Genomic DNA, 57,671 nt, shown 5'->3' on the forward strand with positions numbered 1-57,671 from the left:
TTTGGTACATTGCGGGACAAAAAATTCAACACCTCGGTATTGGACTCATGCAACAATACCTTGCTGGTTTGTGATGAGCCTGAATTTTTGGAGATATTCAAACAGGGTGCTGATCTTCTGCGATATACAGTTATTGAGTTTGACCGCAATGACCTCAACATACTACGACAGCCCCGTAATGGTAATGCAATGCTGCAAGCATCGGTGTTGTTGGCGGATAAATATCGCAGTATGATCGATTATCCGATTAGCGATAGTGAGCATGATAATTGGTTGCATGCGATGTTTGCAGATTGGTTGGTGAACTATGGACGAACAACTAACCTGCCACAACCTGATTTGGGTGAATACATAAAAGAGACAAGCGAGCTGAGTAAGGGAACTAACGCTCATTATGTATACCCAAAAACAGAAAATGACCGACGGACATTCCTTATAGCGGCGGACTTAGGCTGGCAATGGACGACGACAGGTTGGTATGCGTTGCCAGGTCAAAGCATAAGCTTGACTAGAAATGACGCTAGCCAGGACATCGATGTTGAAATTAAACTCAACTACCATCAACCGCGCACGAATAAGGCTTTTGAAGATAGGCTATATACTGGGCCATTGGAGCTCATGACACAGCGTATAAAGCTGTTACCTGGGAAAACTGTGGTTTTTTCGAGCCCTTATGGTGGTCCAATTTACCTTGGGGCAAATGCTCAACATGAGCCAAAGAACGTGGATGTATCAGCAGTGGGTATTGCAAAGCACCCGTCAGTTCCCAACGGTGCAAATGATGCTGAATTTGATGAATTCGTCAAGTTATTTGAAGAAACGGAGATCCCGCATGTCGACATCGATAACGGTAACACCCAATTACATATGCGCAAGGACCGCTTTATTGACGCAGATAATTTTACTGCTGATGCAGTGATAAAAATAGCTAGAGCAGTGAACGATGATTTGATTAACCCGATGTACACGTTGGGGGGGTTCGCTATAAAAGGAAAAACATTAACAGAGTCGTTGCCATCGGATGTACTCTCTGTATGTACTGATATATTTGGTAACGCCGACTGTGTTGATGAGATATTACACGACAGGTCGAAAATTCAACACGGTACTTTCGATCAACATGCTACGGCGGGCACCGGAGCGTCTGGTAATCCATTTACTGCGTCTTGGGTTTTTGACCCTATCGGCTGGGGCGAGGCTCATGAGATAGGTCATAATTTGCAAATAAATAAATTTGGAGCAAATTATGTTGATACGTTGAATGCTGACCAATGGCCGGCCTATACTTACCGAGCGACAGAGAATTCAAATAACATTTTCCCTTATTGGGTTAAATGGCGAGCTCATTACATAAATAACGAAAACGCCCCACTTATTGACGATGGACACATGAACAGCAAAAACCTTTTTTTTGCTTTTATGTCTGATGTGGCCAAGCTAAAAAATAGCGCGGGAGAACGTGTGGTTTTGGATCAAGACTGCAGACTCCTTAATCCAGGAGAGAGCCGTTATGAAGCTGGCTGGAAGGCCGGTGACAATTCAGCAAAAAATGACTATCGAATGATATTTTATATACAGATGGCATTGCGAGCTGACCGAATGAAAATGCGCAATGGTACAATATTGACAAATGGTTTCCACCTGTTTACGCTGCTGTACGAGCACAGCAGAATATTTGATAAATATGCAGACAATGAAGCGGAGTGGGCCGCCAATCGGGATAAGCTGGGCTTTAGTCTTTTCCCATATTCAGGGCATGCAGTTTATGGTGGCAATCAAATCAAGGATATTCCAGGGAATGACTTCATGCTAGTCGCGTTAAGCCAATTGACCGGCTATGACTGGAGAAGTCACTTCGATTTGGTTGGTTTACATTATAGCAGTCTGGCTGTTGAACAGGTTGCAGTTAATACTACCAAGGGTGCACTGCCAATGGGTATGTATATGCTGGATTGGGATATGCCTCCTGCAAATATGACGGCGGGATTAACATTCCTTCCCTTGTCGTTTTCGGATAATACGACAGTCTGGCGGGATGGTTCGTCACCAACTCAGTGCGCCCAATAAATCAGGCATAACGAATTAGCTATTGAAAAACATGGCGCTATAGTGCCATGTTTTTTTAACATTCAATTTCACATCGATGCATGCCGAGGGATTGTTGTGAGCGGTCTTTTCGCTGTGGTGCTACGTATATCGTGATGTTAGAGCATTATGCTTGGTAGAAAAATTCCTTGTCGTGCCTTCTGTGAGAACATTAACACGTTCGATATCACAGATATTGATGAGACAGCATGTCAGGACCTGCAGGAAACGCCTCTTTTTTGTGCATGGTGGAATGATTTTTTTAGAGTAAAAATAATGAATGAGCATAAATCCCTACCCTTTAAATCAATTTACCCCAATGATGTGTCCACCTTGATAACCCAAATCAACAGACTGAATTATGATTTTTTGGTTCTGACTTTTTTACGTTCTCTCTGTAACAAAATTGGTTTTGATTATTTTCGGCTCGCCATGTTTTCACCAACCTCGATACAGCGCCCTGATGCTCGGATCTACAATGGTTGCCCTTCTGTTTGGGTAAAAAAGTATCTGATGTGTGGGTATGTCAGAACTGACCCCGTGCTTCGAACCGGAATGCGGCAGACTACGCCAATTTTATGGGCGCAGATCCTTTCGCAGTGCCAAGATACACAGGATAAAGCCGGTTTGGCAGTGATGTTGGATGCCAGTGATGCGGGTCTTAAAGACGGTATAACAATTCCTTGGCATGGCGTAACAGGACACCTTGGGTTGTTGTCGTTCTCCACTCGTTCAACGCACTTACGTTCTGAGTGGTTGACGGTAGCCCCAATCCTGTTGTATTTGGAAAATTACATGTTTGAAGCTATCGTTCGAATCATATCATCCGAATTACCGCCCAAGCCACTCGTCAGTAAACGGGAGCTGGAAGTTTGTCATTGGGCCGCAGAAGGAAAGCAGACGGACGATATCGCAAAAATTTTGGGAGTTTCTGCACGAACAGTGACTCATCATTTTTGTCGTATTGTTGAAAAATTGGATACAACTAATAGGAATCAGGCGATGTTCAGGGTACTCAAGCACGGGTTGGTACAACTCAACATTAGCGCATCCAAGGTGAAGTTTATTGACGAGGAATGACAGGGTTACTGCCAAGGTACTGAGCGTGGAGCTCATGTTTCGTATGGTGGTTTGTTGCCGATTATGGCAGTAAAAGGCCACGGTATTGTCAATCACTCTATTTGTCATGCCTCCCTGTTGCCTCTTTCCTAGGAGGATGTATCTTCATGCGTAGGGCTCCACAGTGGTCAAGCTGAGACAGAAGATGCCTTTGTGGGAGGGGCTAGCCCTAGAGTTACGCAACATACTGGCATCTGCAGACTATTAAGGGGGTCACACGTGACCTTTTTAGCTGACTAATATCGGAATTATCTATGGTTACTTACGACTATTTATTTGATGAAAAAATAACCTTTTCGCCTCATAGGTTCACAATTTCCGCTGCACACCGCGCAATCAAGTTTAGCGAAAAGGAAACCATGGTGTTGCTGGCGTTATGTCGCGCGCATCCAGCCGTCGTCACCCGCCAAGCATTGATTAAAGATATATGGTCCGATGCTAACGGAGCAGATCGCAATTTAAATAAATGTGTGTTGCTTATTCGCCGAAAATTAGAGTCGCTGGGAGCTCCGCTTGACTCAATAGATACAGTACCAAGAGTCGGTTATCTCATGGCGTTGTCTCTGACCGCACTCCCAGTCGAAACCGATAGCTACACTCCTTCGGCATTGGAGGCAAACGACACTCAGCAGGCGACCAGGTTTTATCCGCTCAAAAAAATGCGACTTATGTCTATGTTGGTTGCCATGATATGTGCCGTATCGATTGGTATATGGTGGTATCTGCAGGCAACAACATTACTCCCTGTTGCGTCCACTAGTGGCTCGGTCGGAAAATTGTTTTATACTCAGGATATGAATGCCAAGCTCAGCCAGGAGCTTGTCAAATTATTGGATAAAAAAATCACACTAGGTCTTGAAAAAGGAGGGCGTTATTATAGTTTGATATCACCTCGTGCAATTTCAATTGTTTTAGTGACAAATAAAGGACAAAAAAATGAGGTCGTACTATACCGCCATAAAGATGACGATTTATCAATTCAATTGAGTTGTGCAGTAAAAAATGCACTTGAACATAGTATGAGAAAGTCAAATAACACACGGAAAATATTTAACAGTGCATATGAGGGGGTTGAGGTTCTTTTTTTTAATAGTTGCGTGGTTGCTGACGGCTTCGTTGTCAGTGTCCTCCAGGTTGCAAATCGTTCAACCGAGCAGGTTGTTCAGCGCTATGTTATTTCCGATCAAAAATATAACCCCGTGATATCTTTTTCTAGAGCGGCGATTATATCCATGGATAAACATGGTTCGGTGACATTTGATTATTCCAGGACAGCGGTTAACTTGAGGCTGAACGCAGGCACTGCGCATTCGGCTACAATAAACCAGATCATTTTTGACATAACACCTGCCGTGATGAGGCAAACATCGCTGAACTATGAAGATGGAGTTTACTATACAGACCTTCTTGGTGGGGCGCTCTATTACACCGAATGAAAAATCAGGTCATTTTTTATCTACCGTATGACCGACAGGCCCCTTTGTTGCCTATATTTGCGCAACAAAAAGGAGTCAATCGAAAGCAAATGGTGGCTCATCTCCATGGCCTTTAAGTCAGCATCATGGGCAAGCCGTTTCTCCCAGTGCTGACGGGTTTAAATTCAACCAGCAACTGTCACGGTTCTAGGCTATGAACGTTGGCGCTGCTGAGGTGAAAGAGATGGCTCTGCCAAACCCTCGCCCAAATAGACCAGACGAAGATGGCTACGATAGTTGCCGTTAAGGACTTTGTAGAATTGCACCATCATATAGAGCCCCCCACCTGGTGTTTAGCCATGTCCGTCTATCGGGAGAGGGGCTATGACGTTTAGGGTGCTAGCGGGTCTGGGTATTGTTGCGAAGCTGACGGTGTAATTGTCGTTTAACGCCCGGAGGGAAGGGTTGGCTGGGCGAAAAATTGCCACATCGGGCTCCGCTCCCGGTTTCGTTAGGATGGTGGCGTTACCAAAAAAGTTCACATGCAATGAGATACAAGGTAATACTTGATACGAGGCAATACTTCACGAGTGGGTGTGGTTTTGCTCCTGACAACCCAAGCCAAGGAGGGCTTATGAAACTTACGGTCAGTGTATTTTTTTTGCTGTGCCTCAGTGTGCCACCCATTGTCCAAGCCGGTGCCGGCCAGACGTATGGAACGCATGGACGCGTAACGTTCGTTGGGCGCGTGGTTGAGGGGGGCTGCCATCTCAATTCGCAAGCGACAGATGTGTTGCTGGTTTGCCCTTCCGGCACACAACATTCGACATTACCCCTACTCGCTGAACTCGCTGCTAAACGGCAAGACGTAAAAAATATCGAGTATTACTGGATTAACAGGAAAAAAAATCAAGCTGTCGTAACGATAAAATATAACTGAACAACAACCAAACAAACCAGAGTCAGGGGGGGGGCGGAACAGGACAAAGGACAATGTTGCCCCCCTAATTTCACGACAAAGAGGCCGAAACCAGTAACTGCGTGTATCGAAGTATCGCTAGCTCGTCATGAGACAAGTGATCGCCGATGATATCCGTCAGACAAATTCGATGTCCCTCTTTCGTATCACCAACGATGACTCTTTTTTGTGACACGATTTTTTTACTGTACCGCACACAGCTTGTCGCCCCTGACGCGCTATCAGCTGACAGCTTTCGGTGATGTTATTGACGTAACCGGTACCCAGCCTGTGCTGCAGTGGTTTGTGCAATGTTGGCCGCCATTCGCATCATGGACATTTTCTAAGAATATTTTTACCGCCACATATCGCGGGTCTGCCATCGAGTGTAGCTTGCGCCAGGCTCAATAATTTTTGCCCCCCCCCGAGTCGATACTCGGGGCTGCGCCCTCTTTGGATGGCTGACGATAGGACATCCTCACCTGTCAGGCTCGTTTGTTGGTACTGCGCAGGCCCGGTGTGCACAGGGGCACACTCGTTGACACAAATAAATGGGTTGTTGAGTCGCCCTTTAGCCAGTTGCAGGGATGGACTGAAAATTCCCTTTTGTATCAGTAAGGTGCAGGCAGTCTGCCGATACAGCTGATTGCAATATCCCATGGCGTCACCTCAACCCTGGCGGCGAGAGGGTCATGGTAAATTAGATACTTATTGTATTGGTGCCATTCGGCGGTAGGCGAGTACCTGGCTCATCATGCTGCGGTGCTCAGGTAGCCGTCCTTTGAGTTAGTTCTGTCACTTGGATTTAGGTAACAAGGTTGCTATTTCCTGTGGTCCAGATTTTTGTACGTACTACCAGTGGCTCACATTAACGTCGCGATGCACAAAAATAGAACAGATGCAAATCAGCATATTGGATTGAATTTTGAATTTTTCTGATTTTGATGCGCCATGCCAAGCCTCATTTGGAATGCTCTTGTTTTCATTTTTCGAACACCAATGACAGTGATTTTGATTGGAGCCCCTTAAAAGTAATTGATAAATAAGGGGTTATGTTGACACAACTCGCAATTTCAAAAAAACAAAAGCATCGCTAAACTCTAACTCTATGCATGTTCTAACCATGGGCTCAACAAACTGAGCTCTTCAATGCATATCGTCCGATTGGACCCATTTCATCCACCCTTCAATACTTTGATGACATGCCCCCTGTAACACTCAGGGGCCAGTTGAGTGATGTAACTCGTGAACATTCCCGATCGCATTCGTCTTGCTGCAGAGCCCGGAGTTATTCGGGTTTTTCGCACTGACGACAACACCGTCATTTTTTATGACCAAACCCTCTACCGCTGGCTCTCATTAGGGGGGGGCGTTCGGGGGAAAAGCAGGGCAGGTAAATGCGAGGGTCACCATTATGTGTGGGCCTCTCTGCCTGAAACGGTGTTTGTGCGCATGGCTGAGAGCGGCAAATACGGCAAATGGACCCGGACCTTCTGGGGTTATGAGTCGCGTGTAGATTGTCGGCATAATCCGGCTTACGCTTTCATTTATGCGGTTACGGAGCAAGATGCAAACCGCTCACGACCCATACCTTTGCAATAAGGTATTTTGTTTGGAGAGCCAATGGTGAGCATATCGGAGATGGTGTTGTGGACAAGACCTATCCGGGGGGGGCTACACCGAGCCGTCAGGATCATGGTAGCAGCAGTTGTACTCTGGATAGGGTTAACAACCATCACTATGGGTGACACTCAAGAGGCCACTGCACAGCGAAATTTTGCATTCCTGAGCTATGAAAAGACGCCCGGCGTGTTGCATATGACGCTGGTGTCTCCAAGCACTCATGGAAATGTTCTCTTGGCCTCTGGCCAACGTGTAACAAAACTCAGTGGTGCGGTGTTTGAAGGACTGTTTTCGTTGGTCGTACCCGTGTCCTGTGAGCAGTTGCAACAACCGAGTCAATTGATATGGCAAGCCCGTGATTTACCTCCGATAATAGCCACGATCCCAGCCCAAACATGTACGCCAGACAAACCAGTACAGCCGCCAGTCCAAATATTTTTTGAAAAAAATGTATGCTGGATTGATACGCAGGGCAATACCCTATGGCGTGCTGGGGTGGAGCTTGGCAAGCTCAACAATGCCACCGTATACCAAAATATGTACGGCCTGTACCTGCTTAATCGCTCGTCTTTTCGTGGCGAGGACATTACTCGGTTGCATGCTCGCCGTTTGGCGTGTCCAACCGACCAAATCCTCCAAGAACTCGATCCCGTGCATGTAAAGCAGCTCTTCAAAGATGCGTTGGAATTTAGCAAGCAGGGTAAGGCACAGTGACCAATGGTCTTCGAATGACTAACATAGTAGGTGGAAAAATGGCTAAAACCACGAGAAAAAAAACGTCCATTCTGGGTACTTGCTTGGTTGTTGCCTCGTTGATGTCCGTTGGCCTCACCATTTTCTATTTCGATTTCATTCGTAGCCTGCAACACAAGACTGATTATGCAGCGCAGCAAACAGTGGGCATGCTGGATCAGGTATTCCACTATGCGGTGCTGACGAATAAGGCAATGATCAACAATGTGGGTGGTCAATGCCGGTCGCTTCTCCCACGTTTACGAGAAGAGGCGGCGCTTGGCCCCTTTCTTCGAACAATAAGCCTCGCACACAAAGGCAATCTGTATTGTTCGTCTTTGTTTGGCGAGACAGCGGCAAATGATGACCCAACGTTATATGTTGACGGTACGCTGCTCTTGATGCCGGAAAATCAGGTTCGACGGCAAAGGCCATTGGTTGTAGTTCGATTGGCTCAGGGTGATAACGCAGTGTTGAGTGCTGTCGACGGATTGTACATCGAGATGGTGCTACGCATTGCTCGCGCCAACTCTGACATCCGCTTTCGCGTCGGCTCTAACGAGTTAAATGATTCGGGTACCTTTCAGCACGCGCCCTCTGCAACAAACGCATTCATTTTTTCCAGCTTGCGCTCGGAACAGCTTCCCTATTCAGTCGATGCAGAAGTGTCTTATAAAGACGCCTGGGCACAATTTCAGCACGAATACATGATGCTCGGATGGTGTTTGCTCGGCCTGTCCTTTTTCGCCGGCATTTTTTACTATCGAACAAAAAATAGACCTGTATCACAACAAGAAGACCTTGCTCGTGGTTTAAGAAATCATGAATTTATTCCGTTTTTTCAGCCGCAGGTTGATGGGGTAACGAAGCGAGTTATTGGGGCTGAGGTGTTAATGCGCTGGCAACACCCTTGGGAGGGGCTTGTTCGCCCAGATTTGTTTATCCCTCAGGCTGAAGAAAGTGGTCTGATTATAGAGATGACAAGTGCTCTTTTTGCTGATGTCGCAAAATATTTTCATTCCTCACACGCCCTTTTCGGCCCAGGATTTCATATCAGCCTGAACATAACTGCCGGGCACCTTGAAAATGATATCTTATTAGCGGACTGCCAAGCTCTGAACTCGCTTTGCAAGTTGCATCAATGGAAATTGGTCCTGGAGTTGACAGAACGAAGCGTATTGAACAACTCCCCTGACGTAGCCAACAGACTGAAGACACTAGCAGCAATGGGGGTCAAATTTGCATTAGATGATTTTGGTACTGGTCATTCCAGCCTGACAACGTTGCAAGATTTTAACTTTCAAATCATCAAAATTGACCAATCGTTTGTAAGTCGCATAGGTGATGAGCCGGGCTCTCAACATATTGTGGATAGTGTGATTGCTTTGGCTAAAAAAATGGATATGACGCTGGTTGCTGAAGGGGTAGAAACTGGCGAACAAGCGCAGTATTTGGCTGACAGCGGTGTTGAACTGTTGCAGGGCTATCTCTTCGGTGCGCCCGCGTCCCCTCAGGCGTTTCTGAGTTTTATCGAAAGGCAGCATTTGGTTTAGCTGTTGAGAAATTGAAACGTCAATTACTGAAGGGCTTGTCCTGCTGGATGAGCAAATTACATTGGGGGCTGCGATGATGCGCGGCCCCTAATTTTTTCCGAAAGGGTAATGCAGGTGCTACATCTGTCCTTTTTTGGGGCGTTCAGACTGATTTGTCCCGAGCTGTTTGGGCACTCTGTCGCCGACAAGTACACCGACTATTCCACTCAGCCCTGCATGTCATTCTGCCGCCGGGGAGCTATTGTCAAATCTGGTGTATGGCGTCGGTCAGGCGGCACTCCTGTCTGACTCCTCCAGCACCTTTACTCCGTCCTTGAATTTCACGTTGTTCGCTACCAACGTCAGCAGCGCAAATCCCTTGAGTCGCTTCCACTTCTTCTGTGCCACTTCAAGCAGCTTGTAAACCATCGCCAGCGTGGTCTCCCGAGAGCCGCAGTTCCGCGCTCTTTTGCTTCGTAGCCTGACCGTCGAAAACGTCGACTCTATCGGGTTCGTCGTCCGGATATGCACCCAGTGCTCCGCCGGAAAATCATAGTACGCCAGCAGCTCCTCCCGGTCTTTCGTCAGCTTCTCCACCGCCTTCGGGTACTTCGCTTCAAACCGCACCAAGATCCGTTCAAACGCCGTGTGCGCTTCATCCCTTGTCTCAGCCATCCAGATTTCATGCAGCGCATCCTTGACCTTGGGATGCACTGATTTGGGCAAGGCTGCCAGCACGTTCGCGGTCTTGTGCACCCAGCACCGTTGATGGACCGTGTCCGGGTAGCACTTGGCCAGTGCTCGCCAAAAACCCAGGGCGCCATCACCGACGGCAAGCTTGGGGCCCTTGTCCAGCCCTCTGGCGCGCAGCCCCATCAAGAGCTCTGTCCAGCTGGACTCAGACTCCCTCAGGCCATCCTCGACCGCCACCAGTTCCTTATGGCCATGCTCTGTCACGCCGATGATCACCAGCAAGCAACGCCGGTCACCCATACGCACGTTGCTGTATATCCCGTCAGCCCAACAGTACACATACCGCTTCTGGCTCAGGTCCCGCTGGCTCCACTCCCGATGCTCATCACTCCAGTGCTGTTTCAGGCGACTGATGGTATTGGCCGACAACCCCTTGGCCTTGTCACCGAGCAACGCGCCCAGCGCCTCCTGATAGTCCCCAGTGGAAATCCCCCGCAGGTACAGCCAGGGCAGCAGTTCTTCGATGTTGCTGGAACGCTTGAGATAGGGCGGTAGCAGCGAGCTGTTGAAACAGATCCCTGAGCCACTTCTGTCGCGCACCTTGGGCACTTTAATCTTGACATCGCCGATCCCGGTCTGGATGGTGCATTCAGGCAAAAAGCCGTTGCGCACCACAGCTTGGCGGCCATCGGGGAGCTTGCGCTGAGCGTGGTGCTCGAGCAGGGCTTTGAGCTCTGCTTCCACTGCTTGGGCAATCAGGTCTCTGGCGCCTGCGCGCAGCAGGTCCGTGAGCGGATCTGTTGATTCGGTCTCTGGTGGTGGCAGGACTCTGAGGGTAGAATTGGTCATGGCGTATCACCTCTGTTGATTGAGATTCTTCGCGGGAATCAATCAGCAGGATACGCCACCTTCTCTATCTCCCCCATACACCAGAAATCACCATAACTCGCCGCTGGGCTACAAACTTTGTTCAAGATGGGCCACTCGCAATGCGAGATGGAAGGATAAGTGCGGCAGCGTGCTCTGTCCCACTACCTGAATGTGCATTTATTTGTCAACGCCGATCGAAAACTGATCCAGTGGGTCATTTTTACATCGGCGGTGACATTTATTGCCCAGCGCGAGCCCTGGCGCAACCCTTCCGGGCTTTCTAGCGTGGCGAAGTCAGCGCACCTCCGGCGCCGATGACACCTAGCCCTTTCCTTACACCTCTTTTCCTCTGCTTCCTCGGACCTCGACTTATCAACAATGTAACGTCGCCGCCTAAACTTGCCTGGCCGGTTTATTGGTGGGAATCCATTCGCTGCCACCTTGACTGAATCGCCCTCTTTTTCCTTGCCATCCACATCACCCTGTCAATGCGTCGTTCAAGCTTGCCTTCGACAAATGAGCCCTTTCGCAGACAAAACGTTTCTTCGTGGGGATGGACTGACTGCTTGACGGGGCATTTTTTCCAGCTACTGGGGGGCTGGAGCATGTCACAGCGAAAAGTTAACAGGGGCCAAGCAATTGCAATTTGTTGTTCTGGCTCCTTACGAGGCTCGGTTAGATGGTTGAATGGATGGGGCAGGTTAACCCCTTACTTATAGCGTCGAGCGACCCCACGGCGATATGAGTTAGTCAATTGATTATAAAGGGATTATCTTCTCCTCTTTTTGCCTTTTTACAAATTTTGCCTCGACGTTGATTATGCATCTCGAAATGACGCAGTGTCGGCTTGCTTCACTTTTGCTAGCCCCACTACCCAAATTGAGCGTCTATTTGTCGAGGTAGCAGGCGAGCGTCACCTTGCAAATTGGCTGTCATGTGTTGGGCTAGCAGCGACGTTGCATTTTCATCGTGCAATGCCACGAGTGAAGGCTGGGCTTACGTAGCTGCGTTGTTTTGAACATTGGATAGCTGGCTGTGGTAGTGGGGAAAAACTCCGTAGTTACTTACCAGAGCATTACCAGAGCAAACCAGACGTCCAGACGTAGTGCAGGTCGGGGAGTAAACGTCCTGTCGATAAATGCACATTCACACTTGTTATTATTTATTGGATTCAATTGGTCTTTATCATGAAAAAATCTTTCGCAATGTCCGTGTTGGCCGCCGCTGTTCTGATGACCAGCGCCACCTCTGCTTTTGCTGCTGGCGATACCGGTATCGTTAACTTCAAGGGGTCTGTGATTGATACTCCTTGCTACCTCGCAACTGCTAGCGAAGAGCAAACTGTTGACCTGGGTGTGGTATCTACCGGTCAGCTTGATGCTGAAGGTGAAGGTACTGCCAAGCCGTTCAATGTCCAGCTGCTGGGTTGCAACACTGCAACTCTGAAAACTGTAGCGTTTGAATTCCATGGTCAGTCTGGTGACGCTACTGACACCGCCTTGCTAACCGGTGGTGAAGCGAAAGGTATCGCTGTAGCCATGATGAAAGACGGCGCTCCTATCAAGCTGGGTGAAGCCATCGCTGATATCGATTTGCAAGACGGCACCAACGACATCGGCTTCGAAGCCAAAGTTGTTAAGGGTGTAGATGATGTGGTTCCGGGTGACTATACCGCCACTACTGACTTCAAGCTGACTTACAACTAATAAATCATTGGTTATTTGTGAGGCAGTAATAGTAAGCCGGCAAATTGCCGGCTTTTCTAAAATGCAGTCAAAGTGGTGAGTGTTAAAAAATGAAATTAAGTTACCTTTATCGCACCGTCGTTATTGCGTGCGCGTTGTTGCGTGGATATCCTGCGATGGCGGTCGAATTTAACTATGATTTGCTAAGTGTTGAAGATCGCGATGTGGCCAATCTTGCTAATTTTGCAGAACCTGGTCACCTTGTGCCTGGCAAGTATATGATGAAGGTAAAACTTAATAACATTGAAATAAATGAGCAGTATGTAACGATTAAGGATGGTTCACAGGCTTGTGTTTCACCCGAGTTGATTGAAAAGTTTGCTTTTAAAAAAGACGTTATCAAGTCACTGGCTTGGCAACAAGATGGCTGCTTGGATTTTGACAGTGTGCCCGGGGTTGTGGTTAAAATTGACTCGGCATCCTTAATGTTAAGTATTTCTCTGCCCCAGGCTTATCTGGAATACCAAAGTGAAAGTTGGGACCCACCCTCTCGTTGGGATGATGGTATTAATGGGGTGCTGCTGGATTACAATCTACAAGCGCAACACACGATTATTCATGGCAGTGATGATACGTCGACCAATTACAGTGGGTACGGCGTTATTGGGGCCAATATTTCCTCATGGCGTCTGCGCGCTGACTGGAATGCCTCGCGCAATGATTATTCTTATGGCGACGCTAAATCTAGCTCGCATGATATGTCCATCAACAGGGTCTATGCCTATAAAGCGCTGCGTGACTTATCCGCTAATTTGACGGTTGGTGAGACATCGCTTGGTTCTCAGGTCATTGATGGCTTTTCGTTCACTGGCATGAAAGTTGAGTCCAATGACAACATGCTGCCACCGGCCCTTCGTGGTTACTCACCTGAAGTTGTTGGTGTGGCAAGAACCAACGCTCGGGTAGAAATCAGGCAGGATGGTCGAGTCTTGTATTCCACCCAGGTGGCTCAAGGTCCGTTCCGTATCCAGGATATCCCGAACTCTGTTTCGGGCACTCTGGATGTGCGCGTTGAGGAGCAAGACGGCACTGTACAGACATTTCAGGTGGCCACCGCCAACATCCCTTATCTGACCCGACCGGGTGCTGTTCGCTATAATGTTGCGGTGGGTCGGCCATCGGGGACAAAACACAGCGTTGATGGACCCAGTTTCGCCAGTGGTGAATTTTCGTGGGGTGTAAACAACGGTTGGTCTCTGTTGGGGGGGGCTATTGCCAGTAACGATTATGCAGCTCTGGCGCTGGGTTTTGGTCGAGATTTGCTTGATTTCGGTGCGATATCATTTGATACCACCACGTCCAGGGCTGTCCTTCCTGATGGGGATACTAAGATAGGTAATTCCTATCGCACCAACTATTCCAAGCGCTTTGACGAACTCGATAGCCAGGTATCGTTTGCGGGTTACCGATTTTCAGACCGAAACTACATGAACATGAATGATTTTATTCATGCAACGGACGACTCCTCGCTCGACAGCACAGAACAAGCTGGTTATCACAAAAGTAAGGGGATGTACAATATAACGTTGAGCAAACAGTTCCGGGACCTGCAAGTCGGCGCTTATCTGAGCTTTACTCACCAGACATACTGGGATTCCGATGAATCACAGTCTCGATATAATTTTTCATTATCTCGTAGCTTTAGTGCTTTTGGCGTTGATGGTTTGAATCTGTCTGCGAACGTTTTTCGGACTAGCCAAGATGGCACCAATGATGACGGCATGTACTTATCGCTGTCCGTACCACTCGGAAGTGGTCGTGGTAACGTGAGTTACAGCAATAGCTTTGGTAATGGCTCTCCCAGCCATAACGTGTCCTATTCGAATTATTCAGACTCGGACAGCTACTCGTTGACCGCGGGCACAAACAGCTCAGGGGAGAGCATCAGTGGCTACTACACTCACAACGGTGAATATGCGTCAACCTCGGTAAACGCCAGTCATCAATCTTCTACCTCAGCTGTTGGTATGAGTGTCAGCGGGGGCTTCACGGCCACTGCCGAGGGGGCTGGATTCCACAAAACCAGCTCCATGGGGAACGCGCGAATTTTGGTTGATACGGATGGTGTGGCTGATGTGCCGGTTCGTGGTTATGGCCCTGCGACCCGCAGTAACATGTTGGGGTCTGCGGTCATGACTGATGTGGGCACGTACCAACGCTCTCAGATAAGCGTGGATGTGACCACGCTGGATGACGACGTAGATGTTGCGAATAACACCATGCAGACGAGTACGCTGACCGAGGGGGCCATTGGCTACAAGCACTTTGACATACTGTCCGGTATCAAGCGTATGGCAACCGTTCAATTGCAGGATGGTTCCTTCCCGCCATTTGGCTCTAATGTTATCAGTGCCAAGCAGGTCAATCAGGGGATTGTCGGCGAAAACGGACTGACCTATATAGCTGGTATCAAGGCGGGTGAGCAAATGACTGTCCGTTGGAGTAACCAGGACAGCTGCGTGGCGACCTTCCCTGAAACACTACCAGCAGATGACGAAATGTTGACAGTGCGCTGCCAGTAATGATGACGGCACTTACATTAAAAGATGTGTTGAAAAACCATAAAGCATTTAAAGGTGATGTTATGAAATGTAATTTTATGCTCAATAGTCTTGTACTGGCAGTCAGTTTAATGACGAGCGTAACGAGTCACGCTGCAGTCTCCCTTGACCGTACACGGGTCATCTTTGATGGCGGGAAAAAGTCGATGACGGTGACGGTACACAACTACCACAAGACTCTGCCATTTTTAGCGCAAAGCTGGATTGAGGATGCCAAAGGCGCCAAGGTTACCGACCCATTGGTGGTGGTTCCCCCTATCCAGCGCATTGAGGCATCCCAGGACAGTGCATTGAAAATTCAATCTCTGCCTTCCGTTTCCAAGCTCCCCCAAGACCGGGAAACGCTGTTTTGGTTCAACGTACGTGAAATTCCACCACGCAGTGAAAGCGCCAACGTGCTGCAGTTGGCCGCACAGACAAAAATCAAAATGTTCTATCGCCCAGCAGCCCTTCAGCTGGATGCAAAAGGTAACGACTCGAAATTTCAACGTAAGGTGGAGCTGAGAAAGTCACCCGATAATAAGTTTGCGCTGAAAAACACATCGGCTTATTACGTTACGGTTGTAGCGGGTACCGATGGTGCAAAGGGAGCGTCGCTGGATGGCTTTGATGTCGTCATGCTTGCTCCGTTCGAAGATGTGACTTTGCCTGTGAAAGCATCAAGCAAAAAACCGGTGTTCACCTACGTCGATGATTACGGCGCGCAACGTGAATTGGCGTATGCGTGTGACGGTGGTGTTCAGTGCACTCTGCAGGATAAGTAACATGTCTATCAAAAGCGGTTGTGACACGATGACCAGAACGCAATCGATGCTGAAATTGACCGCCAAAACGCTTATTGGCGGCTGTATCGCCTCGCTGTTGGTCGTATCGCATCAAGTTGCCGCATACAGCGATACCTTCAAAATCAACATCACGCACACAATCGTCGAGGTCCCCTGTTTCGTGGTACCTGCAGATGAAAACTTGAGCGTTGATTTTGGGACTATTGAGCGGAATACCCTAATGACCGACGGTCACACTAACTCGGTTGGGTTCAAATTCAATGTCGACTGCTCTGGTTCGGCGGCAAATAATGTATCAGTAAAATTGACTGGCATCGCCGATAGCAATGACCCTGAGCTATTGGCGTTGTCTGCCGGCAGTGACGCCAAAGGCATTGCCATTGCGCTGGAGGGGCCAGATGGAAAGGCGATGCCTTTGAATGAATTTTTGGCGCCCAAAGCTATTGATGACGTTGATATGGAGTTTTCATTTTCGGCATATGTTAAACGCGTAAATAACAGTGCCGTTAATGTCGGTCCCTTTACGGCGATGGCCAGCCTTGTGATGAAATTTGACTGATTAGGCGATGGCGTGTCTTGATGCGGCCTGGGTTGACGCCTGGCATCGCGCGTTCGTTTGGTTGTGCACCTCCAGGCGCAACCACCCAGCGAACTCGGATATTTGGCATTTGCGATTTCATTGGGCGAAAAATGAGCGAGCGTTGCTTCTCCAGTGCGCAACAGGCCAATACCGATTAAGTCCGATGCAGGTTATTGCTGGCCACGCCATGTGGTCCGCACAAGATGCACTGGTGTTGAAGTGGGTGGCCTTGTTGGTGTCAGGTCTGTTGCCCGACCATCATCGCTGTGAGCACGGAAAAGGCCGCGGTATTTTTTATTCCCGCCGCCGGCTGTCTCAGGCGTTGGTCGAACACGATTACGCATTTGCCTTGCGTACTGACATACGAGGGTACTACCAACATATTAAACGTGACCAGGTAATGAGCATCGTGTCCGCTCATGTCCCGTCACCCGTGTTGCGAAGTCTGATAGCGCAATACCTGCATTATAGTGTTGAAGACGGGGGCGAGTTTCACACGCCTGAAATGGGTATCGGCCGCGGCTGCGCGCTGAGCCCTCTGATTGGCAGTGCCTTGCTTTACCATGTTGATGAACATTTTTGCCGTGTGGACGACATCTACTACGCTCGTTACATGGATGATTTTATTATTTTAACGCGAACACGCTGGCGGTTACGTCAGCTCGTCCGCGAGCTCAACGTGTTTTTATCCAAGGGGGGATTTAGTCAACACCCCGACAAGACCTGGATAGGACGTTTGTCTCGTGGATTTGACTGGTTGGGGGGATGGTGGACGCAGCAAGGGCTCGTCGGCGTGTCCCCCCGTTCTCTAGAACTACATCGCGTTCGATGCCTGCGGCTTTATGAGCAAGGGTTGAGGTTGGGTTTGTCCGCATCGGAAAACGCAACTCGCCTGCAGCAGTATCGGACGCGGTGGAATAAAATAATGGGATGAACCCAATGAACCCTGTAACAACCCATGCAACAAACCCCACACTGGGGGGAGTAGTTGCACTCGCCGCCACCCTCCTGTGCATGCCGGCGGCCGCCGCCGGAACCCAAACGTTCCCAGTCTTCACGAACAGTGAGTGGACCGCCTCGACGACCCGCGACTGGACCGGGAGCGGGTCGGGCATCTGGATGACCGTGGTGCAACCGGTAGCCGGCAGCGGCACTGAAGCGACCATTGTCGCGACATTCCCTACTGGGACTAACTCCGGGCGCACCAACATGATCAACCAGACCATCTGGTCCTCCACGTACACCACTGAAACCACCAGCAAACTAGTAAAAACCGTCATCGATCGACACGCCTCTGACGCCGGCTATCTGCATACCTGCGACAACGCGTCCACCGGCAGCCCGTGCGGCCAAGTGTACGCGAACTTTCCTGTCAACCTCGGTCCCATTACCGACGGCTCTGAATCCAACTCGACCGAGGCTGTACGCTTGTACGAAAGGTGGCAAGAAGGGCAATGGGTACATTCCGCCACCCCATTGGCGTACAAGGTGTATACGGCTATCCCTCCCGCCCTCATAACCGGAGAACGGTGTATAGGCTTCGGTGACGCGGCGACTACCAACGCTTCAGTAGACACGCCACCCTTCACGCTTAGAGTGACGGAGCAAGGGACGGGGCCGCTCTCATCCCTCGTGACAAACTCGCACGGGAAAATCCAGTGCTTCGGTCCCCGCACCATACCCACAACGGTAGTCAATAGCTGCGCCTTCCGATCCTCAGTTTACACTACAAACACCAAACAAAACTATAACCGGAAACCGTCCGCCGTGACGACCACGAGCAACGTGATACTCGCCCTGGAATGCTCTGCATCAACCACCGTAAAAATCACGTCGTCCGCTGGCGGAAACGTCGTGGCGACTGCGACAGGAACCACACCCCTTGACGATATAACAGCCACCGCCTTTATCGACACTACACCCATCGATGAGACCCCGATCACACTCGACGCCGGTACCATGCGTGAGCTGCCCGTCGAACTCAAGGTCGCCAGCAACGCCGCGCACTCTGTAGGGAGAGTCGCGCTTACGGCGGCCGTGCTGACCATAACCGTCCAGTAACGGACCAAAGCGCGGGCGGGTCTACCCACCGTCCGCCCTTCGTGGCCGCACCTATGGCCAAGAACGCCACCGTAGCACGAAATCGCCCCGCCACAGGATGCTACCACGCAGCTGCTATCACGTGAGCAAGCACGCACCGCGACGCGATTGAACCTGTGTGGACGATTCGGGCACATTCGGGTGGCTCCGGCTAGTCGCGCCTAAACAATAATCGCCTGCACTAGGCCTGCGTCCTCAACCAGTAATCTACTGCCCTACTCGTCGACAGACCCCGCTGCGCAAACTTGCACCTCGCAAAAAACTCCGGTTGTCTGCGCGGGTGGAAGGTCGCAAAACACGGCGGCCCGAACAATTATAAGAGAAGAACGTTCACGCCCCAGAAACACATCTCTATACCATTGGCCGGCAGGCGTCAAACCACTCTGCCCGCAACGGGGGGATTACCTTGCCCGACTGCTGGGTTACCGACTTATGAGGTGTCCTGACAAGATCGGACAGTCCCGGATCAAGCAGCCTGAGTAGCTTTCCTATAACCATACCTAACTCCGCGGGGCTAACACTGACACGTCGCGAATGCCGACGTTGGCGGTTGTATAAAAATCTCCATGTATTCCTGAATCGCTGGCTTAGCTTCCGGACTCGTCTTGAATCTAAGGTGATGAACCAGACCACTGCAACAGAAGACCCCCAGAAGCAACTACCGGAGAATGTCGAAGCGGGACCCCCCCGTGACTCGGAGGCCTGCTCGCCAAACTGGACCTAGAGAGCCCGGATGGCCTTGGCCCGTACTAGCTTACCCGGTCTGTGTGATGGATGTTCACACAAGCGACCCCTGCTGCACAGCCCGAAACCGCGCCTGGCTGACCAACCGGTGGTCACCTCTCTCCCATCGCATAGCCCACAACTTCACAGGTAAACACATTCTTGAGGCCAGCAAGCAAAAGCCTGTCTTCGTCGGCGGCGATATAAGGTGATATCGCCGACCCAGACTGCGTTGGGCTTCGTCGGCGCAAAGGCGTGACCTGGGGGATTCTCCGCCACCGGCAGGGAATGAGAAGAATGGGTTGTCGCCTTGCACTTGCGCTTTAGTTTGCAAGACAACCCCATTTCGCGGTGCAATCTCCCAATCCGGTCCCGCCCGGCGTAAAATCCTTCGTCGGCCAACGCAGCTTGTAAACGCGCTGCGCCATAGGTCTGGCGCGTCTTGCTGTGGGCAGCCCTAATGGCGACGTTGAGTCGTGATCTTCTCGTTGGCGCTGTGACGGTGGACGCTGGCGCCAGTGGTAGAAGCCCGCACGAGAGACCTCCAGCACACGCCCAGATAACGAAAATGGGATAGAGGTCCTGCTGCTTGGCTATCCACGCGTACTTGGCAGTGACTCCTGAGCCAAGTTCGCGGCGGCCTTTTTATGATGTCGCGGTCCATGTTGGCTTGTGCGAGAGCTTCGCCTAGGCGCCTGTAAATCCAATTGTGTAACCGCCCACGAATAAGTAACTATACAAAAAGGATACCTTCGCGGGTAAGCAATGGACCAATACAAAACTCATCGCACTCGCCGCTGAGTTGGCAAAAGACATTCATCCTTAAAAAGATCTCGGCACCCTCACCCAACAGCTGATCAAGCTCACCGTCGAGACCGCGCTTAATGCAGAGATGGACGAGCATCCGGGCTACCAGAAACACGCCCCACAAGGCCGCGGGACCGGCAACAGTCGTAATAGCTATTCCACCCTGCGCCTAAAAGGGCAGCACGGGGAGGTCACCATCCAGGCCCCTCGTGACCGTAACTCGTCCTTCGAGCCTCAGTTTGTCCGCAAGGGCCAGTCCCGTCTGACCCAGATGGACGACCAGAGCCTCGCCCTCTACGCCAAGGGCTTGAGCACCCGGGATATCGTTGACGCGTTCTAAGAGATGTATGACGCCGACATCTCGGCGGGGCTGGTATCGAAGGTGACTGAACGCGTCATCGAGCAGCTCCACGAATGGCAAAACCGGCCGCTGGATCCGCACTACCATCGTCTATCTGGACTGCATTGTGCTGAAGATCCGCGAGAACCAGCGGGTGATTAACAAGTCGCTCTATCTGGCACTGGGCATCAATATGGAGTGTCACAAGGAGCTGTTGGGCCTGTGGCTGGCCGAGACCGAAGGGGCAAAGATCTGGCTGTCGGTCCTGACCGAGCTGAAGACCCGTGGCCTGGAAGACATCCTGATTGCGTGTGTGGATGGTCTCAAGGGCTTCCCTGATGCGATTGCTGTGGAGTATCCGCAGACCAAGATTCAACTGAGTATCGTCCACATGGTGCGCAACTCACTGCGCTATGTCTCCTGGGGGACTACAAGGCGGTGACGGCGGAGCTGAAGCAGATCTACCAGTCTGCGACGGAACGTGAGGCTCAGCAGGCGCTGGCGGCCTTCGGCGAGCGCTGGGATAGCCAGTACCCGCAGATAACGCGCTCCTGGCAGAGTAACTGGGCCAATCTGATCACGCTGTTCGATTATCCCCCCGCCATCCGGAAGGTGATTTACACCACCAATGCGATCGAGTCACTGAACAGCGTGCTGCGTAAAGCGACCAAGCAAAGGAAGCTCTTCCCGACCGACGACTCGGCGCTAAAAGTGGCGTTTCTCGCGATACAGCAGGCCTCCAAGAAATGGACCATGCCGATACAGAATTGGAAGCTTGCCCTAAATCGTTTTATTATCGAATTCGGTGATCGCCTGAACGGTCACCTGTAATGGAGTGGGCAGTTACACAGAATTAGCTTGTGCGAGAGCTTTGCGTAGCTGGGCCACCATCCTCCAGCTAGGCGACAGAACGCGCTCCGGGAATGACCGAGGTATCCTTTCCTCCTTTGGCTGCGACCACCCAGTTGCTCAGTGTGCCTTTGGCAATCCCAACCCTTCTGGCGGGTTCAGCTTGGCTAAGGCCTTGCTCCAACCCCAGTCGAACCGCCTCTGCCCGAAACTCTGGTGAATAGTGTTCTCTCGATTTCATTCAATACCCCCGATTGTCTCATCGTAACAATCGGGACTGTCTGTGAAAATCAGGATACCTCAGACTCTTGATCTCGTTGTAGGTCAGACACCTTTTTTCCAACATGCGGACGGCTAACACAACCCGTGGGCCACAAAAAAGCGTTGCAGAATGCGCAGCGACTGGCTTACCAGCTCTCGAGTGTTTGGGTTGTCGAATTCATCGGTGAGAAACTTGCTGAACGGGTAATGGATCGTTTCATCGTCGTGCAGAAGAAGGTTGTTACTCTTGGCACTAAATTGACGCATATAAATAACGAGTTTTATCTAATGTGAAACCTGATTATAACGTCAACAAAAAAAGACAAGCGCTTTCTGCATATTCTGGCCGATCATGAACACCGATTCCGGTTTAACGTGAACACCATTTCCGGACCAACGTGAACGCTCATTCCGGCTCAACCTGAACACTTTGCCCCTCCTTTCCGGAAACAGTGCTCAACATCCCGGAATTACCGTTCACACTCACCGGAATCATCCTTAACGCATTGATTTAATAACCTTTGATACGCTCTCCCTTTTGCCAGGGAAGAGCCTATGTCTGCCAAGAGGATTGCAATGCGTAAAATTCGTGAAGTGCTGCGACTGCGGCTGGAGGCTCAGCTCTCTTTTCGCCAGATCAGTATCTGTACCAAGATCAGTGTCGGCTTCATCCAGAAACTCCTCAAAAGTGCCCAGACGCTCGGCCTGACCTGGCCCTTACCTACCGAGCTTGATGATGGCCGACTGGCTGCCCTGCTCTATCCGCAGGCCGATACCACCATCTCGGCCCGCCATGTTGTACCGGATTGGGCCCTCTGTCCATCAGGAGCTCAAGCGTAAGGGGGTCTCCAAGCAACAGCTCTGGGAGGAGTACACCCAGCGCTATCCCAACAGCTGTTACAGCTACTCCCAGTTCTGCGACCGTTACAAGTCCTGGTGTCAGTTGCAAAAGCGCTCCATGCGCCAGATCCATAAGGCGGGGGAAAAGCTCTTTATCGACTACTGCGGGCCCACGGTGTCCATCGTCTCGCCGACTACGGGTGAGGTCCGTCAGGCCCAGATCTTTGTCGCCGTGCTTGGTGCGTCCAACTACACCTTTGCCGAGGCCACTTGGTCCCAGTCACTGCCGGACTGGCTGCAAAGCCATGTCCGTGCCTTTGAGTTTTTCGGTGGTACACCGGCACTACTGATCCCCGACAACCTCAAGAGCGGTGTCAGCAAGGCTTGCCGATACGATCCCGAGCTCAACCCCAGCTACCAGCAGTTGGCCGAGCATTATCAGGTGGCGGTGATGCCAGCGCGCCCTTACAAGCCCAAGGACAAAGCCAAGGCTGAGGTGGGTGTGCAGATCGTCGAGCGCTGGATCCTGGCCCGTCTACGCCATCAGACCTTCTTCTCGCTTGCCGAGCTCAACCAGTGCATCCGGGCTTTGTTAAATGAGCTCAACGAGCGCCCGTTCAAGCAACTGCCCGGTAACCGACGTGAAGCGTTTGAGCAGTTGGACCGCCCGGCACTGGGACCACTGCCGGTGCATCCCTATCGCTATGTCGCCATCAAAACGGTCAAGGTCAACATCGACTATCACGTCAGCTATGAGCAGCACCGCTACTCAGTGCCACACCAGTATGTGGGCCAGCAACTGGAGCTCCATGCTGGCGACACTTTGCTTCAGGTCTATCACCAGCAACAGCTGGTCGCGAGCCATCCGCGTAAAACCATCCCGGGGATGAGCACGATCCCGGAACACATGCCGGAACGCCACAGCAAGCAGCAACGCTGGACGCTAGGCCGTCTCAAGCAGTGGGCTGCTGATATCGGACCGGGCACCTTGTGCTGGGTTAGCGAACGGCTGGAAGAGAAAGCCCATGCCGAGCAGGCATACCGACTCTGCCTGGGGCTACTTAGTCTTAGCCGGGAGTATCCGCCATCACGGGTCGAGGCCTGCTGCCAGCTGGCTAATCGGGAAGGACTAGTGCGACTCAAACAGCTCAAGTCGGTGCTGACCAGTGGCCGCGACCAACTGCCCGCAAGCCCGCTGAGCTACCCAGAGTTACCGCAAGAGCACGAGAACATCCGTGGCCCCCAGAGCTTCCACTAAAGAGGATACGCCCCATGACCCAACAAACCCTGACCCGCCTGAGAAACCTGAAGCTGACCGGCATGGCGGATGCCGTGCAACAACAACTTGAACAGGCGAGTACCTACGAAGGGCAGCCCTTCATCGAGCGTCTAAGCCTGCTGGTCGAACACGAACAACTGAGCCGGGAGCAGCGTAAACAAGCTCGGCTGGTCAAGCAGGCAAGGCTCAAACTCCAGGCCACGGTGCAGGAGCTGGACTACCAGTCAGCACGCAACCTGGAGCGGTCACAGGTAGCAAATCTGGCCCAAGGAGAGTGGCTGCGCCGGGGCCAGAACCTGCTCATTACCGGCCCCTGTGGCTGTGGAAAAACCTACCTGGCTTGTGCGCTGGGCTACCAAGCCTGCCAGCAAGGGCATAGCACTCGTTACTACCGGCTGCCACGTCTGCTGCTTGAACTGAGCCAGGCCAAGGTAGATGGCAGTTACGCCAGACTGCTGGGTCAACTGGCAAGGATAGAGCTGCTGATCCTCGATGACTGGGGACTGGAAGCGGTGAATGCCGAGCAGCGCAACGCACTGCTGGAGATCATGGATGATCGGTATGGGAAATACTCGACGGTCGTGGTCAGTCAGCTGCCAACGGAAGAGTGGTACGCGAGCTTGGGGGACAACACCCTGGCAGATGCGATCCTGGACCGGCTGATGCACAACGCTCACCGGCTGTCACTGAAGGGAGAATCGATGAGAAAGAGGAGAAGTGAGTTGACCCAATCTGAACAGTCGAGTTAGAAACGGGATGACGTGAGCGCGTTAAGGATCAGGGTGTTCACGTTGGCCGGAATGGCTGTTCAACTTCGCCGGAATACGCACTTTCACGCTTGTCTTTTTAGAGGGCTTCTACAACTAGGGTTGCTGCATTTTTTTGACGCTAGCCCTCGAATTTCACCCTCCACTCTGCGATGGGGAAAGAGTATCGGCACTCACCATTAAGCATGCCCAAATTGTCCACGACTGGTATCAGGAGAAGACAGTTTCTGCCCGGCTCCTGGATGGTGATGATCTATCAGTAGATATTGTGCGATTTGCAGACGTGCCTGCATTTGTAATTTTGAAAGCGCTGGCTCTGGATCAGCGTCAGGAGAGGAAGGATGCCGCTGACCTAATCCACGTGATCAGATACTCAGGCTCGATAGAGGAAGTCGCCGCCCTATTCGTTCAGCGCATTCGTTCAAAACAGCACCCAGAGGCCTTGAAAGATGGGTTCGCGGCGCTCGCTAGGCGTTTTGGGGATGACGAGCATGGTGAAGGCTATGAGAAGGTAGGGGCTGTTGCCTACGCTCACTTCTATGGTGAAGATGACGAAGACGAAGACGAAGATGAGCTTGTTGGTCGTCAGCGTTTTGCTGCAGGGTTAGTCCAGAACTTACTGACCGAGATTGAGAGGCAGCTGGCAATCTAACAAAAACAGAATTGCTCCATACCAAACTTGGTTTTGTGGCGGATCCATCTACTCAGTGGTCGCTGACCACAATGTAATGTTTAACAGGGAATGTTATGAGATATTTGACAAAAAACATTACATTTTATGTGTCCAATTGGATATTGAAGCACTCAAACCCCTTTGCATGCAGCCCGTTATTGTCACACAACTCACCCAGTCGTGAAGTATCAGGTAAATCTAACCGTTTTAATCGGCAACAGATTGCCAGAAGGCCCTGTTCATTCAGGGCCTTTTTTTTCCCCGTTATTGACGCAGGCTCGCCATGCAGTACTGTTCCTGTGCAAACTTGTCGGGTATTTTCCCCGCATGACATGCCTTGGGCTTATGATCAGGGCGACCTGTTTGCCAGAGAGAACACATGGGGTTTTTGTATCGCATTCTACTGCTCGCTGTTTGCCTGACCGCCACCATGGCAGCGCCCTTGCTCGCGGCAGCCGAGCCGCTGCGGGTGGGCGTCAGCTTCGCCATCCCCCCTTATGTGATAGAGGACGAGGGCCGCGGGATCGAGCTCGACCTGCTGCGAGAGGCCTTTCGCAACAGCGGCTATGAGCCCAGTTTTGAATATTTGCCGCTGGAACGTACCTTCCGGATGCTGGAATCCGGCAAGCTGGATGCCATTATCAACGTCAAACCCGGCATGTTGAGCAATGTCTTTCTGTCACAGCCGGTGATCGCCTTCCACAACCGGGTATTCACCCTCAGCAAGACCCATATCAGCACCCTGGATGACATGAAAATGCTGCGAGTCAGCGCCTTCCAGCGGGCACGTCAGGTGCTGGGAGGTGCCTTCGCCAGCATGGCCGATCAGAATCCCCGTTATGAGGAGGTTGCCAAGCAGCAGGGGCAGGTGCACAGACTGATGCTGGGACGAGTGGATGCAGTGGTCCTGGAACAGCGGGTGTTTTACTACTATCTGGCGCAACTGGCCGACAGCAAATATGGTGCCGAGCTCTACGCGCCTGGCCGAGTCAGGCAATATGACCTGTTTGCCCCTACCCAGTATCACTTTGCCTTTCGCCAGGCGGTGCAACAACGCTGGTTTGATCGCCAGTTGAATGCCATGCGGGCCGATGGCCGGTATCAGAAAATCTTCGAGACGTATGGCGCCACGCCTTGAGCCAGAAACATAAAAGCCAGCCTGTGACAGGCTGGCTTGATACTGGCTCCGGAGGAACTACAGCGTGGAGGAGCGTTACTTGATCGCGCTGCCGTTTTTCAGATCTGCTTTCTGACGTTTGGCTTCGCGCTTCTCTTTCAGTGACAGCTGCGGCTTTTTCTTGGCATCTTTGCCGTTGTGATGTTCTTTGTTACTCATCATCAAACTCCAAAAATGTTACCCAGACAGTTGGAACCCAGGTTCCAGCATGCCATCCGAATCGTAGACTTCAGTACGCTTTCAGTGACGACCGGTTGATCGCACTCACTCCAGCATACCCCCAATCTTGCGCAAGAATCCACCCTCATCCGTCAGGCTTCATTATGGGCCGGGTTCCGGCGATCCCTGGACACGGCGAGCAAGGGCATGAACGGCCAGAAAATCTGAATATTCCTTATAAAATCTGGCCCCCTCGACTTATTTAATTACCAACTGAAATAAATCACCAAAAGTAGAAGACAACTATTAATTAAATAAGAAGAGGTAATTTAGATAAGCATTCTCACTCTCGCCAGAAACAAAACGTTACAACCTGCCGCAGCCGTTTTATTTTCAAGCTGATATTATCCAACCCTATTTGTGAAAATATTATATCGAGAATAAGGATATCCCATGACCAGAAAAACCAGAGCGGCCTTGGTCTCGGTTTGCTCCAATATCACACTGATTATCATCAAGATATTTGCCGGGATCCTGAGTGGCTCCGTCAGTATTATTTCAGAAGCCATCCACTCGGCAATGGACCTGGTTGCGGCCCTCATCGCCCTGTTTGCGGTACGTCGGTCGGATATTCCACCCGATCAACGCCACCCCTATGGCCATGACAAGATCGAAAACGTCTCCGGCGTCATAGAGGCCCTGTTGATCCTGCTGGCCGCGGGCTGGATCATCTTCGAAGCCATCGGCAAGTTGCTCACACCAACACCGATCGAAAGCGTAGGCTTTGGCGTGCTGGTCATGCTGATCTCGGCGCTGGTCAACAGCGGTGTCTCCACCTATCTCTACCGGGTGGCGAAAGAGGAGGAATCTGTCGCTCTGGCCGCCGATGCCCTGCACCTCAAGGCTGACGTGTTGACCTCTCTCGGGGTCGCGGTCGGCCTGCTCGGCATCTGGATCGCCGACGGGCTGGGCTACAACCTCTATCTGCTCGACCCCATAGTGGCCATCTGCGTGGCGATCTTCATTCTCAGGGAAGCCATCGCCATGCTCAATCAGGCCTTTCAGCCCCTGCTGGATCACAGCATGAGCGAGGAGGAGCTGGCCATCACCACTCAGGTGATCGAGCAGTGCTGCCCCGAGCATGGCGGCTTTCACGCCCTGCGCAGTCGACAGGCCGGACGCCGTCGTCACATAGATTTCCACCTGACCCTGCCCAAGGAGATGAGCATAGAGCACTCCCATGCCATCTGTGATCGGATAGAACAGGGCATAATGCGCCACCTGCCCCATGCCATAGTGTTGATCCATGTCGAACCAAGCGGCCACGGTTGAGATACGTGCGATGCAAACCGGAAAATGCGAGAAATCTGTAGTGAACTGGCAGATAAATAACGGAAAAAAGCGTGGAACCCGCACTTTTATGGCCATAGAGCGCATTGCGTAAGAAATAGTCGGCGAAAATGTGTTAGGGTATCCCATCCCCCAGCCGCCAGGAGCGCGCCGTGAAAAAGTTGGAAATGAAAGACCTCACCGAGGCCGAAAAGGCCGAGATAACCCTGTTGCTCCAAAAAGCCCAGGCCAATGCTGACCATCAGCTGACCAACGCAGAACGTAACAGGATCCGTGAGGAAGGCCGGCTTAAAATCGTGGCAGATCGTGCAGAGGCGGCCAAGGTGGCCTCCAAACTGGCTCGGGAGAAGGCCAAAGAGCGGGCCAGAAATCAGGTGCTGCCAGAAACCTTCAGCTGGATCGACTCCGTCAGCAACAAGTTCCGCAGCAAGCGCTGAGTTAGCGCTGTGTTGATGAGCGCCCACCCACACCAGACCGGTGTGGGTGGGCGTTTGCCATTAAGGCCCTGCGGAAACCAAGGAAGAGCTCTTCTATACAGCTCTACAGCTCTTGATCAGGAACGCCTCTACGCCAGTCAGAAAGCGGTCACAAAGAAGCTCAGCGCCAATCATAGCAGGCGTCAACGCTCAATCTCTCCAATGAACACCGTGGCTCATGTGACAATATGAAGTTGGTAGCACGTCGATAACCAGAAATTAATATTGAGATAAAGTTTGCTTTAACGAAGAGAGCATGTTTTAATCTCTCTCGATGGTTCGGTAGTTCAGACCTGATTATGTTAGGCAGTCATTTTAGTAAAGCAGTGATTAGTATAAGAGTTATCTACGATAGTTCTTATTAAATAATTCTCCTTCTTTAGTGCTCCCCATACGTATTGCTGACGAAAAATCATAGATTGCCAATTTTTGGCACTTAAAACACTATTTTAGGAAATTATTATGTCTAACAAAATGACTGGTACCGTTAAGTTCTTCAACGCTGAGAAAGGTTTTGGCTTCATCTCCCCGGCTGACGGCAGCAAAGACGTGTTCGTACACTTCTCCGCTATCCAGTCTACCAGCTTCAAAACCCTGGACGAAGGTCAGCGCGTTGAGTTCACCATCGAGCAAGGCCAGAAAGGCCCGGCTGCTGCCAACGTAGTTGGTCTGTAATTCAAGCAAGGAAGCCTTCACGCTCGCTAACGCCTGCTGAGAAGACCTTCTGCAAGAATTAAAAAAACCCGCCTAGGCGGGTTTTTTGTTGCCTGCAATTCAGCATTTCCCCTCCCCCCAGACGCTTTCTCCCTCTGTTTAGCCGTTCCGCCTCACCCCTTTTCTTCCGGTATCCCTCCTGCATCTCCTGGTTGGCGCTAACATGACAACACAACCTTAATGAGATTAATTATCGTTTACACATCATCCCATGATCATTACAATGCCTGCCGACGAACGGGAGGATTATCCAATTGAACCTGCCCGGTCCGGGTTTCACGCGGGATGCGGTGAAACCACCCCATAGATTCACCCAAAGGATGAATGCATCTTCTTACTAAAAGAGTTCAGGCCAACATGATAAAAATGCACCGCAACAAGCTGACCACGCTCATTCTCGCCGCCCTCGCCTCTCACGCCTATGCCGCCGAGCAGGAGGTCATGGTCGTGACCGCCTCCGGCTTCCAGCAGAAGATCGAGGATACCGCCGCCTCCATCTCGGTGGTAACCCGCGAGCAATTGGAAAAACGCGCCTATCGCGACGTGACCGATGCCCTGAAAGACGTACCGGGCGTAGTGATCACCGGGGGTGGCAGCAGCAGCGACATCAGCATTCGTGGCATGGGCTCCAAATACACGCTGATGCTGGTGGATGGTAAACGGGTCGACAGCCGCGGCACTCGCCCCAACAGCGATGGCCCAGGCATAGAGCAGGGCTGGTTGCCACCGTTGCAAGCCATCGAACGGATCGAGGTGGTGCGTGGCCCCATGTCCTCCCGTTACGGCTCGGATGCCATGGGCGGCGTCATCAACGTCATTACCCGCAAGACCGCCAGCATGACGGCATGGCAGGGGTCGCTGCATGCCGACTCCACCTTCCAGGAGAACAAGGACTCCGGCGACATCTTCCAGACCAACGCTTACACGGCCGGTGCTCTGGTGGACGGGTTGCTGGGGGTGCGCCTGAACGGTCAACTCTCCCATCGCGGTGAGGATCAGTTCCAGAACGGGTTCGCCGAGCAGGAGATGCGCAGCGGTACAGCCGTGTTCAGTCTGACCCCGGACGAGCACAACCGCTTCGACTTCGAGGCCAGCCGCGGCCTGCAGGATCGCAACCGCACACCGGGTGAATCCCTCTCGGCCAAGTCCAAACCCAGCCTGAGCACTTACGAGCGCACCAACTACGCCATCACCCACGACGGCCGCTACGACTTTGGCTCCTCTACCAGCTATCTGCAGCGGGAAGAGAACACCAACCCCGGCCGCCAGATGAAGCTGATCAACACCATAGCCGACACCCATACCCAGTTTGAGCTCGAGGATCACTACCTGAGCGTGGGTGGCCAATACCGCTACGAGGATCTGCAGGATCAGGGCAACCAGCTCAACGTGGCCAACCGCGCCAACCAGCTGACCCGCTGGAGCTGGGCCATGTTCGTGGAAGATGAGTGGGCACTGACCGACACCTTCGCCCTGACCGGGGGCGTGCGCATGGACAGGGATCAGAACTACGGCACCCACTGGAGCCCGCGTCTGTACGGGGTCTGGCATCCGGCCGAGTTCTGGACCTTGAAAGGGGGCGTCTCCACCGGCTACCGTTCACCGGATCTGCGCATGTCGGCTGCCAACTGGGGCCAGGCCACGGGGGGCGGCACCCAGGACGGCATGCTGGTCGGCAGCCCGGAACTCAAGCCAGAAACCAGCGTGAGCCAGGAAATCGCCCTGCTGTGGGATGGTCAGGAAGGGCTGAGCACAGGGCTGACCCTGTTCAACACCGACTTCGAGGACAAGATCTCCGAGATCCGCCGTTGCACCAGCAAGAGCGATCCCTCCTGCACCCTGAACGGTCACACCTATGACTTCATCAGCGACCGCATCAACGTCGACAAGGCGAACATGCGCGGGGTGGAAGGGACGGCCAACTGGACCATCAATGAAGATTGGTCGCTGGCCTCCAGCTACACCTTCACCCAGTCCGAGCAGAAGAGCGGCCCGATGGAAGGCAAGGCACTGAATCAGATGCCGCGCCACATGTTCAACACTACGGTCGACTGGCAGACCACAGAAGAGGTCAGCCTCTGGTCCAGGGTCAACTTCCGCAGCAAGACCTCCGATTACCTGAGCCGGGTCAAGATGGCAGAGGGCACGCCTTCTTACACCTTCTTCGACACCGGTCTGGTCTACAAGGCCAACAAGAACCTGAACGTGACCGCCGGCATCTACAACCTGTTCGACAAGACGGTGGATTACACCAGCTTCGGCACAGTGCTGGACGGTCGTCGCTACAACCTGGGGATGACCTACAACTTCTGATGATGAGCCGCCGCCCCCCTGGGCGGCGGCCTACTCTTCTGCCGCGTTCTCCTTTTCCTCGGCATAACAGGCTGCCTGCCAGGTATTGCGCCCCAGCGACTTGGCGCCATACATCAACCTGTCTGCCTGCAACAACACCCGTCTGCCATCGGCTCTGACGCCATCCGGCATCCAGACGGCCCCGGTACTGATGGATAGCCCCAGCTCACCGGCACTGGTCTGCAACTTGCGCAGACTCACTTCCCGACCGATCCGGCTGGCCCAGGCCTGCAGCGCAGCCATATCCGCCATCGGCAGGCTGATGCAGAACTCCTCTCCCCCGATACGGGCAAACAGCGCCCCATCCGGCAACACCAGCCGCACCCGTTCGACCAGCGCCGAGAGCACCTCGTCACCGACCCCGTGACCGAAGTGATCGTTGATCCCCTTGAAGCGATCTATGTCGAACAACAGCAGGCCCGAGGCCTGTCCGCTGGCCAGTCGCTGCTCAAACTCGGGCAGAAAGGCCCGCCGGTTCAGGATCCCCGTCATGGAATCTGTGCCGGCGAGGCGCTCAAGCCGCGCATTGGCCTGGATCAGCTCGGCGGTACGGCCCGCCACCGCCCGTCGCAGTTGCACTATGTAGACCAGCAGCACCATGCCTCCCAGCGCCAGCAACCAGGGCCAGAGGTGGAGCGGATAGACTGTCTCGATATGCATCCACTTGCGGATGATCCGCTCCCGATCCGCCACACCCAGGCGGGAAAACCCCAGCTCCAGCTCCTGCAACAGGGCCTGATTGCCCTTGGCAACCGCAAAGCGTATCTCGTCGCTGTAGAGGTGGCGCACCGGGATGAAGCGGCTGGGATCCGCCGAGGTGTAGATATAAAAGTTCGCCACCTGCAGATCGGCGATGAAGGCGTCGAGTTCACCGCTGAAGGCGGCGCGCAGCATGGCATCGTTGTCGGTGAAGGTTTGCAGGCGAGTGGTGGGAAAATGCTTGCGGGCGTAGTACTCCTCATACCCCCCCGCCACCACCCCCACACTCTCGTGCTGCAGGTAGTAGTTCACATCCGTGCCGCGCAGGGAGTTGGCAAAGAACAGCTGGGAATCGAGACGGGAGAGCCCCTGGCCATAGTCATAGAGCGGATTGCGCTCCGGCGACCAGAGCAGGCCGCCATGGACATCGGCCTTGCCGGTACGCACCAGGTCCAGCGAGGTCTGCCAGTCCACCAGTTTGAACTGGATCGGGCGACCGGTGACTCGGCCATACTCGCGCCAGAGATCGATCAGCAGGCCATCCGGCTGCCCCTCCTCATTGATGTAGGAAAAGGGCTGCCAGGCCTTGGAGTTGGTGACAATCAAGGGTTTGGGGGTTGGCGTCGCCCAGGCGGGCAGCCACAGTAAACAGAGCAGGAGGCAGCATCCACTGCGCACCCGCCATCCAAAACCAGAAGAGACCGCCATTCCTGCACCAACCTTGCTATTGGCCGTCTATGCGGCCATCGATTATCGCCATCTTCAGCATAGAAGAACAAGCATGACCGAGTATGAAATTGGCGTGATTTCAGTCAGATAACTGCAAGATAAACATGGGGAGGGCGCCTGGTCGGCGCCCTCCCCACACAGATGTCATGAGGTTCACAGCGGCAGACTGATCCTGGCCTCCAGCCCACCCTGCGCGCGGTTGTGCAGGGTCAGCTCGCCACCGTGCTGATGCACCAGGGTGCGGGCGATGGAGAGCCCCAGCCCCACGCTGCCGGATTCGGTGTTGCGGGCCTCATCGAGCCGCACGAACGGCTTGAACACATCCTCCAGCCGCGCCGGATCTATGCCGGGCCCCTCGTCACAGACCCGGATCAACAGCTCGCAGTCGGTACGTTCCAGCGATACCTCGGCACTGCCGGCGTACTTGATGGCGTTGCCGATGAGATTTTGCAGCACTCGCCGCAAGGTATTGGCACGGCAGGCGTAGACCTGCTTGCCCTCGACCAGGCAGGTGACCGGCTGGCCGGTGTCGGCATAGTCGTCGCACAGGCTCTCCAGCAGGCTGACCAGATCCAGCTCCCGGGTCGCCTCCTGCTGCCCCTCCTCCCGGGCGAAGCTCAGGGTGGCCGCCAGCATCTGCTCCATCTGTTGCAGGGTCTGCTGGATCCGCTCCTTGTCCTCCCCTTCGTCCAGAAACTCGGTGCGCAGCCGCAAACTGGTGATGGGGGTGCGCAGGTCGTGGGAGATGGCTGCCAGCATGCGGGTTCTGTCCTGCACGAAGCGATCGAGGCGGGTGTGCATGCGGTTGAACGCCTGGATCGACTCGCGGATCTCGGTCGGCCCCGCCTCCCGCAGCGGCTCTATGTCTTCGCCGCGCCCCAGCCGATCCGCGTTGGCGGCCAGCTGCTTGAGCGGCTGGGTGGCACGCCGGAACAACCAGATCATCAGGCCGATCACCAGACTCGCCACCAGCATCAGGTTGAAGGTGGTCTGCCAGGACCAGCTCGCCGACTCCTTGTCCACCAGGGAGCTGAACTGCAACCAGCCACCGCGCGGCAACTGGATGGAGCCATACAGCCGCATGTCTTGCGGCGGCGGCATCCCCTTGCGGTCCTTCATCATGCGGGTGTGGTGCTGCCAGGCGCGGCTGCGCTGGGCGTCCTGCTTCAGCTCGGCGCTGATCTCCACCATCAGCGACGGCGGATAACCGAGCCGGGAACGCACCTGCTGCTCGAAGCGGGGGCTGCGGTTGTCAGGTTGCAGCGGCTCGTCGGCGAGGCGCAACAGCAGGGTTTCACTGCGACTCGCCTTGAGGATCTCGTCATAGAGTGAAGGCGGGGAGAGAGCCAGCAGCCGCGCCACCGAGACGATGCGCTGCATGGCGTTGCGACTGTTGACATAGCCGAGTGCCTCCTCCCGATCCGAGCGGTAGATCTGGATACTGAGCAGCTGGATCAACACCAGCCCGGCCAGCGCCACCAGTATGATCTGGCCGGTCAGCCCCTTGGGCCACAGTCGGGAGCAGAGTCGCTTGAGCATGACCACGGCGTCACACCTGGGTCACGTCGGCGGCGAACAGATAACCGCCGCCCCAGATGGTCTTGATGAGCTCGGGGTTCTTGGGATCCCGCTCCAGCTTGCGCCGCAACCGGCTCACCAGAGTGTCGATGGCCCGATCGAACGCCACCGCCTCGCGGCCCCGGGCCAGATCCAGCAGTTGATCCCGGCTCAGCACCCGCTGGGGGCGCTCCAGAAACACCCGCAGCAGGTCGAATTCGGCAGTGGAGAGACTCAGCCCCACCCCTTCCTCATCCACCAGTTCGCGGCGATTGATGTCGAGCAGCCAGCGATCGAAACGCAGATCCCGGGTCAGGGTCTCTGGGGCGGGTTGCGGCTCGACCTGGGTGCGGCGCATCACTGCCTTGATGCGGGCCAGCAGCTCGCGCGGATTGAATGGCTTGGCGAGATAGTCATCGGCACCCATCTCCAGCCCTATGATGCGGTCCGTCTCCTCCCCCATGGCGGTGAGCATTATGATGGGCAGGCTGGATTTGGCCCTCAGCTCGCGGCACAGGGTCAGGCCATCCTCCCCCGGCATCATCAGATCCAGCACCAGCAGATCGAACTCACGCTCCTCCAGCAACCGCTTCATCTCCTTGCCATCCCGGGCACAGCTGACCCGCAGGCCATGCTGCTCCAGAAAGCGTTTCAGCAGATCGCGGATCTCGCCGTGATCGTCGACGACCAGAATGTGGGTGCTGCTTTGGTTCATGAGGACCTCTCCTGTTAGAGCTGGCACGAGTATACGAAAATCTGTCGGACGGTTTGTGTCAAAGTGTGCCAGATCAGCAAGATGCCACACTCTGCTACAAAAAAGCGGTCACTCGGCAAAGTTGAGACACAAGGCGAGGGTTTACTGGGGACACACCAAACTCGTCCATTGCAGGAGACAGGCCATGCTCGCCCTTACCACGCCCTTCATGCTGGCTTATGCCGCCAGCGAGGCCCTTGCCAGAGCGGCGACCAAACCGCATCAGCCCGCACAGACCAGCAGCCTGACGCAAGCTTCCCCTCCGGATGACGATGAGGCCGGCCCCTGCCCGCCCGGCGAGACACACTTCCCTTCCCCATGATGCCAGGCAGCGCCCGATTGTTCGGGCGGCGCTTGGCACCATGACACACAACGCCGGCATCCTTCGGCGAGCCATACCAAGGAGACAATGATGATGAAAAAGACCCTGACCCTGTTTGCACTGGCCGGACTGGCCCACATCGGCATGGCACAAGCAGCCATTCCGGCCGACGTCAGCGTCGCCCCCGGCTTGCTGTTCGTCAACTGGCACGATGACGCCAGCAGCAGCAACGCCAACCCGACCCTGATGATCCGCAACGCCTCCGGCGACGTGCTCAAGCGGGTACCAGCCGAGCTGAAAGGGATGCAGCAGGTACGACTGCCGATGAGAGCCCAGGGCAATCTCACCCTCAGCCTGGACGGTGAGAGCGACAGCTATCGCATGCCTTACAGCGTTGGCAGCGGCCGCCAGCGCTGAGCCGAGCTATTCACGCTGTGGTTTTCTCACGATAACTATGTTGCCTGACCGGTGACATGAAATACCCCGCCGGAGACGCTGTCAGGCGGGGTATTTTCTTTTCCGCCCCCTGCTGACGCTATTGCGTTCCCTGGCCGGAGCGTATTTTGCCAGGCGGATTGGCGCTGGCTTTTCAGGGTGGCAGGCCTATGCTCGATGGCTGGCGCACGCCATGACAGACCCGGTTTTCGTTCACCCTCCATACCGCCTCACAGTGTCACACTCTGCTACAAAATAGGCTTCAACTGGCAAAGTTCAGACACCAGCCTGGTGTTTACTTAGGGTCAAGGCGAGCAAGCCGAACCCGAACTCAATCCGCAAGGAGATAGACCATGAAAACCCTGACCAAAACCCTGCTGACCGCCACCCTGATCCTTGGCCTGCCGCTTGGCGCCTATGCCGCCAGCGAAGCCGTCGCCACTACCCAGGCCGGCGTGATGACCGATTGCCCCATGGATGGCGGCGGCATGATGGGCGGCAAGCACCACGGTAGCCGCCATGACAAGATGGCCCGCATGCAGAACATGACCCCGGAGCAGATCCAGACCAACCTGCAACAGCGCTACGACAAGATCGAAGACCCGGCCAAGAAGGCCGAGTTTGTGAAAAACCTGACGCTGCGTGCCGACGGCATGACCAAGCACGCCGAGGCGATGAAGCAGTTCGCCGAAGCGCACCAGTAAACGCATCTCGACCTGCAACAGGGTGGCCTCGGCCACCCTTTTTCGTTTCTCCCTCCCGCTCGGCCGCTCGCCCTCTGCGATCCTCCGGCCATCCCTCATTTCCCTTCGCCTCTGCTCCGGGTTCTGTGAGCGATAACAAACGTTTTATGTTCGAAATAGCTAATAATGGCGACTCAAATAACAAGGCCATGCAAGACAGTGCCAACAATAGACAGGAGTCGTTATGGGGTGGAGTCTGGGAACAATCAAGGGACGATATACAGCCGTCTTCATGGGATTCATGGCGCTGGTGTGTGCCCTGACGGTGATCGGCATCCAGATCTGGATCAAGCCGGCGCTGCAGAAGGCCGGTGAGCAGAATGTGGCGCTGCGGGTCAGCGAGATAGCGACCGACATCCGCGATCAGCTCAACGGGGTGCAGAGCCAGTCCCGCAGCATCACCCAGCTGGTCGCCCAGCTGCCGAGCGAGCAAATCGATGCCCTGCTGCCGGCGCTGATCGATCAATATGGCAATGCCATGGTGTTTGGCGGCGGCATCTGGCCACTGCCGGATCAGCGGGAAGCGGGCCGCGCCAAGTTCAGCACCTTCTACCACAGGGATGCGGCCAACAAGCTGATCCCCAACACCTACTGGAACTCGGCCGAGGCCCCCAACTACTTCGAGCAGCCCTGGCACAAGGCGGGGCAGCAGGCGCCCCAGGGCATGTGCGTCTGGGCCGCCGCCTACAAGGATGGCGCCAGTCAGCAGCCAAGAACCAACTGCGCCATGGGGATCTACCGCAATGGCGCCCTGTTCGGGGTGTCGACCATAGATGTGACCCTGGGCTTCTTCAACGACCTGGTGGCCAGGAAGGAGCAGGAGATCGGCGGCCAGGTGATGATCATCGAGGCTGACGGCAAGATCCTGAGCCGAAATGCCCGCCTGAGCGGTGACGTTGTGCTCGGTAACCTCTCCGCCCACACCGATTACCCCTTCGCCGGCGCCATCGCCAGCCTGCTCGGCCAGAGCCAGGGCAAGGGGCTGCTGCGTACCAGCTTCCAGGATCAGGGAGAAGAGCAGACCCTGCTGCTGCAAGCCATAGAGGGCACCCCCTGGTTGCTCGCCACGGCCCTGCCGACCAGCGCCCTGACCCAGGACAGCCAGGACGTGCTCACCACATTGGCCGCGATCCAGCTGCCCCTGGTCGGACTGCTGTTCGTGCTGATGCTGCTGGCCATCACCCAGCTCGGCAGCCGGCTGCAAACCCTCAAGCAGAATATCGACGCCCTCTCCGCCGGCGATGCGGACCTGACCGCCCGCATCCAGGTGAAGGGCAACGACGAGCTGGATCATATCGCCCTGTCGGTGAACCGCTTCATCGCCTATCTGCAGCAGATGATGGTACAGGTGACAGATGCCACCGACCTCATCACCCGCGAACTGGCACAGCTCGATCAACAGACGGGTCAGGCGCGGCGGATCCTGAGCGAGCACGCCGCCGAGACGGATCAGGTGGTCACGGCCCTCACCGAGCTCAGTTCCACCGCCGACAGCGTGGCACAACACGCCAGCGACTCGGCGAGCTTTACCGAGACAGCCAACGGCCAGGCAGCCAACTCCCGCAAGGTGGTGGGATCGGCCTCCGCCAGCGTGGTGGCGCTGATCGACGAGGTAGATTTCGCCGCCGCCAAGGTGCTGGAGATGCAGGAAGATGCCAAGCAGATCGGCAGCGTACTCGGGGTGATAGGTGGCATAGCCGCCCAGACCAACCTGCTGGCGCTCAATGCCGCCATCGAGGCGGCGCGGGCCGGTGAGCAGGGCCGTGGTTTCGCCGTGGTGGCGGACGAGGTACGCGCCCTGGCGGCCCGCACCCAGAAGAGCACGGCCGAGGTGGGCAGCATGCTGTCGCGCCTCACTCAGGGGGTGGCCGAAGCCGTGGTCGCCATGGAGCAGACCAAGCACAGCTGTCAGGCGGCGGCAGATACCACGGGCCAGGTGACGGGAGGACTCGACAACATGGCCGACTCAGTGGTGCAGATCCACGATCTCAGCAGCCAGATCGCCACCGCCGCCGAGGAGCAGAGCCGGGTGACCGAGGAGATCAACCGCAACATGGTGAGCATCCGCGACATGCTCAACCTGCTGGTGGAGAATGGCCGCAACACGGAGCAGAGCGCGGAGTCACTACTCAGCTCCAATCGCCAGCTGCTGGCGCTGGTACGCCGCTTCAAGGTGTGATGAGGAACGCCCAGCCAGCAAAAAGGGGCCCGAGGGCCCCTTTTTCATGCACGTCGTTCAGACTCAAGCCTTGGCTTTGTCGGCCAGGTTCAGAGTCTTGACGGTTTCGCCTTCAAACTTGATGACGACGCTCTTCTGAGCGGCTTCGGCATCCTTGAACAGGGTCTTGGAGGTCTCTGCCAGCATGGGAGATACCTTGTTCAGGGCGCTCAGGTCATAGGTCCACACTTCCAGACCGGCTTCGGTCTTGGTGCTGGCCGGGGCGCCCAGCTTGTCCTTGATGGCCTGCTTGTTGGAGCCGCCTTCCTTGATATCCAGTGCCTTCTTGATCGCTTCGCTGGAGGCGCTGTCCATGGCGGTACCGGCCATCTCTTTGGCACTGCTGGTAACGCTGCTGGTCACTGTATCGGTCAGGGAATCCATCAGGCCGGCGTGGGCGAACAGGGGCAGTGCAGTCAGGGCAATCAGGATGCGCTTTTTCATCGATTAATGTCTCATGGGGGATTAAAGAGCGCGCATCAGACCAGTGCCCTCAGGCGGAGTCAAGGCAATCGATCGGTCAATACGCATTCGGGGGGGAAAAGAGAAAAATCAGACTGCTGGCAGGCCGGGGGCAGCCCGATGGCCGCCGCGGATCCGACTATTCGCAGATCTGGTTCTTGCCCGCCAGTTTGGCCTGATAGAGCGCTCTATCCACCCGCACCATCAGCTGGCTCATGGGCTCGTCCGGCAGGTATTCGGCCAGCCCGAAACTCAGGGTGATGTCGAGCTGTTCACAGACCCGCGACTGCACGATCAGCTCTCTCAGCTTGTCGGCAACCAGCCTGCCATCGGCCAGACCGGTATTGGGCAGCACCACCATGAACTCGTCGCCGCCCCAGCGCGCTATGAGGTCAATCTCACGAATGTGCGTCCGCACCAGCGCCACTATGTTGACCAGAGTCTGATCCCCGGCGCTGTGACCGTAGTTGTCATTGATCTGCTTGAAGTCATCCACATCCATGGCGATGACGGAGAAGGACTGATGAAAGCGCCTGGAGCGCTCGCACTCCTGCTTGATGACCCGCTCCAGCCGATAGCGGCTGGCGGCCCCGGTCAGGGCATCCGTCTCCGCCAGCTGGCGGTTCTCCTCCGCCTTCTGCTGCAATACCCCGTTGAGCCGCACCAGCTCGGCGGTACGCTCGGCGATCTGCTGCTCCAGCGACTGGTTGCGCGATTCCAGCTGCTCATACAAGAGCTTCTGGGCATGTATGTTGCGATGGGCGCCTATCATGCGGGCCAGAGAGCCATCCGGATTGCGGGCTATGACGCGACCACAATCCTCGATCCAGATGAAGAGCCCCTCCCGGCTGCGGCAACGATACTCGACCCGATAGTCGGCTGCCGCGCCACTCAGATAGGCATCGAAGCAGGCCATCACCCGATCCATGTCATCCGGGTGGATCACGCTCTCCCAGGTGAAGACGTTGTTGCCAAGGGAGTGGGGCTCGTAGCCCAGCATCTGATACCAGCCGGGGTTGCGATAGACGAAACCCGTGTTGGCGTTCCAGTCCCAGATCCCGTCGCTCACCACCTCCAGAATGCCGTGCACCACGGCTTCACTGACGTCCGAGATCCTGATCGTGTCACTGTCTTGCAGCATAGAGACCATCCTTGCCCTCTAGCCCCGCCGAGGCGGGGGATTCAAACCTGATGAGTGGAAAACGACAACGAAGAGACGACAACCATGAAGCGCAACCCAATATCTGCCTGCCGGCGCACGACCTACCTCTGGTTAACCGGGTTATCGGCCGCTATCGGGTTCGTATGAACAACAACAGTAGCAACCAGTGTGGCTCAGGATCTCACCCTTGTCCGGTTTTAAATCCGGGATGATGCAGGCTGCGATAATGGCTGGGAGCCAGGCCATGCTGGCGTTTGAAGGCGGTGGAGAAGTGGTACTCATTCTTGAAGCCGCACAACTGGGCCACCTGTTTCACCGAGTCGCCGCCGCTGGCCAGCAAGAGGGCGGCTCGTTGCAAGCGCAGCCGTTGCAGCAAGGCCATGGGGGCCAATGCAAAGTGCTGCTGACAGAGACGATAGAGCTGGCGCTCGGAGAGGTGCAGGGCGTCGGCCATCCGCCCTATGTCCCAGCACTCGGTCAGGGATTCTTTCAGCATCAGCTCGAGACGCAGCGCCTGCCGCTCACCGCGACTCTGCCCCTCCCCCTTTTGCAGCAGGCGGCGCAGATAAAAGCCGAGCTGTTCTACCAGCAACGCACTGAGCAGCGGATCCTGGTGGCGCTCCTGCTCCGCATAGAGGTTCTCCAGGGTGTGCAGCAAGCTGGCCTGCTGGGAGGTACAACCCAGCCTGAGGTGGCTGGCGAAGGCATCCCAGGGGGAGTCCTTGTGCAGCAGCAGCCACACCAGATCCCAGTCGCCGCCCGGCTCTGACGACGATCTGTCTGGCTGCTGCGGCTCAGGCAATTGATAGCAGAGCGGTTCCCCCGCCGGGATCAGGGCCCACTCCCCAATCTTGAGTCGCTCGAGGCGATCGCCGATCCGCACAGCCCCCTCGCCCCCCAGGGTGAGCAGAAAACAGTGTACGTCCTCAAAGCGACGTTCAATCCTGTAGTGGCTGCGCAGGCGGGAATGGCCAGCCAACCATACCCGCTCTTGGGCAAGGGCGGGCAACAGGCTGTCACAGCAGATCTGTTCGCGGCAGTCGGGAGAGACGTCAATGACTTCAGGATTGGCAGTTTCAGACATCATCTGGACGGGCTCAGCCATGTCGAACATTCAAGGCCCAGCATAGCATGGAGGACATCAAGTCACAGGAGACAGGCCATGCACATACATCACGTCGCCATCTGGGCACAGGATCTGGAGGCGCTCAAGGTATTCTACTGCTCCTTGTTTGGCGGCCAGGCGAATGAGCGATACCACAACCCGACCAAACAGTTCAGCTCCTACTTCGTGCGCTTCGAGGGGGGCGCCAGCCTGGAGCTGATGCACAGCCCCATACTGTTTCCGGCAGATCCCAGTTTGCCGCACCCGCTGCAGGGGCTGGCCCATCTCTCCTTCTCCCTCGGCAGCGTGGAGGCTGTGGACCAGATGACGGCCCGCCTCAAGCTGCTCAAGGGCGCCGAGGTCAAACACCTGGACGGCCCCCGCTGGACCGGCGACGGCTATTACGAGAGCACCTTTCTGGATCCTGAGGGAAATCGACTGGAATTGACCATCTAGCCCCTGTATTGGCACCTCACCCTAGCCCTCTCCCAACGGGAGAGGGGATAAAGCAGCACCGGAAATATGATCACCAGCCATGTAGGTTCGATTAGAGAAGTTTAATCGGGGCGCGGGAACGAGATTAACCCCTTATTTACTTGCTGGAGAGAGGTTGGCGGTGAGGGGATAGAAAAATAAGATTTCTCTGGATATACCTTGTAGCTCTCTAGGTATGACCCAGCCTCGTTAACCCGAGTTTTCACCCATACCTCACCATAATCCCGAATCTGCTCCTTACCAAGGTTATTCTCACTGTAACAAATATTAAACCAATACCCTGTATGCTTATCTTTTATTTTTAAGCCTGCCTCACAACGGCCATATTTACCTTTGGATGGTCCGGGGTGAACCACTTTATATTCCGTATCATAACTGACCACTTTATCTGGATAAAAATAGACGTACATATCATAGCCATACCATGACGTTATAAATATCATAAAAAAGCAACTACCAAAGGCTTTTGTGATATGTTTTAAGGCGTCACGCCCGGGACATCGAAAAGCAGTGAAAATTGCACCAACCAATCCAAATAACGCACTTATAGTTATATAGGTGAGCAACTCTGGAACCGTGTCAGCAATAACTGTCTTACGTGACAGTCTGAGCGAGAACAGTAAGATTGAACACCATAGAACAAGCAGCAATAAAAAACTTCCCCCAAGCAGCATGTTCTTTCGCTGTTCACTTTTGAAACTATGAATTATCATTTTACTGCCTGATTTATCATTAAAAATGAAAAGTATCCCACCATTTTGCAATATATATATGGGCGGTGCAATTCACTTCGTTCATTGCACCCTACCCGATTTTACGAAGTGGGCATTGTGGCAACCAGCCCCCTCACCCAAAGGGAGAAGAGATCATCCCGCATAGGGGGTATGGCGTTGGCAATGGCATGTGAATTCGGGATATAGCCACGGAGCCAAACCTCCCTTCTACCGTTTATTAGAAAAGGAGGAGAAGGGTCGGGGATGAGGGGGAGAAAAAAGAGATTACGCGGTAAACGTTGGGCTTCGCAGGCTCAGCCACAACCTACACTGTCGGTAAATTGGTGGTGAGACTGCAAAGCCCAACATACGAGATAAGTCATAACCAATCCAACTAATATATTTAACCTGGGTGCTTTTAAATATATCCGCCATATTTAAAAGCACCTCAATAAACTTATATTATCATTTCATTTTTCAAAGTTAAGAAACTCTTGTCTATGACATCAAGGTGAACCTTAACATTACGAGATAGTACCTTGAAGTGCACCTCCTTGAGTTTTACTGTCATTTCAGTACGTTGATGCTCAGGATAGTGATCATATGCAGATACTCCATTTTGAAAATCAACATCACTATCAACACCTTGTAATAATTTGTCTATAGATGAACCAAGAAGCTCTGAAAACTGAACCTGCATAGCTAATAGGGCTTGCACTGCAGTAGATGATCCAATCTCATGAAATGGTATATTTCCTAATGCTTTAGCATAGGAATTTACCACGCTATCGTGATAGACGTTATATATCTCAATATTCACTATTCCCTCTTTAGAACAGGAAGAGTCTATGATGCCTCTAATTTTTTTAGAGAAATGGTGTGCTGCTTCTGCGACAGCTAAAACATCTTTCCTTCTATCCTTTTGTCTTGAAACCTTGTCATGACTAGCAATCCAAGAGGATGCAATGATCGCTAACACAGAACCACCAGCCTGAATCCAAGCAGGGAGCTCATCTGTGCTACCAAACTTCCAATATGCCCCAAGAACCAAAAAGCTCGCTAACAACAATGTAAATAAATGACGATTATAAGAGCGAAACCGTGGTGATTTATTTTCCCCAAAAATTCTCATTTTCAACATTTCCAAAAGTAATACGTTCCTAAAAATACCGCATGTTTGTATTTTATTGGCTAATCGTAAGCCAATGGCGATAAATCCCTTTACCGCCACCCCATCTTTCACTCCCCTAACCTCTCCGCCAATCCGGAATAACGCTCGGTCTTTTTCCGCACCGCTTGTGCCAGCAGGGCGCGATCGCCATAGAGATCGAGGCGGGCCTTGGCGCGGGTGATGCCGGTATAGACCAGCTCGCGGGTCAGCAGCGGGCTGGGGCTGTCGGGCAACACCAGCACTGTATGGGCAAACTCCGAGCCCTGGGATTTGTGGATGGTCATGGCGTAGACAGTCTCATGAGGGGGCAAACGGCTGGGCAAAAGCGCCCGCAGGGTGCCGTCCGGCTGCTCAAACCATACCTTTAACCGACCACTTTCATCGGGCAGACAGAGCCCCATATCGCCGTTATAGAGGCCAACCCCGTGGTCGTTGCGCACCACCATCACTGGGCGACCGGCATACCAGTCGCCATCGCGGGCGATAAGGCCAGCCCGTGACAGGGCCAATTCGAGCCGCTCGTTAAGCCCCAGCACCCCGAACGGGCCGTCGCGCAGGGCGCAGAGGATCTGGAAGCTGTTGAATGCCTTGAACACGGCGGCGGGCTCTTCCCCCGCGCGAGCCGCCTTCAGATAGCTGCCGTAACCGGCCACCCCCAGGGCAATCAGGGCGTCGTAAGCCTCCCCCGCCCAGGGGTGCAGGCTGATATCGGCAAATCCTGCGCCCCAGACTGATTCCACCGCTGCGGCATCGCCGCTGTTGCAGGCGCGCGCCAGCTGGCCGATGCCGGAGTGCTGATCAAAGCGCCAGCTCTTGGCCAGCAAACAGAGGCTGTCGCGCACCGGAGCCCCCGCGGGCGTGCCTTGCAGGCGGTAGCCGGTCTGGCGGGAGAGCCAGTCCGCCTGCGCCGGGCTGATGCCCTGTTCGATAAAGCTGCAGATATCGCCGAGTACGGCCCCTGCCTCCACCGAGGCGAGCTGATCCTTGTCGCCGAGCAGGATCAGGCGGGCGTGGCTTGGCAGCGCATCGAGCAGACGCGCCATCATCGGCAGGTCGACCATGGAGGCCTCATCCACCACCAGCAAGTCGAGGTGCAGCGGGTTGCCCGCGTGGTGGCGGAACTGGCTGCGCCCCGGAATGACCCCGAGCAGCCGGTGCAAGGTGCCCGCTTCGGTGGGGATCGCCTCGACCCACTCGGGGGGCAGATCGAGGGCCTGCAGGGCAGAGCCGATACTCTCGGTGAGGCGCGCCGCCGCCTTGCCGGTGGGGGCCACCAGCCGGATCGCCGGGGCCTTGCCTGCCTGCAGGCCGGTCTCCACCAGAATGGCGAGCAGTTTGGCCACAGTCGTGGTCTTGCCGGTGCCGGGGCCACCGGAGATGACCGCAAAGGGGCGCGCCGCCGCGGTGGCCGCCGCCAGCTTCTGGCCGTTGCAGCAGAGCGCCTCGGGCACCAGCGTATCCAGCTTGCCCAGATCGCTCGCCGCCTGGGCGCTGGCCAGCAGCCCTTCGATGGCGGGCCAATCCACCTCGCTCGGGAACACCAGATCGAGATACTTCTCGATAAAGTGGCGGGCCGAGAAGTCGGGGACGAGGCGGGCTTTGAGCAGCGCCCCGAACACCAGCCCGTAGTCGCGGGCAAACAGCCGCGACAGGGCCGGGGCTATCTCCGGCCATTCGGCTCTTTCACTTAAGACTCGAAGGTGGTGGGCCACCCCCAGCTCAAAGTCGTGGTAGCGGGTAAGGTAGAGCCGCCCGTGCCACAACCGCAGCGGCCAGCGCGGGGCGAGCCCGTCATCCTGCTCGGTGCCAACCAAGGGGCTTGCCGTAAACAGGGCGGGCCAGCGGGCAGGATCCGCCAGATCCAGCAGCAGATCCCGGCTCTGCAAGGGATCCAGCCCGAACGGGCGCAGGGATCCGGTAGATAGCATCTCCAGCGGCAGGCAGACATGGCCGCGCCCCAGCTCGAAGCAAGTGAGCGCCGCCCCCAGCACCAGCTCGGGGCTGCCGCCAAGGTCGGCCACCAGCTTGGCAAATTGCAGATCCAGCTGGCGGATACGCCCTGCCAGCGCCAGTGCTTTCAACCGTTCGATCATGATGGTGCTGGTTGCGGTGCTGATCATGGTGTCGCTCATGCCTCTACCTCGTTCAATGCTTGGGATCCCGCTGCTGGCGGCTCACTGCCTGCGCTAAACAACCGATCCAGCCCCAGCACCAGTTCACGGCTCGGGCGGGTATGGAAAATGCCCCCCTGCGGCATGCCGCGCAGGAACAGATAGAAGACCCCGCCAAAGTGCTGCTCGAAGTCGTAACCCGGCAAGCGCAGGGTGAGCAGCCGGTGCAGCGCCAGCGAGTAGAGCTGGTATTGCAGGTCGTAGCGGTGCTCCGCCATCGCCCGCTCCAGCGCCGGACGGCTGTAATCGGCCGGGCTCATGCCGAGGTGGTTCGATTTGTAGTCGAGCAGATACCAGCGCCCCTGCCACTCGAACACCAGATCGATAAAGCCCTTGAGCATCCCCTGCACGGTGGCAAAGCTGAGCGGCTTGTTGCCCCGCGACAGCGGGTCGTGCTGCTGGCAGAGCGCGGTCAGCGCCGGTGCCGTCACCCGCCCCATGGGCAGAAAGAACTCCAGCTCCACCTGCTTGCGCTCGGGGGCCAGATCCCGCAGCCGCACCGGCTCGCCAAAGCCTGTTTCCAGCGGGGTATCCAGCACCGCCTCCACCTGCTGTTGCAGCACCGGTGCCCAGCTCTCGTCAAAACCGTCTTGCAGCAACAGACTGGCGATATGCTCTGCCAGCAGCTCACCAGCGGCGCTTTGAAAATCGATGGTCTCGAACAGGCTGTGCAGCAAGGTGCCGGGGCGCGCCCCTTTCGGGAAGGTGAAGATGGAGGGCTGGGGCGCCTCCTCCGGTTGTTCTGCCGCCAGAGCGGCCGCCTCGGTGACTACCTCGTCATCGAAGCCGGGATTGGCCAGCACGCCCTTGCTGTGACCATTTCCTTGTGCCGCCAGCCCGGAGTAGGAGCTGATCCACCAATCCCGCTCCAGGGAGCCGGTAAAGCGGCGCACCTGCGGCTCGCCCAGCTGCTCCTCTTCAGGCGGCAGCGGGGCCGGACGGGTGAGCGAGGGCTCACCGACAGCCACCCCGGGCAGCGCCTGTGCCAGCTCGGTCAGGGCGGTCGCCAGTGTCTCGGCATCCCCCTCTTCGCCCTTTTGCAGCAGATAGCCGATGGCGGTGTGGTGCAGGTCGGTCTTCTCCGACTTGCCCGCACCCGCCCGCACCGGCCCCAGCCCCAGCCAGGTGGCGTAGACGCCCCGGGTCAGCGCCACGTAGAGCAGTCGCAAGTCTTCGGCGAGGCGCTCCTTGTCCGCTTCGGCCAGCGACGAGTCGGCGCCGGTCAGGTCGAGAATGGTGCGATTGCCCGCTTCATCCGCCTCGTGATAGAGCGGGGTCTCGGCGGTTCTGTGGCTGCAGATAAAGGGCAGGAACACCAATGGATACTCCAGCCCCTTGGATTTGTGGATGGTGACGATCTGCACCAGCTTGCGCTCGGATTCGAGGCGCAGTACCTGCTCCGCATCTTGCCCGTTGGGGCGACTCACCGCCTCCCCCAGCCAGCGTAGCAGGGCATATTCCCCGTCCAGCTCGCTGCTCACCTGTTGCAGCAGCTCACCGAGATGGAGGAAGTTGGTCAGCCGCCGCTCGCCATAGGGGCTCGCCAGCAGGGAGGAGGCGAGATTGCGCCGGTGCAGCAGGGCCCGCAACATGGCCAGCACGCCGCGGCGATGCCAGATCTTGCGGTACTCCATAAACTCCTGCACCGCGCTCTCCCACGCCCGCTCGTCGCTGGCCAGCCCATCGAGCGCCCTGGCGTCCAGATCAAACAGGCCGGTGGCGAGCGCCGCCCGCAGGCTGCGCTCCTCGCTCGGGTTCTGGCAGGCGTGCAAAATCAGCAAGATCTCCCGCGCCTCCACCTGCTCCAGCACGCTCTCGCGGTTCGACAGATAGACGGAGGCGATGGCGAGGCGCGCCAGCTCCTGCTGCACCAGCTTGCCCTCGCTGCCGGTGCGCACCAGCACGGCGATATCTCCGGCCTTCACCGCCTGATCACCTATCTTTGCCTTGCCCTCGCGGGCCAGCGTCAGCAGGCGGTGGATCTCGGCGGCGGTGGCACGCGCCATCTTGCTCTGGTAATCCCCCCGATTAAAGGTGGGCTGGCCGGTCAGCTGCCAGCAGTGGAGCACGGGGGCGGTAGCGCCATCGAGCAGCAGCGCCTTGCTTTTGCCCTGCGCCTCCACCGGCAGGAAGGGGATATCCGCCTCGTAGATAAAGGGATCTTTCGCCCGCTCGAACAGGCCGTTGACCGCCCCCACCAGCGCACTGCTGGAGCGCCAGTTGCGCCCCAGGGTGTAGTGGGCGCTCACATTTCGCCGAGCCTGAATGTAGGTAAAGATGTCGGCGCCGCGAAAACCGTAGATAGCCTGCTTGGGGTCACCGATCATCAAGAGCGCCGTGTCTGTGTGACCGCCGTAAAGCCGGTGGAAGATGCGGTACTGCTGGGGGTCGGTATCCTGAAACTCATCGATCATCGCCACCCGGTAGGTGGCACGAATGCGCTCGCACAGCCGCTCGCCAAGGCTGGAACCGAGCGCCCCGTCGAGATCTTTCAGCAGGTCATCGAACGAGAGCTGATGAGCCTGCCGCTTGCTGGCCTGCATCCGGCTACGCACCACTTTGGCGGCCCGTTGCAGGATAAGGTCGCGAATACCCGGGCGGCTCGCCAGCAGCGCATCGATTTCGCTGAACAGCGGCAGGGTCGGTGGCGCCTTCCCCTTGTTCAACTTGGCTTCCAGTGTCTCCTGGCCAAAGCGTTCGAGATCCTTGGGCAGCGCGTAGCCGCTCGCCTCGTCCTGCGCCCAGTCGCTTATCTTGGCGAGCCAGCCTTCGTAGTTCTTGCCGGTATAGAGCTTGATTTGCCCCTCGGTCTGGCGGCGGATCTCGTCCCCCTGCGCCAGCCAGGCATCTTTCACCGCATCAATGCGGGCCATGGCCGCCTGATGGCGGGCGGCGAGGGTCTCATCCCCCAGCGCAGGCAGTATCTCCAGCTCGCTGTTGTCGAGCCAGCTGCTCATCTCCCGCAGCAGGGCGGCGGGGCTCGGCCAGAGAGCGCGCACCGAACTGGCCAGGGTTTTATCCACCGGATAGAACTCGGCGCGCCAGTAGTCACTCACCGCCTGCAGCCTGAGCTGGCTGTCATCGGTGAGAAATTCGGTTTCAAAGAGGGCGCCAGACTCGAAGGCATTCTGCGTGAGCATCCGCTGGCAGAAGCCGTGGATGGTAAAGACAGCCGCCTCGTCCATCTGCCGTTCGGCGGCCAGCAGGCGACGGGCCGCCAGTTCGTGATCCTCCACCTCTTCAAGCAGCTGGGTCAGCAGGACATCCTTGCTCTCACCACGCATAAAGGCGAGGCGCGCCTCGTGAATGCGGCCGCGGATCCGCCCGCGCAGTTCGGCGGTGGCCGCTTCGGTAAAGGTCACCACCAGGATCTCGGTCACCGAGAGCGGCCGCTCGTGGGCGCTCGGCTGACCTGCATCGGCGCCCTCTTCAATCAGCGGGCCGTGGCCCAGCAGCAGGCGCAGGTAGAGACCGGCTATGGTGTAGGTCTTGCCGGTACCGGCGGAGGCTTCGATCAGTCGTTCACCATGGAGGGGAAAACGCAGGGTATTGAGCGGGTTAGCCATTATTTCAGCTCCTCCAGGGTCTTGAGCAGCGGGGTCAGGTGTTCGCGGGCCAGCGCCTGCAACTGCCCCAGCACCTCGTCATCGAGTTCGGGGAAGCAGCGGGCGACGTAAACGTCTTGCCCTTCCCCATTGATCATCCAGCCGCCGTTGAAACGGGTGAGAGCCGCCTTGTCGGCCGCCTCCGGTTTGTCGGGATCCTTCTCGATCGCCTTGAGCCAATCCCAGGCGGTGTTGGGGAAGAAGGGCAGCGGCCGCTTCATCCCCTGCGCCCAGAGCGCCACCAGCGCCGCCAGCTTGGGGCGCGCCTCGTCGGCAGCGAGTGCAGGCAGGCGCAGACTCTGTTTGGCGTCGAACAGCAGGGTGTCGCCGGGGGCGCAGCTCAATGAGAGGCAGAGGTGCTGGATCCAGCCCAGCAGCAGATCCTTGCCGTTGAAGCTGCCGGGTTTGACCACCAGCAAGCGCCCCTTCTGGGTGTCGATCCACCCTTGCAACTGGCCCTGGGTCAGGGAGATATCGATCTCCACCGCCTGCTTTTCTGACTCATTGGCAGCAACCCATGGCCGCAGCCGATCCGCCAGCTTGCCCATTTCGGCATCCAGATCGTCCAGCAGCAGGCTACCGAACCAGCCTTGCGGCAGCAGGCCGGTGAGCTGCAACCGCTCGCGACGTATGCTCACACTATCGCTCCGCTCTGGACTGTCCCCCTCTGCCAGATGGGCATCGAGCAGCAGATCTTTCAGCTGATAATGTTGCAGGCCATCCAGCTCGAACGGCTCGCTGTCCTCGATGTTGGCTTCGTTCAGCTCAAACCACACCTTGAGGCGGCGGTTGAGGAAATACTTGGTGGGCTGGCGATAGAAGCGCAGCAACTCGGCCAGCTCCAGCCCCTGCTCCTTGCCCCATTCGGAAGGCAGCGGCAGCTCGCCACTCTGGAAGTTGGCCGCGCCACGCACCGGATTGAGAGCGGGCAGCCAGTCGGCGGCATAGGTAAAGAGGCGTGAACCCGCCTCAGGATGGAAGTAGTTGCGGCTGTAGGGGGTGAGCGGGTGCGCCACCATCAGATGGTTGAGCAGCCGCTTGCCGGAGGTTTCGTCATCGAGATCCTCATCCCCCGCCAGCACAAAACCCTGACGCACATAGTCGATCAGCTCCGCCAGCAAGACGGACGGCACCTTGTCGCTGTTGTCCTGCGCGCTGAAGCCCTGATAGCTGATATAGAGCCCCTGTTGGGCGCTCAAGAGCGCCTCAAGGAAGAGATAGCGGTCATCATCGCGACGGGAGCGATCCCCGCGCCGCGACGCCACCGCCATCAGATCGAACCCCATGGGAGCCAATGTGCGCGGGTAGACGCCGTCATTCATGCCGAGCAGGCAGACCTGCTTGAAGGGGATGGAGCGCATCGGCATCAGGGTGCAGAAGTTGACCTGACCGGCGAGGAAGCGCTGGCTGGAGCGGGACTCCCCCAGCACGCTGCCGAGGTAGTCCTGCAACAGATCGGCGGTAATGGGCTGTTCGAAGCGGGACTCGCCAAGCTGGGTCTGCCACTCGACCAGCTGGCTGCGAATGAGCTGGAGCTGACGCTCTTCATCCTCATCGGCCAGATAGAAGCGTTCCAGCAGTCCGTGGAGGCAGGTAACCCACTCTCCTAGCGGCTGTGCCTGTTGCAGCCGGGGCAGGAATTCGGCCAGCGAATCGACGAACCAGGCAAGCTTGCCGAGCGCCAATCCCTGCTGACCTTCGATCTCTGCATAAGGCAATATGCTGGCCAAGGGCCCCTGCTGCCCCCCCATACTGTCGGCGTAGGGCAAAATGCCCGCCACCGGCTCGCCATCGCCCATGGCAAAACCGAGCAGCATCCGCCGCAGGCCGAACAGCCAGCTGTTGCCGGACATGGGCGGCAGATCGAAACGGACGGGGTAGCCGTCATCCAGCCCCCAGCGGATGCCGGTCTCCTGCACCCAGACCCGCAGCTGGTTGAACTCGTCGTCATCCAGCTCGAAGCGGCGCAGTACGGCGGGCACCTCGAGAATGGCCAGCAGCTCCCCTGCGCCGAAGCGGGCGTTGGGCAGCCTGAGCAGGGCGAGGAAGCTTTGCAACAGCGGGCTCTCCTGACTCGCAGCCCGATCAGATACCGCGAACGGGATCTGGCCCCGCGCCCCAAACACCGCCTGAATGTAGGGGCCGTAGCTGTTCACATCCGGCATCATCACCACCACGTCTTTCGGGGTGAGGGTCGGGTCCTGCTCGAACAGCGCCAGCAGCCGGTCGTGCAGCACTTCAAGTTCGCGCATCGGGCCGTGGCAGGCATGGATCTGCAAGGATCCATCCGTTGGATCGATCGGGCTCTTGTGGCGGCTGCTGTCGAGATCGAACTGACCGGCGCCTCGCTCGGCCAGCTCCAGCACATCCTTCTGGATGGCGCGCAGCAGGCTGACATTGCCCTCGGCATCCAGCTCGTCGATATCGACGAAGGCCTCGATTTGCGGCACCTCCAGCTCCATCAGCTGATGCAGGTAGTCGCGCCCCAGCTTGCCCATGGAGGCAAGCAGCGGGTTGGCGGGGCCCTGCAAGGTCTCGATATCGGTGCCGGGTTTGAGTTTGTTCTCCAGCCGCGCCAGGGTCTTGCGATCGAGCAGGTCGCCCCAGTAGTAGCGGCAGGGGTTGGTGACAAACAGGTGCACCTCCACCTCCGGCCGACTGCCGAGGGCCAGCAGCGCCTCCACATAACGCGGCGGCAGCGCCGAGATGCCGAACACGAACACCCGCTGCGGCAGCTTGCCCGGCAGATCCAAGGTGCGTTGCAGCTCGTGGATAAACTCCTCATAGAGGTTGGCTCTGTGGTAGCCGCTCGGGGAGAGCGCCAACGTGCGGACCACCAGCTCGCGCCACAGCTCGGGCTGCCAATCCTGACCGCTCACCCCGGCCAGTTCGAGCCCCAGCCCTTCCCCCTCTTCCCAGCGGGCGATCCAGTCCGGCCGATAGACCAGATACTGGTCAAAGAGATCCGCTACCTTCTGGCAGAGCTGCCACAGCCGAACTTGCTCGGGATCCCTGGCGGGATCCTCGTCCTCTCCGCCGCCCAGATAGGCGGCGAGCGGGGCAAAGGCGGGGCGATCCAGCAAGGCAGGCAGAATGGTCATCAGCTGCCAGCTCATGGATCCCTTGTTGTAGGGACTTATGCAAGGCACGTCCGCCAGCACCCGGGTGAACATATCCCAGATGAAACTGGCGGGCAGCGGGAAGTCGATATTGGCGGCGATGCCGAAGGCTTTGGCCAGCTCCAGCTTGAGCCACTGGGCCATGCCCGGACTCTGCACCAGGATCTGCTCCCGATCGAAGGGGTGAGAGAGAGGAGCCTGCCGGATGCGGCTCACCAGCAGCTCCTTGAGCAGATCCAGCTGATTGGAGTGGTAGAGGGTAAACATGGACGACTCCCGCCAATTCAAATGAGGGGTGGGTGCGAGAAAAGGTGAGTCATTCCCGTCACTTCACACGAAATGGGATTGTCGGGGATCGGGGGGTAAGATGCAAAAGGCGCTTGTTGCCGCAGATCACGTCGCCATCATGCGGGGCGGGAAAGGGTCAATGGCGGGCATAAAAAAGCCGGTGCTGCTGCACCGGCCAAAAGGCGTTGGAAAACTCTCGCTATCCGGGTATTACCAGTTCTTGCCGAGGCGGGCATCCAGACTGAAGGCCCCTGCACCGGCCGCCGCCAAAGCCAGGAAACCACCGGCCACGGAGACATTCTTCATGAACATCAGCATCTGCATCTGATCAGCAGGCTGATAGTGGAAAATAAAGGCGGCCATCAGGGTGAAACCGGCCATCAGCACAGAGAGGCTGCGGCTGAACAGACCCAGCATGATGGCGAGGCCACCACCCAGCTCCAGCAGTATCACCAGCGGCAGAATGAATCCGGGTACGCCCATGGCTTCCATGTAACCCTGGGTACCGGCATAGCCGCCGATCTTGCCCCAGCCTGCAATCACAAACATCAGTGCCAGCAGTACGCGACCCACCAGCAGTGCCACATCTTTCATCTTGTCCATTTCAAACTCCTCGTTGTATGTCAAATCACCGCTGACTGCTTCAGGGTAGGTCAAATAACAGGGCTTGGCTGGCACTCATTGCCACCAGATCCCATTTGGGTTCATCACGACTGAGTACCCCGTCGCCGGGTCGGGCAGCCAGACCGTTGGCGGTCAGCTCCCCTGAAATCATCTGCAGGTAGCCGTGTCGGCCGGCCAGCGCCCAGGTGAGACTCTCACCGGGCTCAAGCTGCAACCGCCATACGCGGGCCTGCTGGCGGATCCTGAAGGATCCCGCTTCGCCATCCGGTGACGCTACCAGCGTCAATCCCAGGTTGGCTTCAATCTTCTTCTGCTGATAGCCGGGGGTCGTGCCGTGTTCGTTCGGCTCGATCCAGATTTGCAACAGGGAGAGCGGCTCGGTCTGCGAGGGGTTGTACTCGCTGTGCCGGATGCCGGACCCTGCGCTCATCAGCTGGAAATCCCCTGCCGGGATCTGCTCGGCGTGGCCGAGGCTGTCCTTGTGCTCTATGGTGCCTTGCAGCACGCAGGTCAGGATCTCCATGTTGGCGTGAGGGTGAGTGGCGAATCCACCACCCGGTGCAACCAGATCCTGATTGATGACCCGCAGCACCGAATGCCCCATCCAGTCCGGGTCGTAGTAGTGCCCGAAGGAAAAGCTGTGGCGCGCATCCAGCCAGCCGAAGTTGGCCTTGCCGCGCGCTTCTGCGGCTCTCAATTTCATCATGGTGTGCTCCTCACGTACCGATACGGTTGATTAACGCTGCTTGCCGCTACCGATGCCGAACGGAATGCGGTAGTCGCTGCTCTGCTCACCCAGACTCACGGTCAGGTTGCCCTGGGTGCGGCTCGGGATCTGTACCTGCTGGCTGCCCATCAGGTTGGCGTGGACCGATGCCACGACATCGCCAGACTCGTCACGCACTTCCAGCATGGGGTTGCCCTTGCCTTCCACCGCGGCGGTCGCGTGCCAGTTGACGAACAGCACACCCGGTGCGGCGTTGAGGTCAGCGGGGACGGAAGCCTGAGCAAAGCCGGCGGTCATCAGGCCTGCAACGGCCAGCATCTTGATTACGTTTTTCATGTTCATTCACTCTCTTGGTTTTTATGTCATTGCCAAGGCCGGTTCGGCCAGAATCAATGCATCCATGCAAGAGGTTATTCAAATAGTGTGTTGTTCTTTTACCGACATCAGACATCACTCTTTGTGATGTCTCTGCCCGGAACTACTGTTTATTTGGCCGCTTGGCCTTCCTGCCTAAGCGTTGATTGAATATTAAAGACACTTGGCCTAAGTTGTTAGCGAGATAAACTGGCAAACATGTTCAAAAAAATTGAAGGTATGAAATGGCCAAGGAATCGAACAAGGAACGGGCGCTGACCCTGGAAGCCATCCGGGTGCTGGACGCCATCGATCGCCGTGGCAGCTTCGCGGCGGCCGCCGACGAGCTGGGCAAGGTCCCCTCGGCGCTGAGCTACACGGTACAGAAGCTGGAAGACGAGCTGGACGCCATGCTGTTTGATCGCAGCGGCCACAGAACCAAGTTCACCCCGGCCGGCCGCATGCTGCTGGAGCGGGGCCGGGTGCTGCTGGAAGCCGCCGAGCATCTGGTGGGCGAGACCCGGGCGCTGGCCCGTGGCTGGGAAACCGACATCACCATAGCCGTCGATGCCCTGGTGCCGCTGCAGGCGCTCTATCCCCTGGTCGAGCGGCTGGCCGAGCTGACGGATACCCGGCTGAGGTTTCGCGCCGAGGTACTGGCAGGCAGCTGGGAGTGTCTGGAAGATGGCAGGGCCGACCTGCTCATCTCCTCCCTCAACCCCGACATCATGCTGACCGGCATCAAGCATCAGGCGCTGCAGGAAGAGTTGATGCTCTACGTCGCCCACCCGGAGCACCCGCTGCATCAGGAGCCCGAGCCCCTGGCGGACGAGACGCTGCGCCGCTACCGCGCCATCGCAGTGGCGGACTCTGCGCTACGCAAGCCGGTGCTCACCTATCGCCTGCTCGACAAGCAGCCGCGCCTCACCGTCAGCACCATGGCGGAGAAGCGCGATGCCCTGCTGGCGGGGATAGGCGTCGGCACCATGCCGCTGAGCTGGATAGAAGAGGACATCAAGGCGGGCCGCCTCAAGGTGATCAGCCCCGAGTATCGCCATCAGATCCAGGTCGTACTGGCCTGGCGGCGCGATACCATGGGCAAGGCCAAGAGCTGGCTGGTGCGGGAGATCCCCAAGCTGTTTCCCAGCAAGGGGGAGTGAAGCCGGGGAACACTAAGCATGACGGATGGAGGCGGCGCTCGCCTCCGCTTGACGGCGGGCGCAAATTCGGGGAAAAGAAAAAAGCGGACCTCTTGCGAGTTCCGCTCAATGCCAGGAAAGAATAAAAACCTTTCGGTTTAAAAAACCCTTAAATTGGAAGCAAACAATCGATTTCTCAACCAGGAAGGTCTTGAATCCGATTCGTTTTGAATTATGCGCGATGTTTTATGCGCCACCAGCAAAATGTTGAATGGTTGAAGGATATGCACCACAGAGTATCACTATCTGCAACCTTCACCCTTGACTGGTCTGGCCATTTCAACCGATTACGACGGGTTTATTTCCTCTGGTTTTTTTAAGTGTCAGTATCTGAGCCCATAACTAAAAAAGAACCCAGTTTCTGACACAACATAAAGATGCAGATAAAGGAATAGTTGCATGACCTACAGCCAGACCCTGGCCAACAATATTCTCGACACCCTGAAGAAGACCCTGACCGACAAGGGGATCCGCTATCAGACCCTGGCAGAAGCCATGGGGGTCTCCATCGCCACCATCAAGCGGATGATGAACAAACCCTCGCTGCCGTTCGATACCCTGCTGGAGATCTGTCACCTAGTGGGGCTCTCGTTCGAGGAGCTGCTGGACCGCACCCAGGATGCCCAGAGCCGCCGCGCCGTCTTCACCCAGGAGCAGGACGAGGCATTCCACAAGGAGCCGGGGCTCTACGCCTTTCTCGCCAACATCTTCTGGCGTGACAAGACGCTGATCGATCTGAAACGGGAATATGGCCTGACCGATGCCTCCTGCTACCTCTACCTGCGCAAGCTGGAGAAGCTCGGCATACTGCAGCTCGGCATAGACAACAGCTACCACTTCCTCATCAGCGAGCGCATCAGCTTCGAGCAGCACAGCCGCTTCGCCCGCCAGCAGGCGCGCCAGGCCATGTCCGTGCTGGGGGACTATCTGGTGGAGAACATGCACAAGTCCAACAACTACATGGCGCTGTGCCAGCTCCATCTGGACGAGAGCGAGGCCATGGCGCTGATCGAGCGGATGAAGGAGTACTGGCATCAGGAGCTCAAACTCAACCGCCCCGCCATCGGCCAGCGGGAGGGCAGCAAGACCTACACTATGTCGCTGCAGCTGGCGGACTGCGGTTATCAGAGCTTCGACGACCTGATCCCCAATATCGACAACTGATCCCGTCGGATCCTGCGGGATCCGTCTGCCTTGGTCAGCTCGATAGCGGCAATTCAGACCGTCTTGCTGCCATAGGCTGCAGCACCCGGGTGTCTAGAGGAATTCGTATCGCCATTGTGCCCGGCAGTGCTCGCTGATTTATTGTGACTCCGCCATATGGGGATATTTTGGGAGGATGAATGCAGGCTGCAGCGCCCGGGTATCCAGACGAATTCGTATCGCATCCGGCCGCCAGTGTTCAATATCGCAATCCACCAGCCCCCCTCGCTCGTCATAATTGACCCGTACCA

Annotated in this window: 42 protein-coding genes and 4 pseudogenes (1 of these 46 running past the window's edge); 27 read left to right on the forward strand and 19 right to left on the reverse strand. The window is 56.0% G+C overall.

The features are described 5' to 3' along the window. From BN1128_RS22750 to BN1128_RS22775, 6 genes are all read left to right on the forward strand, one after another. Positions 1-2,067 (forward strand): ImpA family metalloprotease (locus BN1128_RS22750; protein ID WP_042873179.1); only part of this gene is annotated, 2,067 nt, incomplete at its 5' end. Positions 2,068-2,214: 147 nt separating this feature from the next. Next, complete coding sequence (locus BN1128_RS22755) at positions 2,215-3,165, forward strand: LuxR family transcriptional regulator (protein WP_244464655.1); 951 nt, start codon at positions 2,215-2,217, stop codon at positions 3,163-3,165. 293 nt (positions 3,166-3,458) lie between these two features. Then, positions 3,459-4,640, forward strand: coding sequence for a winged helix-turn-helix domain-containing protein (locus BN1128_RS22760; protein WP_082030519.1), 1,182 nt, complete (start codon positions 3,459-3,461; stop codon positions 4,638-4,640). Positions 4,641-5,253: 613 nt separating this feature from the next. Further along, entirely contained in the window at positions 5,254-5,559 is a 306-nt protein-coding gene (locus BN1128_RS22765; protein ID WP_042873188.1) for a hypothetical protein, read from the forward strand. Positions 5,560-7,272: 1,713 nt separating this feature from the next. Then, a complete protein-coding gene (locus BN1128_RS22770; RefSeq protein WP_156140645.1) occupies positions 7,273-7,914 on the forward strand; it encodes a hypothetical protein in 642 nt (213 codons plus the stop codon). A 38-nt stretch (positions 7,915-7,952) separates the two neighbouring features. Beyond that, positions 7,953-9,485: an EAL domain-containing protein gene (locus tag BN1128_RS22775; RefSeq protein ID WP_167335829.1), complete on the forward strand. Its 1,533-nt coding sequence runs from the start codon at positions 7,953-7,955 to the stop codon at positions 9,483-9,485. A 267-nt stretch (positions 9,486-9,752) separates the two neighbouring features. Here BN1128_RS22775 and BN1128_RS22780 read toward each other — a convergent pair whose 3' ends face one another. Further along, a complete protein-coding gene (locus BN1128_RS22780; protein ID WP_042873192.1) occupies positions 9,753-11,006 on the reverse strand; it encodes an IS256 family transposase in 1,254 nt (417 codons plus the stop codon). Between the two features lie 1,208 nt (positions 11,007-12,214). Between BN1128_RS22780 and BN1128_RS22785 the strand changes: the two genes are divergently transcribed. The 6 genes from BN1128_RS22785 (at position 12,215) to BN1128_RS22810 (ending at position 18,759) form a co-directional block, all read left to right on the forward strand. Further along, a complete protein-coding gene (locus tag BN1128_RS22785) occupies positions 12,215-12,733 on the forward strand; it encodes a fimbrial protein (protein ID WP_042873304.1) in 519 nt (172 codons plus the stop codon). A gap of 89 nt (positions 12,734-12,822) precedes the next feature. Next, positions 12,823-15,294, forward strand: a complete 2,472-nt coding sequence (locus BN1128_RS22790; RefSeq protein WP_082030521.1) for a fimbria/pilus outer membrane usher protein — start codon at positions 12,823-12,825, stop codon at positions 15,292-15,294. Beyond that, positions 15,294-16,097 carry a fimbria/pilus periplasmic chaperone gene (locus BN1128_RS22795; RefSeq protein ID WP_052445557.1) on the forward strand — a complete coding sequence of 268 codons (804 nt, stop codon included), beginning with the start codon at positions 15,294-15,296 and terminating at the stop codon, positions 16,095-16,097. Before BN1128_RS22790 ends, BN1128_RS22795 begins: the two co-directional genes overlap by 1 nt. Position 16,098: 1 nt before the next feature. After that, positions 16,099-16,677: a fimbrial protein gene (locus BN1128_RS22800; RefSeq protein WP_052445558.1), complete on the forward strand. Its 579-nt coding sequence runs from the start codon at positions 16,099-16,101 to the stop codon at positions 16,675-16,677. Positions 16,678-16,861: 184 nt separating this feature from the next. Beyond that, positions 16,862-17,632 carry a reverse transcriptase domain-containing protein gene (locus tag BN1128_RS22805; RefSeq protein WP_209428611.1) on the forward strand — a complete coding sequence of 257 codons (771 nt, stop codon included), beginning with the start codon at positions 16,862-16,864 and terminating at the stop codon, positions 17,630-17,632. A gap of 5 nt (positions 17,633-17,637) precedes the next feature. Then, on the forward strand, positions 17,638-18,759 hold the full coding sequence (locus tag BN1128_RS22810; protein WP_156140647.1) for a hypothetical protein: 1,122 nt from the start codon (positions 17,638-17,640) through the stop codon (positions 18,757-18,759). A 543-nt stretch (positions 18,760-19,302) separates the two neighbouring features. Here the strand turns inward: BN1128_RS22810 and BN1128_RS25030 are convergent. Next, positions 19,303-20,215: pseudogene (locus BN1128_RS25030) on the reverse strand (IS3 family transposase); the annotation flags it as partial. A 90-nt stretch (positions 20,216-20,305) separates the two neighbouring features. Here BN1128_RS25030 and BN1128_RS22815 point away from each other — a divergent pair. After that, positions 20,306-21,499 (forward strand): annotated as a pseudogene (locus BN1128_RS22815) (IS256 family transposase). A 21-nt stretch (positions 21,500-21,520) separates the two neighbouring features. Here the strand turns inward: BN1128_RS22815 and BN1128_RS25035 are convergent. After that, positions 21,521-21,758, reverse strand: a pseudogene (locus tag BN1128_RS25035) (transposase); the annotation flags it as partial. Between the two features lie 575 nt (positions 21,759-22,333). Between BN1128_RS25035 and istA the strand changes: the two are divergent. The 4 genes and pseudogenes from istA (at position 22,334) to BN1128_RS22840 (ending at position 26,475) form a co-directional block, all read left to right on the forward strand. After that, positions 22,334-23,876, forward strand: a pseudogene (gene istA, locus BN1128_RS22825) (IS21 family transposase). A 14-nt stretch (positions 23,877-23,890) separates the two neighbouring features. Beyond that, positions 23,891-24,646 carry an IS21-like element ISAs29 family helper ATPase IstB gene (gene istB, locus BN1128_RS22830; RefSeq protein ID WP_042873208.1) on the forward strand — a complete coding sequence of 252 codons (756 nt, stop codon included), beginning with the start codon at positions 23,891-23,893 and terminating at the stop codon, positions 24,644-24,646. Between the two features lie 133 nt (positions 24,647-24,779). After that, positions 24,780-25,316, forward strand: coding sequence for a hypothetical protein (locus BN1128_RS26085; RefSeq protein WP_209428612.1), 537 nt, complete (start codon positions 24,780-24,782; stop codon positions 25,314-25,316). A gap of 400 nt (positions 25,317-25,716) precedes the next feature. Then, entirely contained in the window at positions 25,717-26,475 is a 759-nt protein-coding gene (locus tag BN1128_RS22840; protein WP_042873210.1) for a substrate-binding periplasmic protein, read from the forward strand. Positions 26,476-26,550: 75 nt separating this feature from the next. Here the strand turns inward: BN1128_RS22840 and BN1128_RS26470 are convergent, their stop codons facing one another. Further along, the gene (locus BN1128_RS26470; protein WP_098981751.1) at positions 26,551-26,673 is read right to left on the reverse strand and encodes a hypothetical protein; all 123 of its coding nucleotides are present in this window, start codon (positions 26,671-26,673) and stop codon (positions 26,551-26,553) included. 453 nt (positions 26,674-27,126) lie between these two features. On the opposite strand from BN1128_RS26470, the gene BN1128_RS22845 reads away from it, so the two are divergent. The 4 genes from BN1128_RS22845 (at position 27,127) to BN1128_RS22860 (ending at position 31,526) form a co-directional block, all read left to right on the forward strand. Next, a complete protein-coding gene (locus tag BN1128_RS22845) occupies positions 27,127-28,005 on the forward strand; it encodes a cation diffusion facilitator family transporter (RefSeq protein WP_042873212.1) in 879 nt (292 codons plus the stop codon). A gap of 170 nt (positions 28,006-28,175) precedes the next feature. Next, on the forward strand, positions 28,176-28,460 hold the full coding sequence (locus tag BN1128_RS22850; protein WP_011899186.1) for a YjbD family protein: 285 nt from the start codon (positions 28,176-28,178) through the stop codon (positions 28,458-28,460). A 501-nt stretch (positions 28,461-28,961) separates the two neighbouring features. Beyond that, entirely contained in the window at positions 28,962-29,174 is a 213-nt protein-coding gene (cspE, locus tag BN1128_RS22855; RefSeq protein WP_005316548.1) for a transcription antiterminator/RNA stability regulator CspE, read from the forward strand. Between the two features lie 405 nt (positions 29,175-29,579). Next, a complete protein-coding gene (locus BN1128_RS22860; protein ID WP_042873214.1) occupies positions 29,580-31,526 on the forward strand; it encodes a ligand-gated channel protein in 1,947 nt (648 codons plus the stop codon). Positions 31,527-31,556: 30 nt separating this feature from the next. Here the strand turns inward: BN1128_RS22860 and BN1128_RS22865 are convergent, their stop codons facing one another. From BN1128_RS22865 to BN1128_RS22875, 3 genes are all read right to left on the reverse strand, one after another. After that, the gene (locus BN1128_RS22865; protein ID WP_042873216.1) at positions 31,557-32,972 is read right to left on the reverse strand and encodes a transporter substrate-binding domain-containing diguanylate cyclase; all 1,416 of its coding nucleotides are present in this window, start codon (positions 32,970-32,972) and stop codon (positions 31,557-31,559) included. Between the two features lie 174 nt (positions 32,973-33,146). Beyond that, complete coding sequence (locus BN1128_RS22870) at positions 33,147-34,532, reverse strand: ATP-binding protein (RefSeq protein ID WP_042873314.1); 1,386 nt, start codon at positions 34,530-34,532, stop codon at positions 33,147-33,149. 10 nt (positions 34,533-34,542) lie between these two features. Beyond that, positions 34,543-35,265 carry a response regulator gene (locus tag BN1128_RS22875; RefSeq protein ID WP_042873218.1) on the reverse strand — a complete coding sequence of 241 codons (723 nt, stop codon included), beginning with the start codon at positions 35,263-35,265 and terminating at the stop codon, positions 34,543-34,545. 451 nt (positions 35,266-35,716) lie between these two features. On the opposite strand from BN1128_RS22875, the gene BN1128_RS22880 reads away from it, so the two are divergent. The 3 genes from BN1128_RS22880 (at position 35,717) to BN1128_RS22890 (ending at position 38,983) form a co-directional block, all read left to right on the forward strand. Next, positions 35,717-36,043 carry a hypothetical protein gene (locus BN1128_RS22880; RefSeq protein ID WP_082030527.1) on the forward strand — a complete coding sequence of 109 codons (327 nt, stop codon included), beginning with the start codon at positions 35,717-35,719 and terminating at the stop codon, positions 36,041-36,043. Positions 36,044-36,414: 371 nt separating this feature from the next. Next, a complete protein-coding gene (locus tag BN1128_RS22885; protein WP_042873222.1) occupies positions 36,415-36,765 on the forward strand; it encodes a hypothetical protein in 351 nt (116 codons plus the stop codon). Positions 36,766-36,988: 223 nt separating this feature from the next. Beyond that, positions 36,989-38,983 carry a methyl-accepting chemotaxis protein gene (locus tag BN1128_RS22890; protein ID WP_042873224.1) on the forward strand — a complete coding sequence of 665 codons (1,995 nt, stop codon included), beginning with the start codon at positions 36,989-36,991 and terminating at the stop codon, positions 38,981-38,983. 63 nt (positions 38,984-39,046) lie between these two features. Here the strand turns inward: BN1128_RS22890 and BN1128_RS22895 are convergent, their stop codons facing one another. The 3 genes from BN1128_RS22895 to BN1128_RS22905 form a co-directional block, all read right to left on the reverse strand. Further along, complete coding sequence (locus BN1128_RS22895) at positions 39,047-39,466, reverse strand: hypothetical protein (RefSeq protein WP_042873225.1); 420 nt, start codon at positions 39,464-39,466, stop codon at positions 39,047-39,049. Between the two features lie 157 nt (positions 39,467-39,623). Continuing rightward, positions 39,624-40,625 (reverse strand): sensor domain-containing diguanylate cyclase, encoded by a 1,002-nt coding sequence (locus BN1128_RS22900; protein ID WP_042873227.1) that lies wholly within the window; start codon positions 40,623-40,625, stop codon positions 39,624-39,626. Positions 40,626-40,827: 202 nt separating this feature from the next. Further along, positions 40,828-41,733 (reverse strand): helix-turn-helix transcriptional regulator, encoded by a 906-nt coding sequence (locus BN1128_RS22905; RefSeq protein ID WP_209428613.1) that lies wholly within the window; start codon positions 41,731-41,733, stop codon positions 40,828-40,830. Between the two features lie 75 nt (positions 41,734-41,808). Between BN1128_RS22905 and BN1128_RS22910 the strand changes: the two genes are divergently transcribed. Beyond that, on the forward strand, positions 41,809-42,207 hold the full coding sequence (locus tag BN1128_RS22910; RefSeq protein WP_042873231.1) for a VOC family protein: 399 nt from the start codon (positions 41,809-41,811) through the stop codon (positions 42,205-42,207). 101 nt (positions 42,208-42,308) lie between these two features. Here the strand turns inward: BN1128_RS22910 and BN1128_RS25745 are convergent, their stop codons facing one another. From BN1128_RS25745 to BN1128_RS22940, 8 genes are all read right to left on the reverse strand, one after another. Continuing rightward, positions 42,309-42,959, reverse strand: coding sequence for a hypothetical protein (locus tag BN1128_RS25745; protein WP_156140653.1), 651 nt, complete (start codon positions 42,957-42,959; stop codon positions 42,309-42,311). Positions 42,960-43,416: 457 nt separating this feature from the next. Continuing rightward, positions 43,417-44,202, reverse strand: coding sequence for a hypothetical protein (locus BN1128_RS25750; protein WP_156140655.1), 786 nt, complete (start codon positions 44,200-44,202; stop codon positions 43,417-43,419). After that, a complete protein-coding gene (gene recD / locus BN1128_RS22915) occupies positions 44,199-46,262 on the reverse strand; it encodes an exodeoxyribonuclease V subunit alpha (RefSeq protein ID WP_042873235.1) in 2,064 nt (687 codons plus the stop codon). The genes BN1128_RS25750 and recD overlap by 4 nt, the downstream gene beginning before the upstream one ends. Further along, entirely contained in the window at positions 46,259-49,867 is a 3,609-nt protein-coding gene (recB, locus tag BN1128_RS22920; protein WP_042873237.1) for an exodeoxyribonuclease V subunit beta, read from the reverse strand. Before recB ends, recD begins: the two co-directional genes overlap by 4 nt. Then, positions 49,867-53,292: an exodeoxyribonuclease V subunit gamma gene (gene recC, locus BN1128_RS22925; RefSeq protein ID WP_042873240.1), complete on the reverse strand. Its 3,426-nt coding sequence runs from the start codon at positions 53,290-53,292 to the stop codon at positions 49,867-49,869. The genes recB and recC overlap by 1 nt, the downstream gene beginning before the upstream one ends. A 231-nt stretch (positions 53,293-53,523) precedes the next feature. Continuing rightward, on the reverse strand, positions 53,524-53,916 hold the full coding sequence (locus BN1128_RS22930; protein ID WP_042873242.1) for a DoxX family protein: 393 nt from the start codon (positions 53,914-53,916) through the stop codon (positions 53,524-53,526). Between the two features lie 40 nt (positions 53,917-53,956). Next, positions 53,957-54,643 carry a pirin family protein gene (locus BN1128_RS22935; protein WP_042873244.1) on the reverse strand — a complete coding sequence of 229 codons (687 nt, stop codon included), beginning with the start codon at positions 54,641-54,643 and terminating at the stop codon, positions 53,957-53,959. Between the two features lie 30 nt (positions 54,644-54,673). Continuing rightward, complete coding sequence (locus BN1128_RS22940; RefSeq protein WP_042873246.1) at positions 54,674-55,006, reverse strand: hypothetical protein; 333 nt, start codon at positions 55,004-55,006, stop codon at positions 54,674-54,676. A gap of 257 nt (positions 55,007-55,263) precedes the next feature. On the opposite strand from BN1128_RS22940, the gene BN1128_RS22945 reads away from it, so the two are divergent. Together BN1128_RS22945 and BN1128_RS22950 are read left to right on the forward strand one after the other, a co-directional pair. Continuing rightward, positions 55,264-56,178, forward strand: coding sequence for a LysR family transcriptional regulator (locus tag BN1128_RS22945; protein ID WP_042873248.1), 915 nt, complete (start codon positions 55,264-55,266; stop codon positions 56,176-56,178). Positions 56,179-56,616: 438 nt separating this feature from the next. Next, entirely contained in the window at positions 56,617-57,381 is a 765-nt protein-coding gene (locus BN1128_RS22950) for a helix-turn-helix domain-containing protein (RefSeq protein ID WP_042873249.1), read from the forward strand. 138 nt (positions 57,382-57,519) lie between these two features. Here the strand turns inward: BN1128_RS22950 and BN1128_RS22955 are convergent, their stop codons facing one another. After that, positions 57,520-57,671 carry the end of a UTRA domain-containing protein gene (locus BN1128_RS22955; RefSeq protein ID WP_042873251.1) on the reverse strand. Its footprint extends 670 nt past the window's final position, so 152 of the gene's 822 nt are visible here — the last part of the coding sequence; the start codon falls outside the window, past its right edge; it ends in the stop codon at positions 57,520-57,522.

It is taken from the genome of Aeromonas piscicola, from assembly GCF_000820005.1.
Classification (GTDB): domain Bacteria; phylum Pseudomonadota; class Gammaproteobacteria; order Enterobacterales; family Aeromonadaceae; genus Aeromonas; species Aeromonas piscicola.

What these genes read in the sequence shown, in the direction of transcription:
- BN1128_RS22755 (WP_244464655.1), top strand. Translation starts at nt 2,215, where the DNA reads ATGCTTGGTAGAAAAATTCCTTGTCGTGCCTTCTGTGAGAACATTAAC.
- BN1128_RS22760 (WP_082030519.1), top strand. Translation starts at nt 3,459, where the DNA reads ATGGTTACTTACGACTATTTATTTGATGAAAAAATAACCTTTTCGCCT.
- BN1128_RS22765 (WP_042873188.1), top strand. Translation starts at nt 5,254, where the DNA reads ATGAAACTTACGGTCAGTGTATTTTTTTTGCTGTGCCTCAGTGTGCCA.
- BN1128_RS22770 (WP_156140645.1), top strand. Translation starts at nt 7,273, where the DNA reads ATGGTAGCAGCAGTTGTACTCTGGATAGGGTTAACAACCATCACTATG.
- BN1128_RS22775 (WP_167335829.1), top strand. Translation starts at nt 7,953, where the DNA reads ATGGCTAAAACCACGAGAAAAAAAACGTCCATTCTGGGTACTTGCTTG.
- BN1128_RS22780 (WP_042873192.1), bottom strand. Translation starts at nt 11,006, where the DNA reads ATGACCAATTCTACCCTCAGAGTCCTGCCACCACCAGAGACCGAATCA.
- BN1128_RS22785 (WP_042873304.1), top strand. Translation starts at nt 12,215, where the DNA reads ATGAAAAAATCTTTCGCAATGTCCGTGTTGGCCGCCGCTGTTCTGATG.
- BN1128_RS22790 (WP_082030521.1), top strand. Translation starts at nt 12,823, where the DNA reads ATGAAATTAAGTTACCTTTATCGCACCGTCGTTATTGCGTGCGCGTTG.
- BN1128_RS22795 (WP_052445557.1), top strand. Translation starts at nt 15,294, where the DNA reads ATGATGACGGCACTTACATTAAAAGATGTGTTGAAAAACCATAAAGCA.
- BN1128_RS22800 (WP_052445558.1), top strand. Translation starts at nt 16,099, where the DNA reads ATGTCTATCAAAAGCGGTTGTGACACGATGACCAGAACGCAATCGATG.
- BN1128_RS22805 (WP_209428611.1), top strand. Translation starts at nt 16,862, where the DNA reads ATGCAGGTTATTGCTGGCCACGCCATGTGGTCCGCACAAGATGCACTG.
- BN1128_RS22810 (WP_156140647.1), top strand. Translation starts at nt 17,638, where the DNA reads ATGAACCCTGTAACAACCCATGCAACAAACCCCACACTGGGGGGAGTA.
- istB (WP_042873208.1), top strand. Translation starts at nt 23,891, where the DNA reads ATGACCCAACAAACCCTGACCCGCCTGAGAAACCTGAAGCTGACCGGC.
- BN1128_RS22840 (WP_042873210.1), top strand. Translation starts at nt 25,717, where the DNA reads ATGGGGTTTTTGTATCGCATTCTACTGCTCGCTGTTTGCCTGACCGCC.
- BN1128_RS26470 (WP_098981751.1), bottom strand. Translation starts at nt 26,673, where the DNA reads ATGAGTAACAAAGAACATCACAACGGCAAAGATGCCAAGAAAAAGCCG.
- BN1128_RS22845 (WP_042873212.1), top strand. Translation starts at nt 27,127, where the DNA reads ATGACCAGAAAAACCAGAGCGGCCTTGGTCTCGGTTTGCTCCAATATC.
- cspE (WP_005316548.1), top strand. Translation starts at nt 28,962, where the DNA reads ATGTCTAACAAAATGACTGGTACCGTTAAGTTCTTCAACGCTGAGAAA.
- BN1128_RS22860 (WP_042873214.1), top strand. Translation starts at nt 29,580, where the DNA reads ATGCACCGCAACAAGCTGACCACGCTCATTCTCGCCGCCCTCGCCTCT.
- BN1128_RS22865 (WP_042873216.1), bottom strand. Translation starts at nt 32,972, where the DNA reads ATGGCGGTCTCTTCTGGTTTTGGATGGCGGGTGCGCAGTGGATGCTGC.
- BN1128_RS22870 (WP_042873314.1), bottom strand. Translation starts at nt 34,532, where the DNA reads ATGCTCAAGCGACTCTGCTCCCGACTGTGGCCCAAGGGGCTGACCGGC.
- BN1128_RS22875 (WP_042873218.1), bottom strand. Translation starts at nt 35,265, where the DNA reads ATGAACCAAAGCAGCACCCACATTCTGGTCGTCGACGATCACGGCGAG.
- BN1128_RS22880 (WP_082030527.1), top strand. Translation starts at nt 35,717, where the DNA reads ATGATGAAAAAGACCCTGACCCTGTTTGCACTGGCCGGACTGGCCCAC.
- BN1128_RS22885 (WP_042873222.1), top strand. Translation starts at nt 36,415, where the DNA reads ATGAAAACCCTGACCAAAACCCTGCTGACCGCCACCCTGATCCTTGGC.
- BN1128_RS22890 (WP_042873224.1), top strand. Translation starts at nt 36,989, where the DNA reads ATGGGGTGGAGTCTGGGAACAATCAAGGGACGATATACAGCCGTCTTC.
- BN1128_RS22895 (WP_042873225.1), bottom strand. Translation starts at nt 39,466, where the DNA reads ATGAAAAAGCGCATCCTGATTGCCCTGACTGCACTGCCCCTGTTCGCC.
- BN1128_RS22900 (WP_042873227.1), bottom strand. Translation starts at nt 40,625, where the DNA reads ATGCTGCAAGACAGTGACACGATCAGGATCTCGGACGTCAGTGAAGCC.
- BN1128_RS22905 (WP_209428613.1), bottom strand. Translation starts at nt 41,733, where the DNA reads ATGATGTCTGAAACTGCCAATCCTGAAGTCATTGACGTCTCTCCCGAC.
- BN1128_RS22910 (WP_042873231.1), top strand. Translation starts at nt 41,809, where the DNA reads ATGCACATACATCACGTCGCCATCTGGGCACAGGATCTGGAGGCGCTC.
- BN1128_RS25745 (WP_156140653.1), bottom strand. Translation starts at nt 42,959, where the DNA reads ATGATAATTCATAGTTTCAAAAGTGAACAGCGAAAGAACATGCTGCTT.
- recD (WP_042873235.1), bottom strand. Translation starts at nt 46,262, where the DNA reads ATGAGCGACACCATGATCAGCACCGCAACCAGCACCATCATGATCGAA.
- recB (WP_042873237.1), bottom strand. Translation starts at nt 49,867, where the DNA reads ATGGCTAACCCGCTCAATACCCTGCGTTTTCCCCTCCATGGTGAACGA.
- recC (WP_042873240.1), bottom strand. Translation starts at nt 53,292, where the DNA reads ATGTTTACCCTCTACCACTCCAATCAGCTGGATCTGCTCAAGGAGCTG.
- BN1128_RS22930 (WP_042873242.1), bottom strand. Translation starts at nt 53,916, where the DNA reads ATGGACAAGATGAAAGATGTGGCACTGCTGGTGGGTCGCGTACTGCTG.
- BN1128_RS22935 (WP_042873244.1), bottom strand. Translation starts at nt 54,643, where the DNA reads ATGATGAAATTGAGAGCCGCAGAAGCGCGCGGCAAGGCCAACTTCGGC.
- BN1128_RS22940 (WP_042873246.1), bottom strand. Translation starts at nt 55,006, where the DNA reads ATGAACATGAAAAACGTAATCAAGATGCTGGCCGTTGCAGGCCTGATG.
- BN1128_RS22945 (WP_042873248.1), top strand. Translation starts at nt 55,264, where the DNA reads ATGGCCAAGGAATCGAACAAGGAACGGGCGCTGACCCTGGAAGCCATC.
- BN1128_RS22950 (WP_042873249.1), top strand. Translation starts at nt 56,617, where the DNA reads ATGACCTACAGCCAGACCCTGGCCAACAATATTCTCGACACCCTGAAG.